We start from the raw sequence: 48,855 nt of genomic DNA, 5'->3' as shown, positions 1-48,855 counted from the left end.
GGGTCGCTGCCCCCCAAGGGGGCTGATCCGGCTTGGGGCGGCCCGGCGCCGGATCCATGGCCCCCACGCTCCGCCGCTGCGCGGGTCGCTGCCCCCCAAGGGGGCTGATCCGGCTTGGGGCGGCCCGGCGCCGGATCGTGCGCCCACGTCGACGAAACCCGCCATCCGGCGGGTTTTTTCATGGCCGCTCAGCTGCCCCGGTAGGTGGAGTAACTCCAGGGACTCACCAGCAACGGCACGTGGTAATGCTGGTCGGTGTGCGCCACGCCGAAGTCCAGCGACACGCGGTTGAGGAAATTGGGCTCGGGCAGCTTCACGCCCTTGGCCGCGAAATACCCCGTCACATCGAACACCAGCCGGTAGGTGCCCACCTTCAGGCTGGCGTTGTCGTACAGCGGCCCGTCCGGGTTGCGCCCGTCCGCGTTCAGCGTGAAGCGTTTGACGAGCGTCGCCTTGTCGCCCTCGGTGGTGTGCAGTTCCACCACCATGCCAGCGGCGGGGCAACCGTGCATCGTGTCCAGAACGTGTGTGCTCAATCCCATGGTGTGCTGTCCTTGCAGTGTTTGATGGTCGACCGAAAGTGTATACACTTTTTGTTTTTCTGGATATGATGCGCCGCATGGAAACCTCCAGCACCCTGCACATCGTCGAGTCGCTCACGCGGGCCATCGTGGAGCACCGGTTGCACCCGGGCACCAAACTGGCCGAGCAGAAGCTGGCCGACCACTTCGGCGTCTCTCGCACCCTGGTGCGCCAGGCCCTGTTCCAGCTCTCGCAGAACCGGCTGATCCGGCTCGAACCGGCGCGCGGGGCTTTCGTGGCCACGCCCTCGGTGCAGGAGGCGCAGCAGGTGTTCGCCGTGCGCCGCATGCTCGAGGTGGAGATGACGCGCGCCTTCGTGAAGACCGTGACCAACGCCAAGATCAAGGCGCTGCGCGAACACGTGGCGCAGGAAAAGATGGCCGTCAACAACGAGGACGTGGCCGGCCGCACCGAGCTGCTGGGCGACTTCCACGTGCGCATGGCCGAGCTCATGGGCAACCAGGTGCTGGCCGAGCTGCTGCGCGAACTCATCTCGCGGTGCGCCCTGATCACGCTCATGTACCAGAGCAACCAGGCCGCCGAACACTCGAACGACGAACACGCCGACATCGTCAAGGCCCTGGCCGCGCGCGACGAGGAACTGGCGGTGCGCCTGATGAACGAACACCTGCTGCACGTGGAGGAAAACCTGACCTTCGACCGCAAGCTGCCGACCAACGACATCTCCATGGCCTTGTCATGACGCTTTACGACTCCACGCGCGACTACCCGCGCGACCTGGCCGGCCACGGCCGCGATGTGCCCCATGCCCGCTGGCCCAACGGCGCGCGCATCGCCGTCCAGTTCGTGCTGAACTACGAAGAAGGCGGCGAGAACAGCGTGCTGCATGGCGACGACGCGTCCGAGCAGTTCCTGTCCGAGATGTTCAATCCCGCGGCCTACCCCGCGCGCCACATCAGCATGGAAGGCATCTACGAATACGGCTCGCGCGCCGGCGTCTGGCGCATCCTGCGCGAGTTCGAGCGGCGCGGCCTGCCGCTCACCGTGTTCGGCGTGGCCACCGCCCTGCAGCGCAGCCCCGACGTGACCGCCGCCTTCAAGGAACTGGGTTACGACATCGCCTGCCACGGCCTCAAGTGGATCCACTACCAGAACGTGGACGAGGCCACCGAGCGCGCCCACATGGCGCAGGCCATGCAGCTCATCGAACGCCTCACCGGCAGCCGGCCCCTGGGCTGGTACACCGGGCGCGACAGCCCCAACACGCGCCGCCTGGTGGCCGACTACGGCGGCTTCGAATACGACAGCGACTACTACGGCGACGACCTGCCGTTCTGGATGAAGGTGCGCAAGACCGACGGCAGCGACGCGCACCAGCTCATCGTGCCCTACACACTGGACTGCAACGACATGCGTTTCGCGCTGCCGCAAGGTTATTCCCACGCCGACCCGTTCTTCCAGTACATGAAGGACACCTTCGACGCGCTCTACGCCGAAGGCGACCCCGACGGCCTGGACCGGCCCAAGATGATGAGCATCGGCATGCACTGCCGCCTGCTCGGCCGGCCCGGCCGAATCACCGCGCTGCAACGTTTCCTGGACCACATCCAGCGACACGACAAGGTCTGGGTCGCGCGGCGCCTGGACATCGCGCGCCACTGGACAGCCACCCACCCCTTGACGCCCCCTGAACATGCCGCCTGAGGCCGCCCCCATGCCCATCACCCTGGAACAACTGAACCGAGCGCCGCTGGCCGAAGCCACGCAGATACTCGACGGCCTCTACGAACACTCGCCCTGGATCGCGGAACAGGCGCTGGCCCAACGCCCCTTCGCCTCGCTGGCCGCGCTCAAGCACGCCATGGTGACCGTGCTCAACCAGGCCGGCCGGGAGCCGCAGCTCGCGCTGATCCGCGCCCACCCGGAACTCGCGGGCAAGGCCATGGTGGCCAAGTCGCTCACCGCCGAATCCACCAACGAGCAGACCAAGGCGGGCCTGACGAACTGCACGCCCGAGGAATTCGCGCACATCCAGCAGCTCAACGCGCAATACAACGCGAAGTTCGGCTTCCCCTTCATCCTCGCGGTGCGAGGCCCGCGCGGCGCCGGCCTGAACAAGCGCGAGATCATCGCCACCTTCGAGCGCCGCCTGGGCCACCCGGTGGACTTCGAGCGCGCCGAGTGCCTGCGCAACATCCACCGCATCGCCGAGATCCGCCTGAACGACAAGTTCGGCTTCGAGCCCGCCGTCGGCAACCGGGTGTGGGACTGGCACGAAGATCTCGCGCGCCACAGCGACCCCGGCTTCGCCGAACACGGCCAGCTCACCGTCACCTACCTGACCGACGCGCACCGCGCCTGCGCCGCCGACATCGCCGCCCGCATGCGCGAGTGCGGCTTCGACGAGGTGCACATCGACGCCGTGGGCAACGTGGTCGGCCGCTACCACGCTGCCAGCGAGGTGGGTTTCGCCGCCGGGCCGCCCCAAGGCGAAACCAGCCCCCCCGGGGGGCAGCGACCCGCGCAGCGGCGGAGCGTGGGGGCCATGACCCTGCTCACCGGCAGCCACTACGACACCGTGCGCAACGGCGGCAAGTACGACGGCCGCCTGGGCATCTTCGTGCCCATGGCCTGCGTGCAGCAGTTGCACGCCGCCGGCCGGCGCCTGCCCTTCGCCTTCGAGGTGGTGGGTTTCGCCGAAGAGGAAGGCCAGCGCTACAAGGCCACCTTCCTGGGTTCGGGCGCACTCACCGGCCACTTCAACCCCGCCTGGCTCGACCAGCAGGACGCCGAAGGCGTGAGCATGCGCGACGCCATGCGGCACGCCGGCCTGCCCGCCACGCTGGAAGCCATCGCAGCGCTGCAGCGCGACCCGTCGAAGTATCTCGGCTTCGTGGAGGTGCACATCGAACAGGGACCGGTGCTCAACGAGATGGACCTGCCGCTGGCCGTGGTCACCTCCATCAACGCCAGCGTGCGCTACCTCTGCGAAGCCATCGGCATGGCCAGCCACGCCGGCACCACGCCCATGGACCGCCGGCGCGACGCCGCCAGCGCCGTGGCCGAACTCGCGCTCTACGCCGAACAGCGCGCCGCCGCCGACGGCGACTCGGTCGCCACCATCGGCATGCTGCAGGTGCCCGGCGGATCGATCAACGTGGTGCCCGGCCGCTGCCTGTTCTCGCTCGACCTGCGCGCGCCCAGCAACGAACAGCGCGATGCGCTGGAGCGCGACATCCTCGCCCAGTTGCGCAGCATCTGCGAGCGCCGCGGCATCGGCCTGAAGACCGAAGAAACCATGCGCGCGGCGGCCGCGCCCAGCGCACCCGCCTGGCAGGCCCGCTGGGAGAAAGCCGTGGCCGCCCTGGGCGTGCCACTGCACCGCATGCCCAGCGGTGCCGGACACGACGCCATGAAGCTGCACGAGGTGATGCCGCAGGCCATGCTCTTCGTGCGCGGCCTCAACAGCGGCATCAGCCACAACCCGCTGGAGTCCACCACCAGCGACGACATGGAACTGGGCGTGAACGCCTTCTCGCACCTGCTCGACCAACTCGCCACCGAACACCCGAACTGAACGCCATCATGACCACCGAACAACAACTGGATGCCTGGATCGACGCCCACTTCGACGAGGAGGTTCGCTTCCTGCAGGAACTCGTGCGCGTGCCCACCGACACGCCACCGGGCAACAACGCGCCGCATGCCGAGCGCACCGCCGAGCTGCTGGGCGCGATGGGACTGAAGGCCGAGAAGCACGCGGTGCCCGCCAGCGAGGTGGAAGCCGCCGGCCTGCAGAGCATCACCAACCTGATCGTGCGCCGCCCCTACGGGCCGGGCAAAACCATCGCGCTCAACGCCCACGGCGACGTGGTGCCGCCCGGCGAAGGCTGGACGCACGACCCCTACGGCGGCGAGGTGGTGGACGGCAGGATCTACGGTCGCGCCACGGCCGTGAGCAAAAGCGACATCGCCAGCTTCACCTTCGCGATCCGCGCCCTCGAATCGCTGAATGCCAAGCTCGCCGGTGGCGTGGAACTGCACGTGACTTACGACGAGGAATACGGCGGCGAAGTCGGCCCAGACTGGCTGCTGAAGAAAGGCCTCACCAAGCCGGACCTGATGATCGCCGCCGGTTTCAGCTACCAGGTGGTGGTGGCCCACAACGGCTGCCTGCAGCTGGAGGTGACGGTGCATGGCGACATGGCGCACGCCGCCATTCCCGACAGCGGCACCGATGCGCTGCAGGGCGCGACCCACATCCTCAACGCGCTGTACGCGCTCAACGCCGACTACCTCAAGGTCACCTCCCAGGTGGAAGGCATCACCCATCCCTACCTCAACGTGGGCCAGATCAGCGGCGGCACCAACACCAACGTGATTCCCGGCAAGGTGGTGCTCAAGGTGGACCGCCGCATGATCCCCGAGGAAGACCCGGCCGAGGTGGAAGCGTCCCTGCGCCGCACCATCGAACAGGCCACGGCCAGCTTCCAGCCGCCGCGCGGTGGCCGCGAGCTCAAGGTGGACGTGCGCCGCATCCTGCTCGCGCGCGCCATGAAGCCGCTGCCCGGCAACCAGCCGCTGGTGCAGGCGATCCAGAAGCACGGCCAGGCCGTGTTCGGCGAAACCATCCCCGCTGTGGGCACGCCGCTCTACACCGACGTGCGCCTGTACGTGGAGCGCGGCATCCCCGGCGTGATCTACGGCGCGGGCCCGCGCACGGTGCGCGAATCCAACGCCAAGCGCGCCGACGAGCACCTGCAGCTCGACGACCTCAAGCGCGCCACCAAGGTGATCGCGCGCACCCTGTTCGAGCTGCTGAAATCCACCTGAACCATCCATGAAACACCGCGCCCGGCGCGGTCTTGAGGGCTTGAACGCGTGACACAATGAACCCGCATTCAAGCTATCTGGAGACAACATGACCCCTGCTGAACAAGCCCTGCGCGACGCCGCGTTCGAGTACCACCGCACGCCCTCGCGCGGCAAGATCGCCGTCACCCCGACCAAACCCCTGTCCAACCAGCGCGACCTGTCGCTGGCCTACTCCCCCGGTGTGGCCTACCCCTGCCTGGCCATCGAGGCGGACCCGACGATGGCGGCCGAGTACACCTCGCGCGGCAACCTCGTGGGCGTGGTCACCAACGGCACGGCCGTGCTCGGCCTGGGCGACATCGGCCCGCTGGCCGCCAAGCCGGTGATGGAAGGCAAGGGCTGCCTGTTCAAGAAGTTCGCCGGCATCGACGTGTTCGACATCGAGCTCGACGAGAAAGACCCGGACAAGCTGGTCGAGATCATCGCCTCGCTCGAACCCACGCTGGGTGGCATCAACCTTGAGGACATCAAGGCGCCCGAGTGCTTCTACATCGAGAAGAAGCTGCGCGAGCGCATGGGCATCCCGGTGTTCCACGACGACCAGCACGGCACAGCCATCATCTCGGCCGCCGCCCTGATCAACGGCCTGGAGCTGGTGGGCAAGGACATCGGCTCGGTCAAGCTCGCCGTCAGCGGCGCGGGCGCCGCCGCCATCGCCTGCCTGGACGTGATGGTGGGCCTGGGCGTGGCGCGCGACAACATCTTCGTCTGCGACTCCAAGGGCGTGGTCTACGAAGGCCGGCCCGGTGGCTACGACGAGTCGAAAGCGCGCTACGCGCAGAAGACCGACAAGCGCACGCTGGCCGACGCGGTCGACGGCGCCGACGTGTTCCTGGGCTGCTCGGCTCCGGGCGTGCTCACGGCCGAGATGATGAAGACCATGGGCCCCAAGCCCATCGTGCTCGCCCTGGCCAACCCCGAGCCGGAGATCCGGCCCGAGCTGGCCAAGGCCGTGCGGCCGGACTGCATCATCGCCACCGGCCGCAGCGACTACCCGAACCAGGTCAACAACGTCTTGTGCTTCCCGTACATCTTCCGCGGCGCGCTCGACTGCGGCGCCACGCGCATCACCGAAGAAATGAAGCTGGCCTGCGTGCGCCAGATCGCCGAGCTCGTGAAGAGCGAGACCAGCGAAGAAGTGGCCAACGCCTACGCCGGCCAGGACCTGAGCTTCGGCCCGGACTACATCATCCCCAAGCCGTTCGATTCGCGCCTGATCCTGCGCATCGCGCCGGCCGTGGCGCAGGCCGCCGCCGATTCCGGCGTGGCCACGCGGCCCATCACCGACATGGACGCCTACCGCCAGCAGCTGGGCCGTTTCGTGTACCAGACCGGCATCCTGATGCAGCCGATCTTCAACGCGGCCAAGGCCCTGCCGAAGAAGCAGCGCGTGGCGTATGCCGATGGTGAGGACGAGCGCGCGCTGCGCGCGGCGCAGATGGCGATCGACGACCAGCTCGCGCTGCCCATCCTGATCGGGCGCCCGGCGGTGATCGAGGCTCGCATTGCCAAGGCCGGCCTGCGCATGAAACTCGGACAGGATGTGCAGAACGTCAACCCGGAAGACGATCCGCGCTTCCGCCAGTACTGGGAGCACTACCACCAGATCATGGGCCGCCACGGCGCGACGCCCGAGGTCGCCAAGGCCGCCGTGCGCCGGTCCAACACCATCATCGGTTCGCTGATGCTGTCGCTGGGTGACGCGGATGCGCTCATCTGCGGTCTGGTCGGCGGTTTCATGACGCACCTGGAGCGCATCGACAACGTGCTGGGCCGCCGCCAGGGCGCGGGCCTGTACGCCTCGGTCAACGCGCTGATGACGAACCGGGGCCCGGTGTTCATTGCCGACACGTACGTCAACGAGACGCCCTGCGCCGAGGAGTTGGCCGAGATCGCGTGGATGGCCGCGCAGGAAGTGCAGCGTTTCGGGCTGCCGCCCAAGGTGGCTTTCCTGTCGCACTCCAGCTATGGTTCGAGCAAGCGCGCTTCCGCTCGCAAGATGGCCGATGCGCGCGACCTGTTCGTGGCTGCGCATCCCGAGATCGAGTGCGACGGCGAGTTGCACGGGGACGCCGCGCTGCAGCCCGAGATCCGCGCCGCCTACCTGGCGGAGACCACGCTGACGGGATCGGCGAACCTGCTGATCTGCCCGAACCTGGATGCGGCCAACATCCTCTACAACGTGATGAAGACGACCACCAGCGGCGGTGTGACCGTCGGCCCCATCCTCATGGGCGCGGCGGGCACGGTGCACATCCTCACGCCGGCGGCCACGGTGCGGCGGGTGCTCAACATGACGGCCCTGGCTGCCGCCAGCGGTGTTGCGAAGAACTGAGTCTTCTTTTTGCCTTTGCTGGAAGGGACGCCGCTGGCGTCCCTTTTTTTGTGCCCACACCTCGCGGGCCCAGGGATGCCCGGCGCTCTGCTCCGCGGGTGTCCCCCGCCCCGGCTTCGCCGGGGCTCCTCCTTTACCCCGCTGCGCAGAACGCCGGGCATCCCTGGGCCGAAGTGATGAAGGCACACCCACCCTCGGTCTTTCAAACACGAGCGCCTGGAGGTCGTTGGTGACGAGGGGGTGTGGCGCAGCGACGTAAAGGAGGAGGGCCGGCGAAGCCGGTCCGGGGGACAGTCGCGAAGCCATGCCCCCTCGGCGCCGGCGACCGGTGCAACGGCGCAGCAGCCCACCCGTGAAACAAGCCAGCCGCCGATCAGAAATCGGGTTTCCCCTAGGCCGGTCCAAATCTGACAGTACACATAATCTGTATACAGTTTTGCATGCATTGAAGCCAAACCACGCCCCTCAAGGAGACCCCATGTCCACCTCCGTCCACCCGGTCGATGAAGTCCTGCCCCCCGGCAAACTCACCGCGCTCGGCCTGCAGCACGTGCTCGTGATGTACGCCGGCGCCGTCGCCGTCCCCCTCATCGTGGGCCGCGCGCTCAAGCTCAGCCCCGAACAGGTGGCCATGCTCATCTCGGCCGACCTCTTCTGCTGCGGCCTCGTCACCCTGATCCAGGCCCTGGGCGCCACCCAATGGTTCGGCATCAAGCTGCCCGTGATGATGGGCGTCACCTTCGCCTCCGTCGCCCCCATGGTCGCCATGGCCAACACCAACCCCGGCATCCAGGGCGCAGGCCTCATCTTCGGCTCCATCATCGGCGCGGGCATCGTCTCCATCCTCATTGCGCCCATCGTCAGCCGCATGCTGCGCTTCTTCCCGCCGGTGGTCACCGGCACCATCATCGCGGTCATCGGCATCAGCCTCATGCGCGTGGGCATCAACTGGATCTTCGGCAATCCCGTCGGCGCCACCAGCCCCTTCGTCCCCAACACCGAACACATCACCTGGCTGCACACCGTCAACGAGGCCACCGCCAAAGGCCTGGTGCCTGACATGCCCAAAGGCCTGTCCATCGCCAGCAGCGTGCCCAACCCCGCCTACGCACAGCCCGCGCACATCGCCATCGCCGCCATCGTGCTGGCCGCCATCCTGCTCATCGCCAAGTACGCCAAAGGCTTCATCGCCAACATCTCGGTGCTGCTGGGCATCGTCGTCGGCGCCACGGTCGCCGCCGCCACCGGCCTCATGACCTTCGAGAAAGTCAAACACGCCAACTGGTTCGACCTGGTGCTCCCGTTCGAGATCGCCATGCCCATCTTCGACCCCATCCTCATCCTCACCATGAGCCTGGTCATGATCGTGGTGATGATCGAGTCCACCGGCATGTTCCTCGCCCTGGGCGACATGACCGATCGCAAGATCGACCAGAAGGCGCTGACCGCCGGCCTGCGCACCGACGGCCTGGGCACCCTCATCGGCGGCATCTTCAACACCTTCCCTTACACCAGCTTCTCGCAGAACGTGGGCCTGGTCGGCGTCACCGGCGTCAAGAGCCGCTTCGTCTGCGTGGCCGGCGGCGTCATCCTCATCGTGCTGGGCCTGCTGCCCAAGATGGCGGCCCTGGTCGAGTCCCTGCCCACCTTCGTGCTGGGCGGCGCGGGCCTGGTGATGTTCGGCATGGTCGCCGCCACCGGCATCCGCATCCTGGCCGGCGTGGACTACAAGGGCAACCGCAACAACCTCTTCATCGTGGCGGTGTCCATCGGCTTCGGCATGATCCCGCTGGTCGCGCCCAACTTCAAGATGTGGATGCCCCACGCCATCCACCCGCTGATCGAATCCGGCATTCTGCTGGCCTCGATCAGCGCCGTCGCGCTCAACCTGTACTTCAACGGCAGCCGGGGCGACACCAGCGCCGCCATCGAAGCCGCCAAACACGCCGAGGCGCACTGAACAACGGCTTGCCTTCTTTTCGAGCAGGCCCCTCCGGGGGCCTTTTTCATGCGCGAACCACGCCCGGACATGGTGCAAGCCCCGATGTGGTGCGCACCATTCAGGGTTAGTCTCGATGACGCACCGAACGTCTCGAACAAGAATCTGTATACAAATTCTGTGCTCAAAAGGCGCCCCGGCGCCTTTTTGCCGCCCATGCTTTGCTGGCACCTTTATTGCTGATGACAAGGCATGTCCGGGTGACAGCTGAGCACCCCCCTGCAACCCCGCCCATCACAGGAGAACCCATGAACAAGCGCCACCTCATCAAGATCACCGCTGCCCTGGCCGCGGCCGCCGCCTTCGGCAGCAGCGCCCATGCGCAGACGCCGATCAAGTTCCAGCTCGACTGGCGTTTCGAGGGTCCTGCCGCGCTGTTCCTGCAACCCGCCGCCAAGGGCTACTTCAAGGCCGCCGGCCTGGACGTGACGATCGACTCCGGCAACGGCTCGGGCGGCACCGTCACCCGCGTGGCCTCGGGCAGCTACGACCTGGGCTTCGCCGACCTGGCCGCGCTGATGGAATTCCACGCCAACAACCCGGAAGCGCCGAACAAGCCGGTGGCCGTGATGATGGTCTACAACAACACGCCGGCCGCGGTGCTCGCGCTCAAGAAGAGCGGCATCACCAAGCCCGCGGACCTCAACGGCAAGAAGCTCGGTGCCCCGGTGTTCGACGCCGGCCGCAAGGCCTACCCGATCTTCCAGAAAGCCAACAACCTCACCAGCGCGAACTGGACCTCGATGGACCCGCCGCTGCGCGAAACCATGCTGGTGCGCGGCGACATCGACGCCATCACGGGCTTCTCGTTCACCTCGCTGCTCAACCTCGAAGCGCGCGGCGTGAAGACCGAGGACGTGGTCATCATGCCCTACGCCGATTACGGCGTGAAGCTGTACGGCAACGTGATCATTGCCTCGCCCAAGATCATCAAGGAGAACCCGGCCGCCGTGAAAGCCTTCCTGAGCGCCTTCGCCAAGGGCGCCAAAGAAGTCATGGCCAACCCGGCCGCCAGCATCGAGACCGTGAAGGCGCGCGACGGCATCATCAACGTGCCGCTGGAAACCCGCCGCCTGGTGCTGGCCATCGACTCCGTGGTCGCCAGCCCCGACGCGCGCAAGGAAGGCTTCGGCCAGGTCAACCCCGGCCGCCTCGCGCTGATGGCCTCCCAGGTGTCGGACGCCTACGGCACCAAGACCCGCATCGACCCGGCCACGATCTGGAACGGCTCCATGCTGCCCTCGGCCGCCGAACTCAACGTGCTGCCCCCCGCCAAGAAGTAAGAACAGCCACCGGCCGCCAGCCCGCGGCCCCGGCCAGCCACCCCACGGCGGCTGGCCTTTTTTTCAGGAAGACGACCCCATGCAAGACCCCTCCAGCGACCAGCCCTTCGTCGATTTCGACCAGGTCTGGCTGGCCTACAACGAAGACCTGCTGGCCCAGAACGTCTTCGCGGTGGAAGACATCAACCTCAAGGTCAAGCGCGGCGAGTTCATCGCCATCGTCGGCCCCTCGGGTTGCGGCAAGTCCACCTTCATGAAGCTCACCACCGGGCTCAAGATGCCCAGCATGGGCAGGATCCGCATCGACGGCCAGCCCGTCACCGGTCCGCTGAAGATTTCGGGCATGGCCTTTCAGGCGCCCTCGCTGCTGCCCTGGCGCACCACGCTGGACAACGTGCTGCTGCCGCTCGAAATCGTCGAGCCCTACCGCAGCCAGTTCAAGGACCGGCGCAAGGAATACGAGGAACGCGCGAAGAAGCTGCTGGCCAGCGTGGGTCTGGGCGGCATGGAGAAAAAGTTTCCGTGGGAGCTCTCGGGCGGCATGCAGCAGCGCGCCAGCATCTGCCGCGCGCTGATCCACGAGCCCAAGATGCTGCTGCTCGACGAGCCCTTCGGCGCGCTCGACGCCTTCACCCGCGAGGAACTCTGGTGCACGCTGCGCGACCTGTGGGAAGCGCAGCGTTTCAACGTCATCCTGGTCACGCACGACCTGCGCGAATCGGTCTTCCTGGCCGACACGGTGTACTGCATGAGCCGCAGCCCGGGCCGCTTCGTGGTGCAGCGTGAGATCCCCATCCCACGCACGCGCGACCTCGAGGTGACCTACACCAAGGAGTTCTCCGACATCGTGCTCGAACTGCGCGGCCACATCGGCGCCATGCGCAAGGCCGGCACCGTCATCAACCAATAAGGAAGCGGGAGTCAAGAAACATGCAACAAAAACACCTGGAGCGATGGTCTCCGTTCCTGCTGCTGCTGGCCATCGTCATCCTCTGGGAAATCATCACCCGGGGTTTCGGTGTCTCGGAATTCATCTTCCCGAGCCCTTCGCGCATCTGGGAACAGACGCTGGAGCACAAGGTCACCATCCTGGGCCACGCCTGGCGCACCTATTGGGTGACCATGGCCGGTTTCGGCATCGCCATCGTGGTCGGTGTGCTGCTGGGCTTCCTCATCGGCAGCTCGCGCCTGGCGTATGCGGCGGTCTATCCGCTGATGACGGCATTCAACGCCCTGCCCAAGGCGGCCTTCGTGCCGATCCTGGTGGTGTGGTTCGGCATCGGCGTGGGCCCGGCCATTCTCACGGCCTTCCTGATTTCGTTCTTCCCGATCATGGTGAACATCGCCACCGGCCTGGCCACGCTGGAGCCTGAGCTGGAAGACGTGTTGCGCGTGCTGGGCGCCAAGCGCTGGGACGTGTTGACCAAGGTCGGCCTGCCGCGCTCGATGCCGTATTTCTTCGGTTCGCTGAAGGTGGCGATCACGCTGGCCTTCGTGGGGACGACGGTGTCGGAGATGACGGCGTCGAACGAGGGCATTGGCTATCTGCTGATCTCGGCGGGTTCGTCGATGCAGATGGGTCTGGCCTTCAGCGGTCTGCTGGTGGTGGGGGTGATGGCGATGGCGATGTACGAGCTGTTCAGTTTCATCGAGAAGCACACCACGGGTTGGGCGCACCGCGGCTCGCAGAGCGCATGAACCCGGAGCAGGTGGCGAAGCACCTGCTCCGCGCCAACGAGGTGGCGCGCCGGGCCGCCGGCATGGGCCGGCACCCGTTCGGTGCGCTGCTGGTGGCGCCGGATGGCGAGACGGTGTTGGCCGAGCAGGGCAACATCGATACGGTGAACCACGCGGAGTCGACGCTGGCCCGTGTGGCGGCCGACAACTATCCCGGTGAGTACCTGGCGCGCTGCACCCTGGTGACGACGTTCGAGCCTTGTGCCATGTGCACGGGCACGCTGTACTGGGCCAACATCGGGCGCGTGGTGTATGGGGCGAGTGAAGAGGCCTTGCTGGCGTTGACCGGCAGTCACGAGGAGAACCCCACGTTGTCCTTGCCTTGCCGGGAGGTTCTTGCGCGGGGGCAGAAGGCCATCGAGGTCATCGGTCCTGTGCCCTCGCTGGAGGCCGAGATGCTGGAGCCCCATCAGGGGTTCTGGGCTTCTCGCTGATTCTTCTCCGGCCGACGGCGGCCATCGACAAGGGGGAACGGCTCCGCGGATGTCCCCCGGGCGGCTCCGCCGCCCTCCTCCTTTACTCCGCTGCGCCGTTCCCCCTTGCCGCTGGCCTACAGGCATTCGGACTGTTTCTTTGTCAACGCTGCTTCGGTCTCGTGAGTGGGTAGCGCTCTGCGCAGCGGGGTAAAGGAGGAGAACCGGCGAAGCCGGTTCGGGGGACACCCGCGGAGCAGAGCGGTACCCGCTCACGAGACCCGCGAGGTGAAACGAACAAAATCAGCGATGCACCTCCACCTCCCCAGCAGAGGACAACAGGGCCATCAACCGACGCCGAATCAGAATCCCGGGCCGATCGGAGTCCATCGAATACTCGACCCCACGCCGCCGCAGATCCACCACCGCATCCGGGTCGGTGGATTCGAGGATGTCCTTGTCCTCCCGCGTGATCTCGTCGTCGAAATCGATCAGCATCTGCGCCGGGCAATCCGCCTCCGTGTCGTTGCGGAACAGCCATTGGCACAACTGCATGCGCCCGTCGTCGATCGGCGTGAACGCATTGATGATCACGTGGCGCACCCCGCTCGGGTACTCGATGTCCAGCCGGCGCGAAAACGGCTGGTAATAGGCGTTGCGCATGTGCCGCTGCGTGATCGGGTCCTTCACCCCGCTGATGCGCTGGAATTTCTCCGGGTTCACCGCGTCGATCACCGTCTCGGCATAAAAACCCACCTCGTTCTCCACCAGCTCGTACTTGCTCGGCGCCGGCGAGGCCGCCACACCGAAGGTCGCGCGGTGCACGAAACTGAAGTGCGAGTTGTCGAACGAATTCTCCAGCGCGCGCACCGGGCTCGTGTGCCAGGTCTCGTAGAACTGGAAGATCGTGCGCCAGCCCTCCGCCTCGAACTCCGGGAACACGGGAATCTCCGCCACCGGGTCCTCCAGCGCGACCCAGGCATAGCCATAACGCGCCGTGCAGTGGTACGCCGGGGTGGCGTAGTCCTTGGGAATCTCGCGCTCCGCCGGGTACTGCGGAATCTGGATCACGCGGCCCATCCGGTTGTAGACCCAGCCGTGGTAACCGCACTGGATATTCCCGTTCTTGCACCAGCCCTTGCTTAGCTTCGCGGTGCGGTGGCAGCAGCGGTCCTTCAGCGCGGCCGGCTCGCCATGCTCGTCGAGAAAGAGAACGATGTTTTCGCCCAGCAGGGTGAAAGGCTTGGGGCCGTCGGCCAACATCGTCAGCGGCATGACGGCGTGCCAGTAACGGCGAAAGACGGGCTGTTGGGTGACCAGCATGGTGAAAGCGCTCCTGAAAGAAATGGCTTGAGGGGTGGTTCTCAAGAGCAATTTCCCGCCCCGTATCGCAACGCATTGCACGGGGTTGAACGCTTCTACTCTGGCCCTGCATGCTAGCAAAAGACAGGCCACACCGGGCTGGCATGCCTCGTGCATACCGGCACCTCGCAGAGTAGAAGCGTTCAGCGGGTGAGCCCCACACCACCCGCCCGGAAATTGCTCTTGTACGTCTCCCGTGGCCGCACCAACGGCCTGCGGGAGTGGAACAAGCCCACCCTCCGGAGCCTTGCCATGCAACGCCGTCACTTCCTCGCTTCCTCTTCCGCCGCCGCCGTCTCGGCCCTCGCCGCACCCGCCGTCTGGGGCCAGGCCGCCCCAAGACTCACCCCCATCAAGTTCACGCTGGACTTCCGCATCACCGGCCAGACCTCGCCCTTCTTCCTCGCCCAGAGCAAGGGCTACTACAAGGACGAAGGCCTGGACGTGGGCATCGACGTGGGCTCCGGCTCCGTCGCCTCCATCACGCGCATCGCCAGCGGCGTCTACCAGATGGGCCTGGGCGACATCAGCTCGCTGATCGAATTCCAGGCCACACAGACCGGCACCCCCGTGGTGCAGGCCGTGTACCAGTACTACAACCGCGCACCATTTGCGATCATCGGCCGCAAGGACCGCGGCATCACCACCGACTTCCGCAGCCTCGAAGGCAAGAAGATCGCGGCCGCCGCCGTCGAGTCCACGCGCCGCGCCTGGCCCATGGTGGCGCGCAAGCTGCGCGTGAAGAGCGACCTCTTCCAGTGGTCCACCACCGACTTCGCCTCGCGCGACAACGTGGTCGTGCGCGGCGACGTGGACGGCGCCACCTACTTCCACGACTCGGCCGTCTCGCTGTTCGCGCGCATGAAGCTCGACGAGCTTTCCATCCTCGAATACACCAGCGCCGGTGTGAACCTGTACGGCAACGCCATCCTCGCGAGCAACGCCATGATCACGCAGAACCCTGCCGCCGTGGCCGGCTTCCTGCGCGCCACCAACCGCGCCATCCAGGAAAGCATGAGCGACCCGGCCGCCGCGATCGCGGCCACCAAGCTGCGAGAACCCATCCTCAACGAAGCCGTCGAACTCGAGCGCTGGCGCATCACGCAGCGCTACATCGCCGCCGCCGACACGCGCAGCCACGGCCTGGGCGACGTGTTCAAGCGCACGCTGGAACAACAGGTGGACGAGGTCGTCGACGTGTTCGGCCTCAAGGCCCGCCCCGGCGTGGAAGGCGTGTTCAACCGCGCCATGCTGCCGGCCGCTGGTGAACGCGCGCTCAAGGCATGACCACCGCAGCCACCCTGAACGAACGCGACGGCGCCTACCTGCGCCAGGCCATCGGCTGGGCGCGCGTGGCGCGCGAGCGCGGCAACCGCCCCTTCGGCGCGGTGGTGGTCGCCGACGACGGCCGCGTGCTCGCCGAGGCCTGGTGCAACACCGGCGAGACCGGCGACTGCACCGGCCACGCCGAGACCAACGCGGTGCGCCAGCTCAGCCCGGTGGTGGACCGAGAAACCCTCTCGCGCGCCACGCTCTATTCCTCGGCCGAACCCTGCGTGATGTGCGCGGGCGCGATCTTCTGGAGCAACATCGGGCGCGTGGTGTTCGGCATCGATGCGGTGAGCCTGCGCGTGTTCCGAGGCGAACGCGCCGAGCAGCGCGATGCCGAGCTGTCCTGCCGCGATGTGTTCGCAGCCTCGCCGCACCGCATCGAGTGCATCGGCCCCTCGCTGCTGGACGAAGCCAGCGAGCCGCACCGGGGCTTCTGGAAAACCTGAGCGCACCGGAGCGCCCCGTAAACTCCCCGCATGCCCTGGCACGCCCAACTCGACCTCCACTACCGCCGCGACGACGCCCAGCGCACCGTGCTGCAGCACGCCCACACCGGGCCGCTGCGGATTCTCAAGAGCCTGTACCCCGAGGGCGAGGGCATCTGCCACAACGTGGTGGTGCACCCGCCCGGCGGGCTGGTGGGCGGCGACGTGCTGAACCTGCGCGTGCACGCGGGCGCCCAGGCGCACGGCCTGCTCTCCACGCCGGGTGCCACGCGCTTCTACCGCTCGGACGGCCCGGCCGCCACGCAGCAGGTCGCGCTCACGCTGGAAGCCGGCGCGCGGCTCGAATGGCTGCCGCTCGAAGCCATCGCCTACCCGGGCTGCCTGGCGCAGAACACGCTGCGCGCCACGCTGGCCGAAGAGGCCGAGCTGATCGGCTGGGACGTGTGCGCCCTCGGCCTGCCCACCGCCGGCCAGCCGTTCGATCGCGGCAGCCTCACCCAGCACCTGGAGATCCCGGGCCTGTGGCTGGAGCGCTCGCACATCGACGCGGCCGACACCCGCCTGCTTGAATCGCCCCTGGGCCTGGCCGGCCAGCGCTGCGTGGGCACGCTGTGGCTGGCCTGCGGCAGCCCACTTGCGCGCGAGCGGCGCGAGCACCTGCTGGAGGCCGTGCGCGCGCACCTGGACGGCGACCTCCAGAGCGTGCAGGCCGGCGCCACCTGCCCCAACCCGCAGATGCTCGTGCTGCGCGCGGTGGCGCCGCTGGTAGAACCCTTGATGGCGCTGTTCCAGCGCGTCTGGGGCGGGCTGCGCACCGAGGCCTGGGGCCTGTCGGCGGTGCCGCCACGCATCTGGCGCGTCTGACCCGCCCCAGGCTGGGGCGGCGACCGTTCGTCCGCTGCCCGAAAAGCACCGGAATCGCCACCCTCTTTTCCCCCTCATGGTGCGTGGCGCTGGGCAGAATCCAGACATTGCCCCCTTTGCGTCCGCTCATGCCTTCCGCACCCAACCAGCTCCACGACGCCCATGCGCTCGTGATCGAGGGCAACCTGCAATCGCGCTCCATCCTCGTCGCCCAGTTGCGCGACCTGGGCGTGGGCACGGTCGTGCAGTGCTCGCGCCTGACCGAAGGGCGCCGCAAGCTGGAGATGGCGAGCTTCGACGTGGTGATCTGCGAACAGCGTTTCGAGCGCGAGTCCGGCTCTGGCCAGGACCTGCTGGACGACCTGCGGCGCAACCAGCTGCTGCCCTTCCACACCGTGTTCGTGATGCTCACGGCCGAGGCCTCCTACGCCAGCGTGGCCGAGGCCGCCGAGTCGGCGCTGGACGCCTACCTGCTCAAACCCCACACCGCCTCGCGCCTGGCCCACAGCATCGTGCAGGCGCGCGTGCGCAAGCAGTCGCTGCAGGACATCTTCAGCGCCATCGACGCGCAGGACTTCGAGCGCGCCGCCAACCTGTGCCAGATCCGCTTCGAGTCGCGCCAGTCCTACTGGCTTTACGCCGCGCGCATCGGCGCTGAGCTCATGCTGCGCGGCGGCCGCGTGGACGAGGCCCAGACCCTGTACCAGGCCGTGATCGAGGCCAAGACCCTGCCATGGGCACGCCTGGGCGTGGCGCGGGCCCAGCTGGAAAATGGCCAGCCGGCCAAGGCCGTGACCACCCTGGAGAGCCTGATCCGCGACGACGACGCCTACGCGGACGCCTACGACGTGATGGGCCGCGCGCAGTTCGAACTGGGCAACTTCCAGAGCGCGCTCACCACCTACGAGATGGCCACGCGCCTCACGCCCTCATCCATCAGCCGCCTGCTCAAGCACGGCATGCTGGCCTACTACACCGGCGAGCGCAGCGAAGGCGTGGAGCTGCTCGACCGCGCCACGCGCCTGGGCCTGGACTCCAAGATGTACGACGCGCAAGCCCTGCTGCTGCTGGCCTTCGCCCGGCTCGACAACAACGACGCACGCGGCCTGCAGCGCACGGTGGACCAGCTCACCCGGCTGCGCGACCGCAGCCACGCGCCCGCACGGCCGCACCGCCTGCTGGCCATGGCCGAGAGCCTGCTCGCGCTGCAGCAGCAGAACACCACGCGCGCCGTCGACGACGTGCGCCGACTGAGCGACAGCGTGCTCACGCCCGACTTCGATTTCGAATCCGCCTGCAACCTGCTCGCCCTGATGGGCCGGCTCGCGATGCGCTCCCTGCCCATGCAGGACGCCGAAGGCGCGGTGGACCGGCTCGCGCTGCGTTTCGGCACCAGCCGCGCCATGACCGAGCTGCTGGCCTGCGCGGCCGGCGGCGACACCCCGCACGCTGAGCGCGTCCGCGCCGCCCACGGCCAGGTGCTGCGCATCTCGCAGGATGCCATGGCCCTGAGCCTCAAGGGCGACCCGCAGGGCACGGTGCAACAGCTGCTCGAAGCCGGTGAACGCACCGGCAACGCCAAGCTGATCGAGTCGGCGCACCAGGTGCTGCAGCGTTACAGCGAGCGCATGGACAGCTACCCGGCGCTGCAGGAGCGCGTGGAGGCGCTGCGCGCGCTCTACCGCACCACCGCCCCCATCACCCGCCTGGGCGAGCACACCAGCAGCGGCCAGACCCCGCCGGGCGGCGTCTCGCTGTCGGGCGGCTACAAGCCGCCCAGCCCCGAAAGCCTGACCGGCACCACCGCCCAGCCCGCCGCCTGAGCGCGCCTCAGAGCTCGCAGAACAGGCGCACCACCTGTTCGCGGAACCAGCGGTTGTCCGGGTCGCTCTCGAAGCGGTGGCTCCAGTGCAATGAGACGGTGAAGTTGCAGTCCACGAACGGCGGCTGCACCATCACGCAACCGCCCGAGGCCACAAAGCCGCGCGCGATGTTGCCCGGCATCACCACGCAGAGGTCGGTCGCGCTCACGATCGAGGGCAGCACCATGAAGTGCTCGGTGGTCAGGCGCAGGCGGTCCTGCAGGCCGGTCTGCTCCAGGATGCGCAGCGTGTCGCTGTGCGAGCGCACACCCACGAACTCCAGCTTCTGCAAGGCCTTGAGCTGCGCCGCCCCTTTCAGGCGCTTCAAGGGCGCATGCATGGGATGGCCCGCGCGCATCAGCACCACATAGCGGTCGCGCAGCAGCTCGGTGCGCTGCGTGTCCTTCACCAGCGGCAGGAAACCGAAGGCGAAATCGATCACCCCGGTGTCCAGCGCATCGGCCAGCTGCGCATGCGCCACCGGGCGGCTGGCCACGCGCACGCCGGGCGCGAGTTGTTGCAGGCTGACCATGAGCTCGGGCAGGAAGCGGTTCTCGCCGATGTCGCTCATGTGCAGGCGGAACAGCCGGCGCGAACGCTGCGGGTCGAAGCCAGTGGACTCGTTGATCGCCTGCTCGACGATGGCCAGCGCGTTCTGCACCGCGCCCGCCAGGCGTTCGGCTCGCGGCGTCGGCTTCACGCCGCCGGGCGTGCGCACGAAGAGCGCGTCCTCCAGCAACAGCCGCAGGCGGCCCAGTCCGTGGCTCGCGGCCGGCTGGGTCAGGCCCACCTGCTCGGCGGCGCGGCTCACGCTGCCGGCGCGGTAGATCGCGGCGAACAGGCGCAGCAGGTTCAGGTCAATGTCGTTGATATGCATGGCATTGATATTCGATATCCCCTTGATCTTATTGCCGAATATGTCACAGACCGTGAAACTCCGCGACTCAACAACAAAACCCACCGGAGACAAGCGATGAACAAGAGGACCACCCTGACCTGGCTGGCCACGGCCGCCGGCCTGTGCGCCCTGGCCGCCCTGCCCGCCCACGCGGCAGACCCCACCGAGATCCGCATCGGTTACGCCATTTCCAAGACCGGTCCGTACGCGGGCGGTGCCAGCACCACCGTGCTGCCGAACTACCAGCTGTGGCAGCAGGACCTGGAAAAGTCAGGTGGCATGCTCATCAACGGCAAGCGCGTGCCGGTCAAGTTCGTCGAGTACGACGACCGCAGCAGTTCCGAAGAAGGCGTGCGCGCCGTCGAGCGCCTGGTCAACCAGGACAAGGTCGACTTCATCCTGCCGCCCTGGGGCACGGCGATGAACCTCGCGGTCGCGCCCATCCTGGACCGCCACGGCTACCCGCACCTGACCACCACCATGATCACGGACCGCATTCCGCAGCTGCGCGAACGCTGGCCCAACACCTTCTTCTTCACGCTCACCTCCACCGACTACGCCAACGGCGTCATCGACCTGCTCACGCGGCTGCGCAGCGAGGGCAAGATCAAGGGCGACGTGGCCATCGTCAACGTGGCCGACCAGTTCGGCGTGGAGCTGTCCAAGGCCGCGCGCGACGGTCTGAAGAAGGGCAACTTCAATGTCGTCTACGACCAGAGCTACCCGCTGGGCTCGCAGGATCTGCAGTCCATCCTGAACGAAGTCAAGCGCCGCGACCCTGAGGTCTTCCTGGCCTTCAGCTACCCGCCCGACACGCTGGCGCTGACCGACCAGGCGCGTGCCGTGGGCTTCAACCCCAAGCTGTTCTACACCGCCATCGGCACCGTATTCCCGGTCTTCAAGGACCGCTTCGGCGCCAACGCCGAAGGCGTGTTGGGCCTGGGCGGCGTGAGCCCCGAACTGCCGGTGACCAAGGCCTACCGCGCCCGCCACCTGGAAGTCTTCAAGAAGGAAGCCGACTACAACGGCAGCGCGGTGACCTACGCCACGCTGCAGGTGCTGCAGCAGGCGATCGAGCGCGCCAACAGCATCGAACGCAAGGCCGTCTCGGCCGAGATCGGCAAGGGCGGCTTCAACACCGTGATCGGCCCGGTCACGCTGAAGAACCGCATCTGGAGCGAGGCCTCCTCGGTCGGCCAGTGGCAGAACGGCCAGTTCCAGCCCGTCTCGCCCGCCAACGCCATCGGCGTGAAGCCGGTCGCGCTGCCCAAGCCGGCCTGGAAACAGTAACGCGTCACACCCGCCCCCACGGCACCGCCCGAACCACGCGCAGACGTGGCGGGCGGCTCGCCTTTTCCGTTTTCCCTTCACCCACGACAACGCTCCATGGCATTGATTGACGCCCTGCTCAACGGGCTCACACTGGGCGGCGTGTACGCCCTGATCGCGATGGGCCTCACGCTGCAATACGGGGTGGCGCGCATCATGAACCTGGCCTATGGCCAGATGCTGATCGCCGCCGCCTTCGCCGCCTACGCCCTCTTCACCACCTTCGCGCTGAGCCCGCTGCTGGGCCTGCTGCTGATCGCGCCCGCTGCCTTCGCGCTGAACTGGCTGCTCTACCAACTGCTGCTCACGCCGCTGGTGCGGCGCGCCAGGACCAGCGAAGCGCTGGAGGTGGACAGCATCCTGGCCACCTTCGGCCTGCTGTTCGTCATCGAAGGCATCGTGCTGGTGATCTTCGGCGGCAACTACTACAACTACGACTACCTGGGCCAGGTCATCACGCTACTGGGTTCCCCGATCAAGGCCAACCGCCTGCTGGCGCTGGGCTTCGCGGTGGTGATCGGCGTCGGCCTGTACCTGGTGCTGCACCACACGCGCCGCGGTACGGCGCTGCGCGCGGTCGCGGTCTCGCCCACCTCGGCCCAACTGGTCGCGATCGACGTGCGCAAGGCCGCCGCCTTCGCGTTCGCGCTGGGTGGTGGTCTGGTGGCCGCCAGCGGCACGCTGGTCAGCATGTTCTTCACCATCAACGCGTCCATGGGCGTGGTCTTCACCATGAAGGCCCTCATCGTCGTGATCATGGGCGGCGTGGGCAACCTCATGGGCTGCCTGGTGGCGGGCCTGCTGCTGGGCCTCACCGAAAGCCTGGTGGCCACCTTCGTGTCACCCGGCCTCACATTGGCCGTCACCTTCGGCCTGTTCCTCCTGGTTCTCATCATCCGCCCCACGGGCATGTTCGGAAAGGCCGGGGCATGAAGCGCGGCGACATCGTGTTCGTCACGCTCGGCGTGGCGGGGCTGGCGGCCTGCGCGCTGCTGCCCTTCTTTGGCAGCGGTTACGCCATGTCGATGGCGATCAACCTGCTGATCTTCACCGTGCTGGCCACGGCCTGGGCCCTGTTCTCGGGGCCCACGGGCTATGTCTCGCTGGCCACCGTGGCCTTCTTCGGCCTGGGCGTGTACGTGGCCGCGGTGTTCGGCGAGGCCTGGCCCTGGCCGGCGGTGCTGGCCACGGCCGCGCTCGCCGCGCTGGCGGTGGCGCTGCTGGTGGGCCTGGCCACGCTGCGGCTGCGCGGCGTGTACTTCGTGATCTTCACCTTCGGCCTGGCCGAGCTGATCCGCCAGGTCGTGACCTGGTACGAGGCCAACCACTCGGGCTCGGTCGGGCGCTACCTGTTCCTGGACATCGAACAGAAGCACATCGTCTGGCAGCTCACCGCGCTGGCCGCGCTGGTCTACCTCGCGGGCTGGGGGGTGAAGCGCTCGCGCGTGGGCCTGGCGCTGCGCATGATCGGCGACGACGAGATGGTCGCGCGCCACTGCGGCGTGCACACCACCTTCGCCAAACTGCTGGTGTTCGGCATCAGCGCCATGTTCATGGCCCTGGCCGGCGCCATCGTGGCGCCGCGCTGGACCTACATCGACCCGACCATCGCCTTCAACCCGGTGGTCTCGTTCCAGGTGCTGATCATGGCCCTGCTCGGTGGCGCCGCGCGCCTGCACGGCCCGGTGCTCGGCGTGATCCCGCTGGTGCTGCTGTTCGAGTTCCTCTCGGCCAACTTCCCGAACTACTTCAGCATCCTGCTGGGCTGCACCTTCCTCGTCATCGTCTACCTCGCGCCGCGCGGCATCGTGGGCCTGATGGACCGCCTGCAAGGGGGCAAGGCATGAGCGCCCTGTTGCAGGTGAACGGCCTGGTCAAGCGCTTCGGCGGCCTGGTCGCGGTCAATGGCGTGGACTTTTCGGTGGCCCAGGGCGAGATCGTCGGCCTGCTCGGCCCCAACGGCTCGGGCAAGACCACCGTGATCAACCTGATCTCGGGCGCGCTGCCGCCCACGGCCGGCTCGGTGAGCTTGCAAGGCCAGGAATTGACCGGGCTGCCGGCCTTCCGTGTGGCGCGCGCCGGCGTCGCCCGCACCTTCCAGCTGGTGCGCGTGCTGGGCTCGATGGACTGCGTCGAGAACGTGCAGGCCGGCCTGGCTTTCGGCACGCAGAACCTGCCTCAGCGCGCCTCGCGCGCGCAGGCCCTGAAGCTGCTGGAGCGCGTGGGCATGGCGGACTTCGCCCACACCACCGCCAGCGAACTCACCTACATCAACCAGAAGCGGCTGGAGCTGGCGCGCGCGCTCGCGCTGCAACCGCGCCTGCTGCTGCTGGACGAATGGCTGTCCGGGCTGAACCCGTCCGAGCTGGTGGACGGCATCGCCCTGTTGCGCTCCCTGCGCGAGGAAGGCATCACCATGCTGATGGTGGAACACGTGATGGAGGCGATCCGCGCGCTGTGCGATCGCTGCGTGATCATGAACGCGGGCACCCGCATCGCCGACGGCCCGCCGGCCGCCGCGCTGGCCGATCCGGCCGTGGTGCGCGCCTACCTGGGAGACGACGATGCTTGAAGTCAGCCAGGTCAGCGCAAGCTACGGCCACCACGTGGCGCTGCAAGGGGTGGACCTGCGCATCGGCGCGGGCGAGGTGGTGGTGATGCTGGGCGCCAACGGCGCCGGCAAGTCCACCCTGCTCAAGTGCATCGCGCGCCTCATCCCGTCCCTGCCGGGCAGCCGCATCGCGCTCGCCGGCCAGGACCTGCTGGCCCTGCCCGCCCACGCGGTGGTGGAAGCCGGCATCGCCCTGGTGCCCGAGGGCCGCGGCATCTTCGGCGAGCTGAGCGTGCGCGAGAACCTGCAGCTCGGCGCCCACGCGAAGCGCGCGCGCGCCGGCGAGAAGGAACAGCTGCAGCGCGTGCTGTCCATCTTCCCCAAGCTGGAGCAGCGCATGGGCCAGATGGCGCAGACCATGAGCGGCGGCGAGCAGCAGATGGTGGCCATCGGCCGCGCGCTGATGTCGCAACCCCGTGTGCTGCTGCTCGACGAACCTTCGCTCGGGCTCTCGCCCATCATGACCGGCGAGCTGTTCCGCGCGCTGGCGCAGATCCGCACCCTGGGCGTGAGCGTGCTGCTGGTGGAGCAGAACGCCCGCCGCAGCCTGCGCATCGCCGACCGCGGCTACCTGCTGGAAAACGGCCGCATCGTCGGCCAGGGCTCGGCGCAGGACCTCGCGCAGGACCCGGCGGTGCAGCGCGCCTACCTGGGCGGCGTGGCCACCGAAGGCGTTGCCGCATGACCCTCCACCTGCGCTCGCGCCCTGAGACCGTGGTCTGGGGCTTTCTCGCGCCCGACGTGCCCCCCGTGCTGCGCATCGCCTCGGGCACCACGGTGGACATCGACACCGTCAACGCGCTGTGCGTGCCGCCCGACGCGCCCGAGGCCTTCTTCGAGCGCCACCGGCTCGAACTCACCGACGCCGCACAGGACATCTGCGACATCGTGAAAACCGTGCCCAAGGGCGTGGGCCCGCACGTGCTCACCGGACCGATCCACATCGAAGGCGCCGAACCCGGTGACGTGCTGGAGGTGCGCATCCATGAAGTCGAGCCGCGCGCGCCGCACTACGGCGTCAACTTCACGCGGCCCGGCGCCGGCAGCCTGCCCGACCTGTTGCCCGCGCCACGCACCCAGGTGCTGCCGATCGACATGGCACGCCGCACCGCCCGCTTCCGCGAAGGGCTGGACATTCCGCTGCGGCCCTTCATGGGCATCCTGGCGGTGGCGCCCACCTCGCGCGTGTCGTCCATCCCGCCCGGGCGCTTCGGCGGCAACATCGACCTCAAGCACCTGGTGCCCGGCGCGCGCCTCTACCTGCCGGTGCAGGTGCCGGGTGCGCTCTTCTTCACAGGCGACGGCCACGGTGTGCAGGGCAACGGCGAGGTCAACCTGACCGCGCTGGAAACCTCCATGGCGACCCGGCTGGAATTCGTGCTGCACCCGCGCCGATCTCTCGCCTGGCCCATGGCCGAAACGCCCAGCCACTACATCGTGATGGGCCTGGACGAAGACCTCGACACCGCCGCCGCCGACGCGGTGCGGCGCGCGGTCGAGGTGCTGCAGGCCTTCGCGGGCGTGGACACGGGCGAGGCCTACGCGCTGGCCAGCCTGGCGGTGGACTTCGAGGTCACCCAGCTCGTGGACGGCGTCAAGGGCATCCACGGCTGCATCCCCAAATCGCTCTTCACCTCGGCGGCCGAGGCCTGGTGGGGACCCGTGCCATGACCCACCCCGAACCCCTGACAGAAAGGACCCCCGTGTCGGACTTTGAAGGACAACATTGCGTGCTCACCGGCGGTGCCGGCAGCATCGGCCTGGCCGCCGCGCGCCAACTGCTCGCGCGCGGCGCCTCGGTGCACCTCGTGGACCGCGACCCGGCGCTGCTGGAGGCCGCGCGCCAGGCGCTCGCGGCCGAAGGGCACGGCGAGCGCGTGGGCACCAGCGCCGCCGACGTGAGCGACAGCCGCCAGACGCAGGACTACCTGGCGCAGGCCGTGGCGCGCGCGGGCGCGATCGATTTCCTGTTCTGCAACGCCGGCCTCAACGGCGAGATCGTGCCCATCACCGCCTACCCCGACGACGTGTTCGACACCGTGATGGCGGTGAACGTGCGCGGTACCTTTCTGGCGCTCAAGCATGGCCTGCCCCTGATGCGCGACGGCGGCAGCGTGCTGATCACCTCCAGCGTGATGGGCGTCACCGCCGACCCCGGCGTGAGCGCCTACGCCACCTCCAAGCACGCGCTGATCGGCCTGATGCGCGTGGCCGCCAAGGAAGTGGCGCCGCGCGGCATCCGCGTCAACGCCATCGCGCCCGGCCCCACCACCAACGGCTTCCAGAACGACATCGAGCGCCGCCTGAGCGACGTGGTCGGGCGCGACGCCACGCAGATGCTCAACGAGGCCATCCCGCTGCACCGCCATGCCCAACCCGAGGAGATCGCGCGCATGGTGGTCTTCCTGGCTTCGGCCGGCAGCAGCTTCTCCACCGGCGGCGTGTTCATGGCCGACGGCGGCATGCACATCTGACCCCACCCCCAACAAGAAAGGACCCCACACCATGCCCGAACTCGCCACCAGTGAATTCTGGAAAGACCTCAAGCCGATCGAGAAGGTCTTCCAGCCCGATGCCCTGCCCGAGGTCTACATCCCCAACGCCGCCACCGAGGACGAGCGCCTCTACGTGCCCTTCACCGAGACCGTGTCTTCGCGCCCGCTGTGGATCTCGCCGACCCAGAACAAGTGGTGCGACATCCTGATGGCCAGGAAGGCCGGCCTGGTCAACCGCCACTACCACCCGCATCAGGTTTTCGCCTATACGATTTCCGGCAAATGGGGTTATCTTGAGCACGAATGGACCGCGACCGCGGGCGACTTCGTCTACGAGACCCCGGGCGAGGGCCACACGCTGGTGGCCTACGAGCACAAAGACCCGATGAAGGTGTTCTTCATCGTCGAAGGCCCACTGATCTGGCTGGACGATCAGGGCGAGTCGAACGGCTACTTCGACGTGCACCAGTACATCGCCCTGTGCCGCGCCCATTACGAGAAGGTCGGCATCGGTGCCGCCTTCGTCGACACCCTGTTCCGCTGACCCTGGAGAGCCCACACCGTGGAAGTTTCATTCAGCCAGGAAATCGAATCGCTGCGCCTGGGGGACGGCCAGACCTTCCACGGCGAAGGCATCCTCGCCATCACCAAGGCGCTGCTGCAGTCGGGCGTGGCCTACGTGGGCGGCTACCAGGGCGCGCCGGTCTCGCACCTGCTCGACGTGATGGTGCAGGCCAAGCCCTACATGGACGAGCTCGGCGTGCACGTGGAAGCCTGCTCCAACGAGGCCTCGGCCGCCGCCATGCTGGGCGCGTCCATCCACTACCCGCTGCGCGGCGCGGTCACCTGGAAGTCCATCGTGGGCACCAACGTGGCGGCCGACGCGCTCTCCAACCTGGCCTCGCCCGGCGTCACCGGCGGCGTGCTGGTGGTGGTCGGCGAGGACTACGGCGAAGGCGCCAGCGTGATCCAGGAGCGCACGCACGCCTACGCGCTCAAGTCGAGCATGGTGCTGCTGGACCCGCGGCCCGACCTGGAGCGCATGGTGCACATGGTCGAGCAGGGTTTCCGCCTATCCGAGGCCTCGAACATGCCGGCGCTGATGGAGCTGCGCATCCGCGCCTGCCACGTGCGCGGCAGCTTCACGGCCAAGGACAACGTCAAGCCTGCGCTCTCGCGCCACAACCTGATCGAGGAGCCGGCCAGCTTCGACTACAACCGCCTGGCCCACCCGCCCGTGACCTTCCGCCACGAGAAGCTCAAGAGCGACGAGCGCATTCCGGCCGCGCGGCGCTACATCGTCGAACACGGCCTGAACGAGCACTTCGACGGCGCGCACCAGGACCTGGGCCTGATCGTGCAGGGCGGCCTGTACAACACCCTGATCCGCGCGCTGCAGCAGTTCGGCCTGGCCGATGCCTTCGGGCGCAGCGCCATTCCCATGCTGGTGCTCAACGTCACCTGCCCGCTGGTGCCGAAGCAGCTCACCGACTTCTGCGTCGGCAAGCGCGCGGTGCTGATGCTGGAAGAGGGCCAGCCCGAATACATCGAACAGGAGCTCGCCACCCTGCTGCGGCGCGGCGACATCCAGACCCCGCTGCACGGCAAGGACATGCTGCCCAACGCGGGCGAGTACACCGCCGAGGTGATGGCCAACGGCCTGGCGCACTTCATCGGCCGCTACCTGCAGGACCCGGCCACCCAGGCCGTGACCGACGCCGCGCGCGCCTGGCTGCAGGGCAACCAGACGCGCCGCCAGGAAGCCGCGCAGCAGCTGCAGGCGCCGCTGCCCGCGCGCCCGCCCGGCATGTGCGTGGGCTGCCCCGAGCGGCCCGTGTTCTCGGCCCTCAAGCTCGCGCAGCAGGACGTGGGCCCGGTGCACATCGCGGGCGACATCGGCTGCCACGCGCTGGCCACCTTCGAGCCCTTCTCGTTCGGCCACTCCATCCTGGGCTACGGCATGAGCCTGGCCAGCCGCGCCGGCGTGTCGCCGGTGATGAAGCGGCGCGTGCTCTCGGTGATGGGCGACGGCGGCTTCTGGCACAACGGCCTGCTCACCGGCGTGCAGTCGGCCCTGTTCAACGGCGACGACGCGGTGCTGCTGATCTTCAAGAACGGCTACACCTCGGCCACCGGCACGCAGGACATCATCTCCACGCCCGGTGACGAGGCCAAGGAAGCCGCCGCCGACAAGCTGCAGAGCCTGGCCCACACCAACCAGACCATCGAGACCACGCTCAAGGGCCTGGGCGTGCAATGGATGCGCACGGTGCACACCTACGAGGTGGACACGGTGCGCGCCACGCTCACCGAGGCCTTCACCACCGAGTTCCAGGGCCTGAAGGTGATCGTGGCCGAGGGCGAATGCCAGCTGGAGCGCCAGCGCCGCATCAAGCCCTGGATCGCCAGCCTGCTCAAGAAGGGCCGGCGCGTGGTGCGCGTGAAGTACGGCGTGGACGAGGACGTGTGCAACGGCGACCACGCCTGCATCCGCCTCTCGGGCTGCCCCACGCTCACGCTCAAGGACAACCCCGACCCGCTCAAGGTGGACCCGGTGGCCACCGTCATCGACGGCTGCGTGGGCTGCGGCCTGTGCGGCGCCAACGCGCACGCGGCCACGCTGTGCCCGTCCTTCTACCGCGCCGAGGTGATCCAGAACCCGCGCTGGCACGAACGCCTGATCCATACCCTGCGCGGCAGCGTCGTGCGCCTGCTGCAACCGGCCTGAACCCTATGTACCCCCACGCTCATCACTCTGTGTATTCACTGCCCCCCGAGGGGGCGCGGCCATCCCTTGGGGCGGCCCGGCGGGAGGCACCATGACCACCACGCAACCCATCTCCCTGCTGCTCTGCGCCCTCGGTGGCGAAGGCGGCGGCATCCTCACCGACTGGCTGGTGGACACCGCGCGCCACGCGGGCTACCCGGCGCAGGCCACGTCCATCCCTGGCGTGGCGCAGCGCACCGGCGCCACCACCTACTACCTGGAGGTCTTCCCGGTGCCCACGGCCGACCTGGGCGGGCGCCGGCCGGTGTTCGGCCTCAACCCCCTGCCCGGCCGGCTCGATGCGCTGGTGTCCTCCGAGCTGCTCGAAACCGGCCGCCAGATCACCAACGGCCTGGCCTCCAGCACGCACACGCTGGTGATCAGCTCGTCCGCGCGCGCCCTGACCACCGGCGAAAAGATGGTGATGGGCGACGGCCGGCGCGACAACGCCGAACTGCTGGCCCTGGTGAACAAGCACAGCCGCGCGCGCCACGTGCTGGACATGGCGGCGCTCACCAAGCAGGCCGGCACCGTGGTCAGCGCGGTGATGCTGGGCGCGATCGCCGGCAGCGGCCTGCTGCCGTTTTCGCGGCGCGACTACGAGGCGGTGATCGCCGAGAGCGGCGGCGGCGCCAAGGCCAGCCTGCGCGGCTTCGCGCTCGCCTTCGACGCGGTGAACGCGCAGCGCACCCAGGCCGCCTACGTGGAGCAGGTGCTCGCCGATGGCGCCGCGCCCGCGCCGCAGCAGGCCGTCCTGCCCGAGGCGCTGCGGCGCGAGTTCCCGCTGGAGGCGCACGGCATCATGGCCCTGGGCCATGCGCGCGTCTGCGAGTACCAGAACGCGGCCTACGGCGAGCGCTACGCCCAGCGCCTGCGCCGCGTGCTGGCCGCCGAGACGCTCGGCGACCCGAAGAACCTGCACGGCCACCGCACCACGGTGGAGATGGCGCGCTGGGTCGCGCTGTGGATGGCCTTCGACGACATCGTGCTGGTGGCCGACCTCAAGAGCCGCGCCAGCCGCCAGGCGCGCGTGCGCGGTGAGGCCAAAGCCGGCCAGGACGACCTGCTGCGCGTGTACGACCACTTCAAGCCCGGCGCGCCCGAGTTCGCGGCCATGCTGCCCGAAAGCCTGGCGCAGCGCGTGCTGGCCTGGGACCGCAAACGCGTGGCGGCCGGCCGGGCACCCTGGGCGCTGCCGCTGAAGATCGGCACGCACTCGGTGCTGGGCATGCTCGCGCTGCGCGGCCTGGCCGCCTGCAAGCGCCTGCGCCCGCTGGGCAGCCGCTTCCACACCGAGCAGGCGCTGATCGACCGCTGGGTCGACGCCGTGGTGCGGCTCGCCGCCCTGCACGCCCCGCTCGCGCACGAGGTGGCGCTGTGCGGCCGCCTCATCAAGGGCTACGGCAGCACCAACGAGCGCGGCAAGGACAACCTGCTGCACATCATCGACCACCTCGCCCTGCCCGCGCTGGCCGACCCGGCCAGCGCCACCCAGCGCGCCCAGGCCGTGGCCGCCGCGCGCGGCGCCGCGCTGAGCGACGAGGCCGGCAAGGCACTGGACCAGGCCCTGCGGCAACACGGCGCGCCCGCGCGCCCCGTCAAGGCGCAGCCGATCCGCTGGCAGCACAATCCCCGGCTCAAGGCCAAACCGGCCTCGACAACCTGAATTTCCGTTTTTCACAACAAAGGAGACCCGCATGAAGCACCACCCCACCCCCCTGTCTTCGCTGCCCTGGCGCCGCGCGGCCGCCACCGCCCTGCTCACCCTGGGCACCGTGACGGGCGCGCTCGCGCAGGCCTTCCCGGACAAGCCGCTCAAGGTCATCGTGGGCTTCCCGCCCGGTGGCGCGGCCGATCAGATCGCGCGCCTGGTGTCCACGCCCCTGGCCACCGCGCTGGGCCAGCCAGTGATCGTGGAGAACCGGGCCGGTGCCAACGGCAACATCGCGGGCGAGGCGGTGGCGAAATCGCCCGCCGACGGCTACACCCTGCTGCTGAGTTCGGGCGGCATGGTCTCGGTCAACCCGCACCTCTCGCGCATGAGCTTCGACCCGGTGAAAGACCTCACCCCCGTGGCCTCGGCCGCGCGCGTGCTGGTCTACCTGATGGCGCGGCCCACGCTGGAGGTGAAGAACGTGCAGGAACTGGTGGCCATGGCCAAGGCCAACCCCGGCCGCATGAGCTACGGCTCGGCCGGCAACGGCAGCTCGCCGCACCTCGCGGGCGAGATGCTCAAGGCCCAGACCGGCATGTTCACCGTGCACGTCCCCTACCGCGGCGCGGCGCCCGCACTCAACGACCTGATGGGCGGGCAGATCGACTACTACTTCGACCCCGGCATCGGCCTGGCCCACGCCAAGGCCGGGCGCACCAAGCTGCTCGCCGTGGGCAGCCTCAAGCGCTCGCCCCTGTTCCCCGACGTGCCCACACTGGACGAAGCCGGCCTCAAGGGTTTCGATGCCGACACCGTGTTCGGCTTCTACGCCCCGGCTGGCACGCCGCCGGCCGTGATCACGCGCATCAACACCGAGGTCAACAAGATCCTGGCTACCGCAGGCGTGAAGGAACGCATCACCGCGCTCGGCGGCGAAGCCCTGCCACTCACGCCCGCCGAGTTCGGCAAGCGCGGCATGGACGACTCCCAGCGCTTCGGCGCGATCATCCGCGACCGCAAGATCACGGCCGACTGAACGCGCGGCTGGCCTTCATCACGCCATGTAGACGGCGATGAAGGCCAGCATGAAGATCTGCAGCACGCCCATGGCGGGCAGCATGAGGGGCATGTAGTGCACCACCGAGTCGAAGATGTCCTCGGCCTCCTCGTCGGTGTAGACCCTCAATTCCGGGTCCGAGTAGTCCTTCGGGTGCTCGGCCAGGGCCTGGTCGGGGGCGGGCTGGGTGTGCGGTGTGTGCATGGCGGTCCTCTCGCAGTGAGTGATGCGCCTGGGCGGGCAAACGGTGTTCCCGCGCCCTCCGCCTCACTGTCCGGGGGGCGTGAACGCATCATCCCCCTTTTCGGCAAAAGCTTCTAGATCGCCACCAACTGCCGGATGCCCTTGGCCTGCATTTCGCTGCCCGGGCCGCTGGCGATCACCTCGCCGCGCTCCATCACGAGGTAGTGGTCGGCCAGGGCCTCGGCGAAGTCGTAGTACTGCTCCACCAGCACGATCGCCATGTTGCCCCGGTCCGCCAGCATGCGGATCACCTTGCCGATGTCCTTGATGATGTTGGGCTGGATGCCTTCGGTGGGTTCGTCCAGGATGAGCAGCTTCGGGCCGGCCGCCAGGGCCCGCGCGATGGCCAGTTGCTGCTGCTGACCGCCCGAGAGATCACCACCCCGGCGGCCCAGCATCTGCCGGAGCACCGGGAACAGCTCGAACAGCTCGGCCGGGATCGGCGTGCTGCCCTTCTTCGTCGCCAGGCCCATGAGCAGGTTCTCGTGCACCGTGAGGCGGCCGAAGATCTCGCGGCCCTGCGGCACGAAACCCACGCCCAGGCGGGCGCGTTCGTAGGGCGTGGCCTTGTGGATGGGAGTGCCGTCAAGTTCGATGCTGCCGCTCTTGATGGGGACCAGGCCCATGAGGGATTTGAGCAGCGTGGTCTTGCCCACACCGTTGCGGCCCAGCACCACCGTCACCTTGCCGAGCTCGGCTTGCAGGCTGACGTTGCGCAGGATGTGGCTGCCGCCGTAGTACTGGTTTATTTCCTTGACGCTCAGCATTTTTGTGTTCCTTCCACGGATTTGCTTTCGTGGCGAGCCGGGTCGCGCCCCGGCAGGCGCCTCACTTTCTTTTGCTTCGCCAAAAGAAAGTAAGCAAAGAAAAGGCGACCCCGCTGGCTGTGTCCCTCCGCTGCGCTCCGGGCAACCTCCGGTGCTCGCGGCGGGCGGGGTCTGCGCAAACTCGCTTCGCTCAAACATGCGCAGCCCTTTTTCCGCCCACCGCTCCGCTCCTCGGCACAGCCAGAAGGGGGCAAGCGGGATCGGGAACGGACTCCCTCTCTGGCCGGAAGGGGATTCCGCCCCCGATCCCGTCTGTGCCGTGTGGCCGGGCTGAGCAGCGCAGGGGGGCGGGGAAAAAGAAGTTCGCATGTTCGAAGGCCGCGCAGCGGACAAGTTTGCGAACTTCCCCCGCGCACCGAGCAGCGCAAGGAAGCCCGAAGGGCCCCGGACTTCGGCTCGCCTTTTCTTTGCTTACTTTCTTTTGGCGAAGCAAAAGAAAGTAAGTCGGCCGCCGGGCCGAGACCCGGCTCGCCACGAAAGCAAAACCAAAACGAAGAAGGAAACTCAGCGCCCAAGATACACCTCAATCACCCGCTCATCCCCCTGCACCTGATCCAGCGTCCCTTCGGCCAGCACCGAACCGTCGCAAAGCACCGTGACCTTCTCCGAGATGGTGCGGATGAAGCTCATGTCATGCTCCACCACCATCAGCGAATGCTTGCCTTTCAGCGACAGAAACAGCTGCGCCGTGCGCTCCGTCTCCTCATCGGTCATCCCCGCCACCGGCTCATCGAGCAACAGCAGCTTCGGGTCCTGCATCAGCAGCATGCCGATCTCCAGCCACTGCTTCTGCCCGTGGCTCAGGTTGCCAGCCAGGCGCGACGCACTGTCGCTGAGGTGAATGGTCTGCAAAACCTCCCCCAGCCGGTCCTTCTCCTCGCCCGTCAAAGCGAACACCATCGAATGGCGCACCCGCTTGTCGGTGGCCAGCGCCAGCTCCAGGTTCTCGAACACGCTCAGGTGCTCGAACACCGTGGGCTTCTGGAACTTGCGCCCGATGCCCATGGCGGCGATCTCGGCCTCGCGGTAGCGCAGCAGGTCGATGGTGCTGCCGAAGAAAACCTGACCCGAGTCGGGCCGGGTCTTGCCGGTGATGATGTCCATCATCGTGGTCTTGCCCGCGCCGTTGGGGCCGATGATGCAGCGCAGCTCGCCGGGCGCGATGTCCAGGCTCAGGCCGTTGATGGCCTTGAAGCCGTCGAAGCTCACGTGCACGTCTTCCAGGTACAGGATGCGGCCGTGCGTGGTGTCCACCTCGCCGCGCACCACCGGGCGCGAGAACCCGGCCTGGCGGCCGCCGGACTCGGTGGCTCCGCCCAGGGCGAGCGCGGCCACGCGTTCGGCGCGCTTCGCGCCCTCTTCCATCAGGTCGGGCGTCATGCCGGGCCTCCCTTCTTGTTCGGGCGCAGTTTCTTCACCAGACCCACCACGCCCTGCGGCATGTAGAGCGTGACGACGATGAACAGCGCGCCCAGCACGTACAGCCAGTATTCGGGAAAGGTCACGGTGAGCCAGCTCTTGGCGCCGTTGACGATGAAGGCGCCGAGGATGGGGCCGATCAGCGTGGCGCGGCCACCCACCGCGGCCCAGATCGCGATCTCGATGCTGTTGGCCGTGCTCATCTCGCCCGGGTTGATGATGCCGACCTGCGGCACGTACAAGGCACCGGCCACGCCGCACATCACGGCCGAGATGGTCCAGATGGTGAGCTTGTAGGGCAGCGGGTTGTAGCCGCAGAACATCACGCGGCTCTCGGCGTCGCGCACCGCCTGCAGCACGCGGCCGAACTTGCTCTTCACCAGCCAGCGCGCGAACAGGTAGAAGCCCAGCAGCGTGAGACCGGTGAGCACGAACAGCGCCATGCGCATGTTCTGCGTGGCCAGCGGCAGATCGAGGATGCGCTTGAAGTCGGTGAAGCCGTTGTTGCCACCGAAGCCGGTCTCGTTGCGGAAGAAGAGCAGCAGCGCGGCGAAGGTGAGCGCCTGCGTGATGATGGAGAAGTACACGCCCTTGATGCGCGAGCGGAACGCGAAGTAGCCGAACACGAATGCCACCAGGCCCGGCACCAGCACGATCAGCAGCAGCGTGGCGATGAAGCTGTCGGACAAGGCCCAGTGCCAGGGCAGCTCCTTCCAGTCCAGAAAGACCATGAAGTCGGGCAGCTCGCTCTTGTAGTTGCCGTCGGTGCCGATCTGGCGCATGAGGTACATGCCCATCACATACCCGCCGAGCGCGAAGAACAGACCGTGGCCCAGGCTCAGGATGCCGGTGTAGCCCCAGATCAGATCCATGGCCAGCGCGCAGATGGCGTAGCACATGATCTTGCCGAGCAGGCCGACCATGTAGTCGCTCAGGTGGAAGGCGCTGCCCTCGGGCACGAAGAGGTTGAGCAGCGGCGCCACGGCGCAGACCACCAGCAGCGCGACCACGAAGGCGCTCCAGCCCGCGCGCGTGAGCAGCGGGCCGTGCGACGGCAAGACAACGGGGGCGCTCATGCTTCGCGTCCTTTCATGGCGAAGATGCCTTGGGGTCTCTTCTGGATGAACACGATGATGAAGACCAGCACGGCGATCTTGGCGAGCACCGCACCGGCCCAGCCTTCGATGAACTTGTTCAGCATGCCCAGGCCCAGCGCGGCGTACACCGTGCCGGCGAGCTGGCCCACGCCGCCGAGCACCACCACCATGAACGAGTCCACGATGTAGTTCTGCCCGAGGTCGGGGCCCACGTTGCCGATCTGGCTCAGCGCGCAGCCGGCCAGGCCGGCAATGCCCGAGCCCAGCGCGAAGGCATAGGTGTCGATGCGCGCGGTGTTCACGCCCATGCACGAGGCAATCGGTCGGTTCTGCGTCACGCCTCGCACGAACAGGCCCAGGCGGGTCTTGCCGATCAGCAGCGTGACGCCCAGCAGCACGGCGAGCGCGAAGCCGATGATGATGATGCGGTTCCAGGGCAGGTTGAGGTTGCCCAGCAGGATGATGCCGCCGCTCATCCACGAGGGGTTTTCCACGCCCACGTTCTGCGCGCCGAAGAGGCTGCGCACCGCCTGCATCAGCACCAGACTGATGCCCCAGGTGGCCAGCAGCGTCTCCAGCGGGCGGCCGTAGAGGAAGCGGATCACCGTGCGCTCCATCGCCGCGCCCACCAGGCCCGAGGCCAGGAAGGCCACGGGCATGGCGACCAGCAGGTACCAGTCGAAATACTCGGGCAGCGAGGCGCGGAAGAAGCTCTGCACCAGCCAGGTGGCATAGGCGCCGATCATGATCAGCTCGCCGTGCGCCATGTTGATCACGCCCATGAGGCCGTAGGTGATGGCCAGCCCCAGCGCGGCCAGCAGCAGGATGCTGCCCAGGCTGATGCCGGTGAAAGCCTGGCCCAGCGCGCTGCCGATGGCCAGCGTGGTGTCCAGGCTGGAGAGCGAGGCCTTCAGCGCGGCCTTCACGTCGGCGTGTTCTTCCTTCTCCATCTGCGCCAGCAGCAGCGGGCGCACGATGGCTTGTTTCGCCTCGCCCAGCTTTTCGGCGGCGGAGAGGCGCTGCGCCGGGTCAGCGCTGGCCAGCAGCACCGCCGCGCGAGCGAGTTCCAGGCTCTGGCGAGCGCGCGGGTCGAGCTCGCCCGCCAGCGCCTTGTCGATCAGCGCGAGCTGGCTGGTGTCGGGCTCTTCGAAAGCGGTGCGCTGCAGCGTGAGCGCGGCCTCGCGCTGGCGCGCGGGCGTCGCGCCCACCAGCTCCATGCCGGCCAGCGCGTTGTCCATCGCGCCGCGCAGGCGGTTGTTGATCATGATGTCACCCGCGTCTTCTGGCAGCGCGGCGAGCTTCTCGCCGGTCACGGCGTCGAGGGCACCGTCGCCATCGACGATGAGCACCCGCTCGCCCTGCACGCGCACGGCCTCGTCGGCCATGGCCTTGATCAGCGCGGTGGCCTTGTCGTCCGGCTCAGCGGCCAGGCGGTTGAGCGTGTCGATGCGGGTATCGGTGTCGCCATCCACCAGCGCGAGCGCGTCGGCCGGCGTGAGCGCATGGGCGGCGCCCAGCGCCATCCACAGCACCAATCCCAGCCCCAAGCAGCGGAGCCAAAGAGTCTTCATATCCATCCCCAGAAACAAACCCGATGGCGCACCAGACACGTCATCTCCAGAGGCATCGAGGGACGGCTCCGCCGGCCCAAGCTGCCGTCCCCCCTCGAAGCGCCGAAGGCGCGCCACAGAGGGGGGAAGCCGCATCAGCGGCGCAGGGGGGAGTTACTTCTTCTCCGGGACGTTCTTTTTGCCCTTGTTTTCAGCGATGTAATCGCTCCACGGATCGGCGACCACCGGGCCCGGCGTCTTCCACACCACGTTGAACTGGCCGTCGGCCTTCACCTCGCCGATGAACACCGGCTTGTGCAGGTGGTGGTTCTCCTTGTCCATGGTGCTGGTGAAGCCGCCCGGCGCCTTGAAGGTCTGGCCGGCCATGGCGGCGATGACCTTGTCGGTGTCGGTGGACTTGGCCTTGGCCACGGCCTGGGCCCACATGTTGATGCCGATGTAGGTCGCTTCCATGGGGTCGTTGGTCAGGGGTTTGTCCTTGTGGCCGGGGATGTTCTTCGCCTTGGCGTAGGCGCTCCACTTCTTCACGAACTCGGTGTTGGCCGGGCTCTTGATGCTCATGAAGTAGTTCCAGGCGGCGAGGTGGCCGACCAGTGGCTTGGTGTCCACGCCGCGCAGCTCTTCCTCACCCACCGAGAAGGCCACCACCGGCACGTCCTTGGCCGACAGGCCGGCGTTGCCGAGTTCCTTGTAGAACGGCACGTTGGAGTCGCCGTTGATGGTGGAGACCACGGCCGTCTTCTTGCCGGCGGACGCGAACTTCTTGATGTTGGCGATGATGGTCTGGTAGTCCGAATGGCCGAAGGGGGTGTACTCCTCCATGATGTCGGCATCGGCCACGCCCTTGCTCTTGAGGAAGGCGCGCAGGATCTTGTTGGTGGTGCGCGGGTACACGTAGTCGGTGCCCAGCAGCACCCAGCGCTTGGCCGAACCGCCGTCCTTGCTCATCAGGTATTCCACCGCGGGAATGGCCTGCTGGTTGGGCGCGGCGCCGGTGTAGAACACGTTCTTGCTCAGTTCCTCGCCTTCGTACTGCACCGGGTAGAACAGCAGCCCGTTGGCCTCTTCCACCACCGGCAGCACCGACTTGCGCGACACCGAGGTCCAGCAGCCGAAGATCACGGCGACCTTGTCCTGCGTGAGCAGCTGCTTGGTCTTCTCGGCGAACAGCGGCCAGTTGGAGGCCGGGTCGACCACCACGGGCTCGAGCTTCTTGCCGAGCACGCCGCCCTTGGCGTTGATCTCGTCGATGGCCATCAGCACCGTGTCCTTGAGCACGGTTTCCGAGATGGCCATGGTGCCCGAGAGGCTGTGCAGCACGCCGACCTTGATGGTCTCCTGGGCGTGGGCGCTCAGGCCGGTGAAGCCGAGCGTGGCGACCGTGGCGGCGGCGGCCAGGGTCTTGAGGGTGAATCGGCGGGCGTTTTGGGGGGTCTTCGACATGGCGCTTCTCCAGTGTTCCAGGGGTCCCTTGGAAGGGGTGTTGGGCGCCGCCGGCCCGCCTTTTTCAGGCGGTGCTCGACGGACAACTGGATGCTAGGGAAGACCCTGAAGGGCGTATGTACGCCGGGTGGCGTACAGGCAGCTTCAAGAAGCAAAAACACATTTTGTGTTTTCAACACAGAAAAATTAAAGAAAGTTAAAAACAAAATTCCACGCAAATCATTATCAATAAACGATTTTTCAAAATAAAATCCAGATAATCCACCACGGTATTCCAGAAACCCAAACACCCATGCCTCAGTTCACCCACCATGCTTTGCGCTTGCTGAATCCGTCTTTTGCTTCGCCGCTGCTGGATGTACTGACAGACCTGGAGTACCTGCGACGGCTGCAACTCCAGAGCACCACACCATGGACCGTGTTTCTGCAGTTGAAGCAGGTTTTTCATTTGCTGGAGAGCTTGGCTTCCGCCCGGATTGAAGGAAACCACACCACCTTGGCAGACTATGTGGAGGCCAAGATGCTGGACGATCCGAATCAGGCGGAACAACTGGAGGAAATCGCCAACATCGAGCGTGCGATGCAACAAGTGGACGACAGCCTGGAACCCGGCGCTCCCATCACCGAGCATCTGTTGCGCGGCCTACACGCCACCACGGTGAATGGCTTGAGCCGAGAAGGCGACGCGAATCCAGGAGCCTATCGCCCTGGGCCAGTGAAGATCGCACAGGCCCAGCACCTGCCACCCGATGCCGCTCAGGTTGCCGAATACATGACAGAGCTGGTGACGTTCATCAACCGAGCGGATCCTCCCAAATACGATTTGATGAAGGTGGCACTGGCCCACCATCGCTTTGCATGGATCCATCCCTTCGGAAACGGAAATGGTCGGGTCGTGCGCTTGCTCACTTACGCCATGCTCATCAAGTACGGCTTCCGCGTGAACGAAGTCGGTCGCCTGCTCAACCCGGCCGCTGTGTTCTGCGCCAACCGGAACGTGTACTACGCCTGTCTTGGCGAGGCCGACACAGGAACGGATGAGGCATTGGAGCGTTGGTGCGTTTACGTGCTAAGCGGCGTGCGTGACGAAATGACCAAGGTAGACCGGCTTGCCGACTACGATCATCTCCAGACCAAAGTGTTGCTTCCTGCGGTCCTTCATGCACGAGAACGGCAACTGATCACCGCTCTGGAGCAAGCCATACTGATCACCACGGTCAAGGCCGGTACGGTCAAAGCCGCCGACCTGGAGACGGCGATGCCCGACCTCAATGCCAACCAACGGACCTATCAGATACGAAAACTGGTGGAAAGCGGCATGTTACAACCCATCAAGCCCAACGCCCGCCAATACAGCATCGGGTTCAGTCACAACATGCTGCTGCGCGGTGTGGTGCGCGCACTGACCGATGAAGGCTTCATACCTGCGGCCCTGGCAGCACCATCCGCATAACCCCGTCTCAGCAGCAGCGCCCCGTGGCAGACCCATACCGCGCGGCCTGGCGCTCGCGGAAGAACGCCTCGTAGTTCATCGGCTCCTGGTCGGGGTGCGTGGCCTTCATGTGGGCCACGTAGCTGCCGTAATCCGGCACCCCCACCATGAGCCGGAAGCTCTGCGTGAGGTAGCGGCCGGCCCGCCCGAGGTCTTCGAGCAGGCCGCCGCCGGTGGTGGCGGTGTCAGCCACGGGCGACCGCGCCTTCGGGCAAGGCCTGGTACGGCGTTTCGGCCACCGTGGGCCTGCGCTCGGCGCGGGCCTTGAGCACGCTCTTCACACTGTAGAACAGCACGCTGATCACCACGAACATGAACAGCGCGCAGAGCACGGCGTCCAGGCGGTTGTTGAACACGACGCGCGACATCTCGGCCGCGCTCTTGGCCGGCGCGAGCAGCGTGCCCTGCTGGATCGCGTCGGCGTAGCGGTTGGCGTTGGACAGGAAGCCCACCTTCACGTCGGCCGAGAAGATCTTGAGCCAGCCTGCGGTGAGCGTGCAGACCAGCAGCACGATGGCCGGCACGATGGTGACCCAGGCGTAACGGTCTTTCTTCATCTTGAACAGCACCACCGTGCCCAGCATCAGCGCCACGGCGGCGAGCATCTGGTTGGCGATGCCGAACAGCGGCCACAGGGTGTTGATGCCACCCAGCGGATCGACCACGCCCTGGTACAGGAAGTAGCCCCAGGCCGCCACGCACAGGCCGGTGGCGATCAGGTTGGCGGGCAGCGAGTCGGTGCGCTTGAGCGCGGGCACGAAGCTGCCCATCAGGTCCTGCAGCATGAAGCGGCCGGCGCGCGTGCCGGCGTCCACCGCCGTCAGGATGAACAGGGCCTCGAACAGGATGGCGAAGTGGTACCAGAAGGCCATCATGGCCTGGCCGCCCACCACCTGGTGCAGGATGTGCGCCATGCCCACGGCCAGCGTGGGTGCGCCGCCAGCGCGCGCCAGGATGGTGTTCTCGCCCACGTCCTTGGCGGTCTGCACCAGCATCTCGGGCGTGATCACGAAGCCCCAGGTGGACAGGGTCTGCGCCACCGTCTCGGGCGTGCTGCCGACCAGGGCGGCCGGGCTGTTCATCGCGAAGTAGATGCCGGGTTCGATGCACGAAGCCGCCACCAGCGCCATCACGGCGACGAAGGACTCGGCCAGCATGCCGCCGTAGCCGATGAAGCGCGCGTTGACCTCGTTGTCCAGCATCTTGGGCGTGGTGCCGGAGGAGATCAGCGCGTGAAAGCCCGACACCGCGCCACAGGCGATGGTGATGAACAGGAAGGGGAACAGGTTGCCCGACCACACCGGGCCGTTGCCGGCCGCGAACTGCGTGACCGCCGGCATCTGCAGCGGCGGCGCGACGACGACGATGCCGACGGCCAGCGCGACGATGGTGCCGATCTTGAGGAAGGTGGAGAGGTAGTCGCGCGGTGCCAGCAGCAGCCACACGGGAATGGAGGCGGCGACGAAGCCGTAGCCGATCAGCATCCAGGTCAGGGCCTTGCCGTCGTAGGTGAACAGCGGCGCCCATTCCGGGCTCTCGTGCACCCACTGGCCGCCCACGATGGCCAGCATCAGCAGCACGAAGCCGATGATGGAGACCTCGCCGATGCGCCCAGGCCGGATGAAGCGCAGGTACACGCCCATGAACAGCGCCACCGGGATGGTGGCCGCCACGGTGAAGGTGCCCCAGGGTGATTCGGCCAACGCCTTCACCACGATCAGCGCCAGCACCGCGAGGATGATGATCATGATCATGAAGGCGCCGAACAGCGCGATCAGGCCGGGCACGGTGCCCATCTCCTGCTTGATCAGGTCGCCCAAGGAGCGGCCGTCGCGGCGCGTGGAGATGAACAGCACGATGAAGTCCTGCACCGCGCCGGCAAACACCACACCGGCCAGGATCCACAGCAGACCGGGCAGGTAGCCCATCTGCGCGGCCAGCACCGGGCCCACCAGCGGGCCGGCCCCGGCGATGGCGGCGAAGTGGTGGCCGTACAGCACGTACTTGTGCGTGGGCACGTAGTCCAGTCCGTCGTTGTGGCGCCAGGCCGGCGTCATGCGCGTGCCGTCCAGGCCGAACACCTTGGTGGCCAGGAACAGGCTGTAGTAGCGGTAGGCAATGAGGTAGACGCAGACCGAAGCGACCACCACCCAGAGGGCACTGACGGCTTCACCCCGTCCCAGCGCCACGGCCGCGAGCGCGAAAGCGCCCAGCACGGCCACGAAAAACCACCCCAGGTGGCGACCCAGTCCAGACATGCTTGTCTCCTCTTGTGCCGCGGCCTCGCCGATCGGGCCGCCGTGCGACGGGCAGTATCGGCAAGCGCGCGCGCACGCACATCCGTTGCACCGCGCGCCGGACCGCGTGGCAACACTTAGGTGGAACTACCTATCAGGGGATTTCGCGGGCGTGCTCGACGGCGTACTTGATGAGCTCGGCCTGGCCGTCGAGCTCCAGTTTTCGCTTGATGCTCTGGCGGTGCGTCTCGACGGTGCGCACGCTCAGGTCCAGCGCCTTGGCGATCTGCTTGCTGGATTCGCCCCGACCCAGCGCGCTCAGGATCTGGCTCTCACGCGGGGTGAGCAGCGGGCGCGGCGCCTGGTGGCGGAACAGCCGGCGCGACACCCCCGGGCTGAGGAAGGTGCCGCCGGCCACCACGGCTTCGATGGCGGCCACGATCTCGCCGGCCGGCGCGTCCTTGAGCACGTAACCGCGCGCACCGGCCTGCAGGGCGCGCTGCACGTACTCGGGGTTGTCGTACATGCTGAACATGAGCACGCACAAACCGGACCAGCGCGCCAGCATGGCCTGCGCCAGGTCGATGCCGTTGCCGTCCTTCAGACCCACGTCCTGCAGCACCACGTCCACCGCCAGGCCGTCGAGCAGGCGCATCGCCTCGGCGGCATCGCCGGCCTCCCCCACCACCGCCAGCTGCGGCACGCTGGAGAGGCGCGCGCGCAACCCCTCGCGCACCATGGGGTGGTCGTCGACCAGAAGGATGCGGATCGTTTCGTTCATATCGATGCTTCTATCTGGGTGCCATGGCCGGGTTCGGACTGGATCTGCAAGCGGCCACCGATCGCGGCGAGTCGCTCGCGCATGTTGCGCAGGCCGATGCCGCGCTCGGGGTGCAGGTGCACAGCCGAGCTGTCGAAGCCCTGGCCGTCGTCGGTGACGCTCATGCGCACGGTGCTGCCTGGCCCGAAGGTCAGCATCAGCTCCACCTGTCTGGCCTGCGCGTGCTTGGCCACGTTGGTCAGGCTCTCCTGCGCCACGCGGAACAGCGCGGTCTTCACCTCGTCGGGCAGTTCGCGCTCGGTCCCTTCGATGCGCACCGCCACCGGCAGGCCGCTGGCGTCCTCGAACTCCTGGCCCAGGTGCTGCAGCGCGGCGGGCAGGCCCAGGGTGTCGAGCAGCGCCGGGCGCAGGGCGTGCGAGATGCGGCGCACTTCCAACAGGGTGTGGTTGAGCCCTTGCAGCGCCTTCTCCAGCGGCTCGGGGTCGCGGGTATCCGCCCCGGCCTCCACCAGCAGCTTGGTGGACACCAGGGTCTGGCTGATGCCGTCGTGCAGCTCGCGCGCGAGGCGGGCACGCTCGTCTTCCTGCGACTGCTGCACCTGCCGCGCCAGCAGGCGCAGCTTGTTCTCGGCCACGCGGTGCTCGCTCAGGTTCAGCGCCAGGCCGCTGGCGCTGATCAGCGCGATGCCGAACACCGCGATGCCAGCGATCCACAGCAGGGTGGTGGCGATGTTGCGGTTGGCCTCGCCTTCGATGCGCGTGAGCGTGGCCTGGATGCCGTCGAGGTAGAGCCCGGTGCCCAGCATCCAGCCCCAGCGCTCGTAGGCCATCACATAACCCAGCTTGGGCGTGTCCTTCCCGCTGGAAGGCTGGCGCCACAGGTAGTCCACGAAACCGCCACCGGCCCGCGCCTGGGCGATCAGCCGCTGAATGGTGGGCCGGCCCTGCGGGTCGCGCAGCTCCCACAGGTTCTGCCCCACCAGTTCGGGCTGGCGCGAGTGCATGAGCACGCGGCCCTGCAGGTCGTAGACGAAGAAATAACCGTCGCGGCCGTAGTCCAGCGAAGCCAGCAGGCGCAGCGCCTGATCGCGGTCCGCCGCGTCGTTGCCGCCCCGGTCGTACAGCGGCTGCACGGTGCTGGCGGCCAGGGCCACGTAGTTGCGCAGCTCGGCGCGCCGCGCCTCCAGGTAGGTGCGCTCCACCAGGGCGTATTCGCGCTTCGCCAGATCGCGCTCCTGGTGCTGCACGGCCAGCGCGATGAGCACGAGCGAGGCCAGCAGCGGCAGGATGGCCAGCAGGAGGATCTTGGTTCGCAGTCGCATCGGGGAGGAATAGGCGCCGAAACGCCATTTTCCTCCGATCCCGCCGGGGCGGTTCAGCTGCCGTGCTGCGGCTGCAGTTGGGGCACCCGTTGGAGGGCCATGGCGGCGGCGGCGGTGCGCGTCTCCACGCCGAGCTTGGCGTGGATGCGCTCCAGGTGCTTCTTCACCGTGGCCGGGCTGGCGCCCAGGATGTCGCCGATGTCGCGGTTGATCTTGCCCTTGACCACCCAGTACAGCACCTCGGCCTCGCGCGCCGTGAGGCCGAAGGCGGCGGCCAGGCCGGCGAGCACGCTGGCGTCCGAGGTTTCCTGCATCACGATGAGCCAGTCGCCACCCTCGCCGTTGACCTCGTCGCCCACGCACTGGTGCAGGCGGAAGGTGAGGCGGCGCGGGCCGTTCTCCAGCGTGAGGCGCGGTGGCTCGCGCTGCGCCAGCGCCTCGCCGAGGTGGCGGCGCAGCCATTGCAGCACGGCCGGCGGCGTGGTGGGCGCCTCGGTGCCGCAGTGGTGGCGCAACAGGTCGCGCGCCAGCGGCGTCTGCCACATCAGGCGGCCGTCGCGCTCGCGCACGGTGATGGTGGCGTAGCCGAAGGCGTCGAGCGCGTTGCGCGCCTGGCTGCGTTCCACCGCGCCCTGGCGCGCATGGCGCGCGGTGCGCAGGTGCACGCCCATGCGCGCCATCACCTCGCGCGGCTTGATGGGCTTGGTCACGTAGTCGGCCCCGCCCGCGTCGAGCGCGGCCACCAGGTGCTCGGTGTCGGTCAGGCCCGTCATGAAAATGATGGGGATGTGCGCCGTGGCCGGCTGCGCCTTGAGCCGGCGCGCGACCTCGAAGCCGTCCAGGCCGGGCATCACGGCGTCGAGCAGCACCACGTCGGGCAGGGCCTGGGTGGCGCGGCGGATGGCGCTCTCGCCGTCCAGCGCCACGAGCACGGTGTAGCCCGCTTCGTCCAGCGCGTCGTGCAGGGGCGCGACGTTGTCGGGCACGTCGTCCACGATGAGCACCACCAGCGCGTCCGTCAGGGGCCGCGCGGTCGATGGCGCCGGGGTTTCAACCGGGTGCGACATGGTGTTGCAGCAGTTGCTGTTCAATGGTTTCAAAGCGGAATTCGCGCGCCAGCGTGCGAAGGCCCTGCGCGAACACGGCCTGCTCGGGGCGGCGCTGCACCCAGTCGTCGAGCCATTGCACGATGCCCTTGTAGTAGCCCAGGCGCACCAGTTCCAGCAGGGGTTCGAGTTCGTCGCGCGTGGCGGGCGCGGCGGCGGCCATCGGCACCGATGCCCGCTCGGTCGCGGCCTCGGTGATCCACGCCAAAGACAGGCGCTGGCCGAGCCAGGCCAGCAGGTCCTCGCGCCGCACGGGTTTGACGAAGAAGTCCTGCGGGCGGTGGCCGAGGTCGCCCTCCTCCTCGGCCTGCAGGCCCTTGTCGAAGGCATTGGCCGAGACGATGGCCATCGGCACCGTGCCCCAGCCGCGCGCGCGCAGCCGGCGCAGCGTTTCCCAGCCGTCGATGCCGGGCATGGCCAAGTCCATGAAGACCGCGTGCGGCGCACCGGGCTCGCCGGGCTGCAGGCCGTCGAGCAGGGCCAGCGCGTCGTGGCCGCTGGTGGCCAGCATCACCTCGAAGCTCAGCGGCGCGAGCCAGCGCGCCAGCAGCTCGCGGTCGGCCTCCTCGTTGTCCACCACCAGCACGCGGCGGCGAACGCCCTGGTAGCCAGCGTGCTGCGGCAAGGCGGCGGGCGCCGGCAGCTGCACGCCGTGCAGCTCAGGCAGGAACAGGCGCACGGTGAACACCGAGCCCTGGCCCGGGGTGCTGCGCACCGTCATCTCGCCGCCCATGAGGTCGGCGAGCATCTTGGCGATGGTCAGGCCCAGGCCGGTGCCGGTGGCCGCGCCGTGGGCGGCCGCCTCGCCCTGCCCGCGCGCGAACGGTTCGAACACCCGGTCCAGGTCCTGCGGGTTCATGCCGGGCCCGGTGTCGTGCACCTCGAACTGCGCCATCTCGCGCGCGTGCGCCACGCGCAGCCGCACCTCGCCGCTGCGCGTGAACTTCACCGCGTTGCCCAGCAGGTTGATGAGAATCTGGCGCAGGCGCTTCTCGTCGGCGCGCACGGTGTCGGGCAGGCGGCTGCCGGTGTCGAACGAGAAGCGCAGGCCCTTGGCCGCCGCCTGCAGCTCGAACATGCTGGCCACCTCGCGCATGGCGTCGGCAAACGCCATGGGCCGCACGTCCAGCGCGAGCTTGCCGGATTCGATGCGCGCGATGTCCAGCGTGCCCTCGATCAGCGAGAGCAGGTGTTCGCCGCCCCGGTGGATCACGCGGATGGCCTGCGCGCGGTGCGGCGCCACGCCGGGGTCTTCCTGCAGCAGTTGCGCATAACCCAGGATGCTGTTGAGCGGCGTGCGCAGCTCGTGGCTGATGGTGGAGATGTAGCGCGTCTTGGCCTGGTTGGCCTGCTCGGCCGCGCGGCGCGCCTGCTGCAAGGCCTCATCGGTGCGCTGGTGCGACTCGATTTCCTGCATCAGCAACCGCGTCTGCCGGTTCGATTCTTCCTGCGCCACCTCGCGGCTCTTGTGCGCCAGCACCAGCCACCAGGCCACGGTGGCGGCGATGAGCAGCAGGACCGCGTAAACGCGCACGAAGCCCGAGCGCAGCGCGGCGTCGAGCAGCGAGGTGTTGGCCGCCACGCCCAGGCCCTGGGCCAGGCCTTCCACCTCCTGCCGGTAGAGCAGGCCGAGCACGGCGGCGAGCACCGGCGCCACGATCATCATGAGCAGCAGGTAGTGCGCCAGGCCCGCTTCGAGGTAAGGCCAGACGCGGCGCGGCAGCACGCGGCGCAAGGCACCCATCCACTGCTCGGACAGGCGCGCATGCGGCTTGCAGAGGTCGCCGCAGCGCGCGTCGAGCGTGCAGCACAGCGAGCAGATATGGCCCTGGTACGCAGGACAGTGCGCCATGTCGGGCGCTTCGTACTCACGTTCACAGATCACGCAGGTCTGGACAACACCCCCCGCGCCGCCTGCGGCGTCACCCCCCTGAAGGGGGGCCGCACTGGCGGCCTGGCGGAGCCAGATCCGCGGTGCGCCTGGAGGCACCTCTCCACCGCTTCTGGCGATGTAGTAACGCCCCTGAGTCAACCACGCGATGATCGGCGCGGTGATCAGCGCCGTCGCCATCGCGATCAGCGCCGAGAACGCCTGCGCCGTCGGCCCCAGCAGGCCCATGTGGGCCACGATGGACAGCGCCGAGGCCAGGCCCATGGCGCCCACGCCGACGGGGTTGATGTCGTACAGGTAGGCGCGCTTGAACTCGATGCCCTTGGGCGACCAGCCCAGCGGCTTGTTGATGACCAGGTCGGCCACCACGGCCATGATCCAGGCGATGGCGATGTTGGAGTACAGGCCGAGCACCTCGCCCAATGCCTGGAACACGTTCATTTCCATCAGCATGAAGGCGATCAGCGTGTTGAACACCACCCAGACCACGCGGCCCGGGTGGCTGTGCGTGATGCGCGAGAAGAAATTGCTCCAGGCCAGCGAGCCCGCGTAGGCGTTGGTGACGTTGATCTTGAGCTGCGAGACCACCACGAACAGCGCCGTGGCCGCGACCGCCCAGCCGTAGTCGGCGAACACGAACTCGTAGGCGGCGAGGTACATCTGGTTGGGGTCCACCGCGCGTTCGGGCGGCACCATGTGGCTGATGGCCAGGTAGGCCAGCAGCGCACCGCCCAGCATCTTGACCACGCCCAGCACCACCCAGCCCGGCCCGCCGGCCAGCACGCCCAGCCACCAGCGCAGCGCGTGGCCGGGCTCCTTCGCGGGCATGAAGCGCAGGTAGTCGGCCTGCTCGCCCATCTGCGTGATCAGCGCGATGCCCACCGTGAGCGCCGCACCAAACAGGTGCCAGTCGAACACCGCGCCCGCACCAGATTCGCCCCCGTACCGCACCACGTTGGTGAAGATCTCGGGCGCCATCCAGGCCACCGCCCCAAAAGGCACCACCATCATCACGACCCACAGCGGCTGGGTCCAGACCTGGAAGCGGCTGATGACGGAGACGCCGTGCGTCACGAGGGGGATGACCACCAGCGCGCAGATCAGGTAACCCCAGGCGGGCGGGATGTCGAGCGCGAGCTCCAGCGCGTAGGCCATCACCGCCGCTTCGAGCGCGAAGAAGATGAAGGTGAAGGAAGCGTAGATCAGCGAGGTGATGGTGGAGCCGATGTAACCAAAGCCCGCGCCGCGCGTGAGCAGGTCCATGTCCACCCCGTGGCGCGCGGCATAGACGCTGATGGGCAGGCCACCGAGGAAGATGATGAGGCCGGTGCAGAGGATGGCCAGCGCGGCGTTGACGAAGCCGTACTGCACCAGCAGCGTGGCGCCCACGGCTTCCAGGATCAGGAAGGAGGCGGCACCGAACGCGGTGTTGGCCACCCGCCATTCGCTCCACTTGCGGAAACGCTGCGGCGTGTAGCGCAGCGCATAGTCCTCCATGGTCTCGCTGCCGACCCAGCTGTTGTAGTCGCGGCGCACCTTGATGATGCGCTGCGGCGCGGGGGGG

The 48,855-nt window shown here is 67.8% G+C and carries 41 protein-coding genes; 26 read left to right on the top strand and 15 right to left on the bottom strand.

Annotated features, from left to right (window positions below; translation table 11 throughout):
* Window positions 1-188: 188 nt before the first annotated feature.
* Window positions 189-542, bottom strand: a complete 354-nt coding sequence (gene uraH, locus ACODTB_RS24330) for a hydroxyisourate hydrolase (protein ID WP_291121102.1) — start codon at window positions 540-542, stop codon at window positions 189-191.
* A 68-nt stretch (window positions 543-610) separates the two neighbouring features.
* Here uraH and ACODTB_RS24325 point away from each other — a divergent pair, with 68 nt between their 5' ends.
* The 10 genes from ACODTB_RS24325 to ACODTB_RS24280 all read left to right on the top strand — a co-directional run bounded on the left by ACODTB_RS24325 (window position 611) and on the right by ACODTB_RS24280 (window position 13,206).
* Complete coding sequence (locus tag ACODTB_RS24325) at window positions 611-1,285, top strand: GntR family transcriptional regulator (protein ID WP_291121100.1); 675 nt, start codon at window positions 611-613, stop codon at window positions 1,283-1,285.
* Window positions 1,282-2,247: an allantoinase PuuE gene (puuE, locus tag ACODTB_RS24320; RefSeq protein ID WP_291121098.1), complete on the top strand. Its 966-nt coding sequence runs from the start codon at window positions 1,282-1,284 to the stop codon at window positions 2,245-2,247. Before ACODTB_RS24325 ends, puuE begins: the two co-directional genes overlap by 4 nt.
* A 10-nt stretch (window positions 2,248-2,257) precedes the next feature.
* Window positions 2,258-4,120 (top strand): 2-oxo-4-hydroxy-4-carboxy-5-ureidoimidazoline decarboxylase, encoded by a 1,863-nt coding sequence (gene uraD, locus ACODTB_RS24315; protein WP_291121096.1) that lies wholly within the window; start codon window positions 2,258-2,260, stop codon window positions 4,118-4,120.
* 8 nt (window positions 4,121-4,128) lie between these two features.
* Complete coding sequence (locus tag ACODTB_RS24310) at window positions 4,129-5,376, top strand: M20 family metallopeptidase (RefSeq protein ID WP_291121094.1); 1,248 nt, start codon at window positions 4,129-4,131, stop codon at window positions 5,374-5,376.
* 88 nt (window positions 5,377-5,464) lie between these two features.
* Window positions 5,465-7,753, top strand: coding sequence for an NADP-dependent malic enzyme (locus tag ACODTB_RS24305; protein ID WP_291121093.1), 2,289 nt, complete (start codon window positions 5,465-5,467; stop codon window positions 7,751-7,753).
* Window positions 7,754-8,231: 478 nt separating this feature from the next.
* A complete protein-coding gene (locus ACODTB_RS24300; protein WP_291120847.1) occupies window positions 8,232-9,713 on the top strand; it encodes a nucleobase:cation symporter-2 family protein in 1,482 nt (493 codons plus the stop codon).
* A 287-nt stretch (window positions 9,714-10,000) separates the two neighbouring features.
* Complete coding sequence (locus tag ACODTB_RS24295) at window positions 10,001-11,035, top strand: ABC transporter substrate-binding protein (RefSeq protein ID WP_291120845.1); 1,035 nt, start codon at window positions 10,001-10,003, stop codon at window positions 11,033-11,035.
* 79 nt (window positions 11,036-11,114) lie between these two features.
* A complete protein-coding gene (locus tag ACODTB_RS24290; RefSeq protein ID WP_291120843.1) occupies window positions 11,115-11,945 on the top strand; it encodes an ABC transporter ATP-binding protein in 831 nt (276 codons plus the stop codon).
* Between the two features lie 20 nt (window positions 11,946-11,965).
* A complete protein-coding gene (locus ACODTB_RS24285) occupies window positions 11,966-12,733 on the top strand; it encodes an ABC transporter permease (protein WP_291120841.1) in 768 nt (255 codons plus the stop codon).
* Window positions 12,730-13,206, top strand: a complete 477-nt coding sequence (locus ACODTB_RS24280) for a nucleoside deaminase (protein ID WP_291120839.1) — start codon at window positions 12,730-12,732, stop codon at window positions 13,204-13,206. The genes ACODTB_RS24285 and ACODTB_RS24280 overlap by 4 nt, the downstream gene beginning before the upstream one ends.
* A gap of 282 nt (window positions 13,207-13,488) precedes the next feature.
* Here the strand turns inward: ACODTB_RS24280 and ACODTB_RS24275 are convergent, their stop codons facing one another.
* Window positions 13,489-14,508 carry an aromatic ring-hydroxylating dioxygenase subunit alpha gene (locus ACODTB_RS24275; protein ID WP_291120837.1) on the bottom strand — a complete coding sequence of 340 codons (1,020 nt, stop codon included), beginning with the start codon at window positions 14,506-14,508 and terminating at the stop codon, window positions 13,489-13,491.
* Window positions 14,509-14,799: 291 nt separating this feature from the next.
* Here ACODTB_RS24275 and ACODTB_RS24270 point away from each other — a divergent pair, with 291 nt between their 5' ends.
* The 4 genes from ACODTB_RS24270 to ACODTB_RS24255 all read left to right on the top strand — a co-directional run bounded on the left by ACODTB_RS24270 (window position 14,800) and on the right by ACODTB_RS24255 (window position 19,012).
* Window positions 14,800-15,834, top strand: coding sequence for an ABC transporter substrate-binding protein (locus ACODTB_RS24270; RefSeq protein ID WP_291120836.1), 1,035 nt, complete (start codon window positions 14,800-14,802; stop codon window positions 15,832-15,834).
* Complete coding sequence (locus tag ACODTB_RS24265) at window positions 15,831-16,325, top strand: nucleoside deaminase (protein ID WP_291120834.1); 495 nt, start codon at window positions 15,831-15,833, stop codon at window positions 16,323-16,325. Before ACODTB_RS24270 ends, ACODTB_RS24265 begins: the two co-directional genes overlap by 4 nt.
* A 30-nt stretch (window positions 16,326-16,355) precedes the next feature.
* Window positions 16,356-17,189, top strand: coding sequence for an urease accessory protein UreD (locus ACODTB_RS24260; protein WP_291120832.1), 834 nt, complete (start codon window positions 16,356-16,358; stop codon window positions 17,187-17,189).
* A gap of 128 nt (window positions 17,190-17,317) precedes the next feature.
* Window positions 17,318-19,012, top strand: coding sequence for a tetratricopeptide repeat protein (locus ACODTB_RS24255; RefSeq protein ID WP_291120830.1), 1,695 nt, complete (start codon window positions 17,318-17,320; stop codon window positions 19,010-19,012).
* 7 nt (window positions 19,013-19,019) lie between these two features.
* Here the strand turns inward: ACODTB_RS24255 and ACODTB_RS24250 are convergent, their stop codons facing one another.
* Entirely contained in the window at window positions 19,020-19,928 is a 909-nt protein-coding gene (locus ACODTB_RS24250) for a LysR family transcriptional regulator (RefSeq protein ID WP_291120828.1), read from the bottom strand.
* A 96-nt stretch (window positions 19,929-20,024) separates the two neighbouring features.
* Here ACODTB_RS24250 and ACODTB_RS24245 point away from each other — a divergent pair, with 96 nt between their 5' ends.
* The 11 genes from ACODTB_RS24245 to ACODTB_RS24195 all read left to right on the top strand — a co-directional run bounded on the left by ACODTB_RS24245 (window position 20,025) and on the right by ACODTB_RS24195 (window position 31,841).
* Window positions 20,025-21,239 carry an amino acid ABC transporter substrate-binding protein gene (locus ACODTB_RS24245; protein WP_291120826.1) on the top strand — a complete coding sequence of 405 codons (1,215 nt, stop codon included), beginning with the start codon at window positions 20,025-20,027 and terminating at the stop codon, window positions 21,237-21,239.
* 96 nt (window positions 21,240-21,335) lie between these two features.
* Window positions 21,336-22,211 (top strand): branched-chain amino acid ABC transporter permease, encoded by an 876-nt coding sequence (locus ACODTB_RS24240; RefSeq protein ID WP_291120824.1) that lies wholly within the window; start codon window positions 21,336-21,338, stop codon window positions 22,209-22,211.
* Entirely contained in the window at window positions 22,208-23,125 is a 918-nt protein-coding gene (locus ACODTB_RS24235; RefSeq protein WP_291120822.1) for a branched-chain amino acid ABC transporter permease, read from the top strand. Before ACODTB_RS24240 ends, ACODTB_RS24235 begins: the two co-directional genes overlap by 4 nt.
* Window positions 23,122-23,850 (top strand): ABC transporter ATP-binding protein, encoded by a 729-nt coding sequence (locus tag ACODTB_RS24230; RefSeq protein ID WP_291120820.1) that lies wholly within the window; start codon window positions 23,122-23,124, stop codon window positions 23,848-23,850. Before ACODTB_RS24235 ends, ACODTB_RS24230 begins: the two co-directional genes overlap by 4 nt.
* Window positions 23,843-24,574, top strand: a complete 732-nt coding sequence (locus ACODTB_RS24225) for an ABC transporter ATP-binding protein (RefSeq protein WP_291120819.1) — start codon at window positions 23,843-23,845, stop codon at window positions 24,572-24,574. Before ACODTB_RS24230 ends, ACODTB_RS24225 begins: the two co-directional genes overlap by 8 nt.
* On the top strand, window positions 24,571-25,560 hold the full coding sequence (locus tag ACODTB_RS24220; protein ID WP_291120817.1) for an acetamidase/formamidase family protein: 990 nt from the start codon (window positions 24,571-24,573) through the stop codon (window positions 25,558-25,560). Before ACODTB_RS24225 ends, ACODTB_RS24220 begins: the two co-directional genes overlap by 4 nt.
* Before the next feature lie 32 nt (window positions 25,561-25,592).
* Window positions 25,593-26,363, top strand: coding sequence for an SDR family NAD(P)-dependent oxidoreductase (locus ACODTB_RS24215; RefSeq protein WP_291120815.1), 771 nt, complete (start codon window positions 25,593-25,595; stop codon window positions 26,361-26,363).
* A 31-nt stretch (window positions 26,364-26,394) separates the two neighbouring features.
* Window positions 26,395-26,928, top strand: coding sequence for a 2,4'-dihydroxyacetophenone dioxygenase family protein (locus ACODTB_RS24210; protein WP_291120814.1), 534 nt, complete (start codon window positions 26,395-26,397; stop codon window positions 26,926-26,928).
* A gap of 18 nt (window positions 26,929-26,946) precedes the next feature.
* Entirely contained in the window at window positions 26,947-29,112 is a 2,166-nt protein-coding gene (locus ACODTB_RS24205) for a thiamine pyrophosphate-dependent enzyme (RefSeq protein WP_488929823.1), read from the top strand.
* Window positions 29,113-29,203: 91 nt separating this feature from the next.
* Complete coding sequence (locus tag ACODTB_RS24200) at window positions 29,204-30,817, top strand: indolepyruvate oxidoreductase subunit beta family protein (RefSeq protein ID WP_291121961.1); 1,614 nt, start codon at window positions 29,204-29,206, stop codon at window positions 30,815-30,817.
* A 31-nt stretch (window positions 30,818-30,848) separates the two neighbouring features.
* Entirely contained in the window at window positions 30,849-31,841 is a 993-nt protein-coding gene (locus ACODTB_RS24195) for a Bug family tripartite tricarboxylate transporter substrate binding protein (RefSeq protein ID WP_291121963.1), read from the top strand.
* Window positions 31,842-31,859: 18 nt separating this feature from the next.
* Here ACODTB_RS24195 and ACODTB_RS24190 read toward each other — a convergent pair whose 3' ends face one another.
* The 6 genes from ACODTB_RS24190 to urtA all read right to left on the bottom strand — a co-directional run bounded on the left by ACODTB_RS24190 (window position 31,860) and on the right by urtA (window position 38,462).
* Entirely contained in the window at window positions 31,860-32,066 is a 207-nt protein-coding gene (locus ACODTB_RS24190) for a hypothetical protein (RefSeq protein ID WP_291121965.1), read from the bottom strand.
* A 113-nt stretch (window positions 32,067-32,179) separates the two neighbouring features.
* Entirely contained in the window at window positions 32,180-32,872 is a 693-nt protein-coding gene (gene urtE / locus ACODTB_RS24185) for an urea ABC transporter ATP-binding subunit UrtE (protein ID WP_291121967.1), read from the bottom strand.
* A gap of 564 nt (window positions 32,873-33,436) precedes the next feature.
* Entirely contained in the window at window positions 33,437-34,312 is an 876-nt protein-coding gene (urtD, locus tag ACODTB_RS24180; RefSeq protein ID WP_291121969.1) for an urea ABC transporter ATP-binding protein UrtD, read from the bottom strand.
* Window positions 34,309-35,427, bottom strand: coding sequence for an urea ABC transporter permease subunit UrtC (urtC, locus tag ACODTB_RS24175; RefSeq protein ID WP_291121970.1), 1,119 nt, complete (start codon window positions 35,425-35,427; stop codon window positions 34,309-34,311). Before urtC ends, urtD begins: the two co-directional genes overlap by 4 nt.
* Window positions 35,424-36,971 (bottom strand): urea ABC transporter permease subunit UrtB, encoded by a 1,548-nt coding sequence (urtB, locus tag ACODTB_RS24170; RefSeq protein ID WP_291121974.1) that lies wholly within the window; start codon window positions 36,969-36,971, stop codon window positions 35,424-35,426. Before urtB ends, urtC begins: the two co-directional genes overlap by 4 nt.
* A gap of 201 nt (window positions 36,972-37,172) precedes the next feature.
* Entirely contained in the window at window positions 37,173-38,462 is a 1,290-nt protein-coding gene (urtA, locus tag ACODTB_RS24165; RefSeq protein ID WP_291121972.1) for an urea ABC transporter substrate-binding protein, read from the bottom strand.
* Between the two features lie 292 nt (window positions 38,463-38,754).
* Between urtA and ACODTB_RS24160 the strand changes: the two genes are divergently transcribed.
* A complete protein-coding gene (locus ACODTB_RS24160) occupies window positions 38,755-39,915 on the top strand; it encodes a Fic family protein (RefSeq protein ID WP_291113873.1) in 1,161 nt (386 codons plus the stop codon).
* A 7-nt stretch (window positions 39,916-39,922) separates the two neighbouring features.
* On the opposite strand, the gene ACODTB_RS24155 is transcribed toward ACODTB_RS24160, so the two are convergent.
* From ACODTB_RS24155 to ACODTB_RS24130, 6 genes are all read right to left on the bottom strand, one after another.
* Entirely contained in the window at window positions 39,923-40,117 is a 195-nt protein-coding gene (locus ACODTB_RS24155; protein ID WP_291114034.1) for a YbdD/YjiX family protein, read from the bottom strand.
* A gap of 22 nt (window positions 40,118-40,139) precedes the next feature.
* Window positions 40,140-42,212, bottom strand: coding sequence for a carbon starvation CstA family protein (locus tag ACODTB_RS24150; RefSeq protein WP_291113876.1), 2,073 nt, complete (start codon window positions 42,210-42,212; stop codon window positions 40,140-40,142).
* Between the two features lie 133 nt (window positions 42,213-42,345).
* The gene (locus tag ACODTB_RS24145; protein WP_291113879.1) at window positions 42,346-42,972 is read right to left on the bottom strand and encodes a response regulator transcription factor; all 627 of its coding nucleotides are present in this window, start codon (window positions 42,970-42,972) and stop codon (window positions 42,346-42,348) included.
* Complete coding sequence (locus ACODTB_RS24140; protein WP_291113882.1) at window positions 42,969-44,294, bottom strand: cache domain-containing protein; 1,326 nt, start codon at window positions 44,292-44,294, stop codon at window positions 42,969-42,971. The genes ACODTB_RS24145 and ACODTB_RS24140 overlap by 4 nt, the downstream gene beginning before the upstream one ends.
* Before the next feature lie 53 nt (window positions 44,295-44,347).
* The gene (locus ACODTB_RS24135) at window positions 44,348-45,361 is read right to left on the bottom strand and encodes a response regulator (protein ID WP_291113884.1); all 1,014 of its coding nucleotides are present in this window, start codon (window positions 45,359-45,361) and stop codon (window positions 44,348-44,350) included.
* Window positions 45,345-48,855: hybrid sensor histidine kinase/response regulator (locus ACODTB_RS24130; protein ID WP_488929822.1), on the bottom strand; the 3,511-nt coding region annotated here is incomplete at its 5' end. The genes ACODTB_RS24130 and ACODTB_RS24135, both read right to left, overlap by 17 nt.

Source organism: Hydrogenophaga sp. FG152 (genome assembly GCF_057809615.1).
Note: the sequence above shows the minus strand (reverse complement) of the source record. Positions and strands in the feature narration are given on the sequence as shown.

Excerpts from the sequence above, each read along its gene's own strand:
- ACODTB_RS24325 (WP_291121100.1), top strand. The coding sequence starts at position 611 with ATGCGCCGCATGGAAACCTCCAGCACCCTGCACATCGTCGAGTCGCTC.
- ACODTB_RS24250 (WP_291120828.1), bottom strand. The coding sequence starts at position 19,928 with ATGCATATCAACGACATTGACCTGAACCTGCTGCGCCTGTTCGCCGCG.
- ACODTB_RS24195 (WP_291121963.1), top strand. The coding sequence starts at position 30,849 with ATGAAGCACCACCCCACCCCCCTGTCTTCGCTGCCCTGGCGCCGCGCG.
- ACODTB_RS24150 (WP_291113876.1), bottom strand. The coding sequence starts at position 42,212 with ATGTCTGGACTGGGTCGCCACCTGGGGTGGTTTTTCGTGGCCGTGCTG.
- ACODTB_RS24190 (WP_291121965.1), bottom strand. The coding sequence starts at position 32,066 with ATGCACACACCGCACACCCAGCCCGCCCCCGACCAGGCCCTGGCCGAG.
- puuE (WP_291121098.1), top strand. The coding sequence starts at position 1,282 with ATGACGCTTTACGACTCCACGCGCGACTACCCGCGCGACCTGGCCGGC.
- urtE (WP_291121967.1), bottom strand. The coding sequence starts at position 32,872 with ATGCTGAGCGTCAAGGAAATAAACCAGTACTACGGCGGCAGCCACATC.
- urtD (WP_291121969.1), bottom strand. The coding sequence starts at position 34,312 with ATGACGCCCGACCTGATGGAAGAGGGCGCGAAGCGCGCCGAACGCGTG.
- ACODTB_RS24160 (WP_291113873.1), top strand. The coding sequence starts at position 38,755 with ATGCCTCAGTTCACCCACCATGCTTTGCGCTTGCTGAATCCGTCTTTT.
- urtA (WP_291121972.1), bottom strand. The coding sequence starts at position 38,462 with ATGTCGAAGACCCCCCAAAACGCCCGCCGATTCACCCTCAAGACCCTG.
- ACODTB_RS24305 (WP_291121093.1), top strand. The coding sequence starts at position 5,465 with ATGACCCCTGCTGAACAAGCCCTGCGCGACGCCGCGTTCGAGTACCAC.
- ACODTB_RS24210 (WP_291120814.1), top strand. The coding sequence starts at position 26,395 with ATGCCCGAACTCGCCACCAGTGAATTCTGGAAAGACCTCAAGCCGATC.
- ACODTB_RS24270 (WP_291120836.1), top strand. The coding sequence starts at position 14,800 with ATGCAACGCCGTCACTTCCTCGCTTCCTCTTCCGCCGCCGCCGTCTCG.
- ACODTB_RS24140 (WP_291113882.1), bottom strand. The coding sequence starts at position 44,294 with ATGCGACTGCGAACCAAGATCCTCCTGCTGGCCATCCTGCCGCTGCTG.
- ACODTB_RS24245 (WP_291120826.1), top strand. The coding sequence starts at position 20,025 with ATGAACAAGAGGACCACCCTGACCTGGCTGGCCACGGCCGCCGGCCTG.
- ACODTB_RS24225 (WP_291120819.1), top strand. The coding sequence starts at position 23,843 with ATGCTTGAAGTCAGCCAGGTCAGCGCAAGCTACGGCCACCACGTGGCG.
- urtC (WP_291121970.1), bottom strand. The coding sequence starts at position 35,427 with ATGAGCGCCCCCGTTGTCTTGCCGTCGCACGGCCCGCTGCTCACGCGC.
- ACODTB_RS24285 (WP_291120841.1), top strand. The coding sequence starts at position 11,966 with ATGCAACAAAAACACCTGGAGCGATGGTCTCCGTTCCTGCTGCTGCTG.
- ACODTB_RS24235 (WP_291120822.1), top strand. The coding sequence starts at position 22,208 with ATGAAGCGCGGCGACATCGTGTTCGTCACGCTCGGCGTGGCGGGGCTG.
- ACODTB_RS24280 (WP_291120839.1), top strand. The coding sequence starts at position 12,730 with ATGAACCCGGAGCAGGTGGCGAAGCACCTGCTCCGCGCCAACGAGGTG.
- ACODTB_RS24260 (WP_291120832.1), top strand. The coding sequence starts at position 16,356 with ATGCCCTGGCACGCCCAACTCGACCTCCACTACCGCCGCGACGACGCC.
- ACODTB_RS24145 (WP_291113879.1), bottom strand. The coding sequence starts at position 42,972 with ATGAACGAAACGATCCGCATCCTTCTGGTCGACGACCACCCCATGGTG.
- urtB (WP_291121974.1), bottom strand. The coding sequence starts at position 36,971 with ATGGCGCTGGGCGCCGCCCATGCGCTCACGCCGGCCGACGCGCTCGCG.
- uraD (WP_291121096.1), top strand. The coding sequence starts at position 2,258 with ATGCCCATCACCCTGGAACAACTGAACCGAGCGCCGCTGGCCGAAGCC.
- ACODTB_RS24300 (WP_291120847.1), top strand. The coding sequence starts at position 8,232 with ATGTCCACCTCCGTCCACCCGGTCGATGAAGTCCTGCCCCCCGGCAAA.
- ACODTB_RS24290 (WP_291120843.1), top strand. The coding sequence starts at position 11,115 with ATGCAAGACCCCTCCAGCGACCAGCCCTTCGTCGATTTCGACCAGGTC.
- ACODTB_RS24220 (WP_291120817.1), top strand. The coding sequence starts at position 24,571 with ATGACCCTCCACCTGCGCTCGCGCCCTGAGACCGTGGTCTGGGGCTTT.
- ACODTB_RS24275 (WP_291120837.1), bottom strand. The coding sequence starts at position 14,508 with ATGCTGGTCACCCAACAGCCCGTCTTTCGCCGTTACTGGCACGCCGTC.
- uraH (WP_291121102.1), bottom strand. The coding sequence starts at position 542 with ATGGGATTGAGCACACACGTTCTGGACACGATGCACGGTTGCCCCGCC.
- ACODTB_RS24255 (WP_291120830.1), top strand. The coding sequence starts at position 17,318 with ATGCCTTCCGCACCCAACCAGCTCCACGACGCCCATGCGCTCGTGATC.
- ACODTB_RS24240 (WP_291120824.1), top strand. The coding sequence starts at position 21,336 with ATGGCATTGATTGACGCCCTGCTCAACGGGCTCACACTGGGCGGCGTG.
- ACODTB_RS24230 (WP_291120820.1), top strand. The coding sequence starts at position 23,122 with ATGAGCGCCCTGTTGCAGGTGAACGGCCTGGTCAAGCGCTTCGGCGGC.
- ACODTB_RS24295 (WP_291120845.1), top strand. The coding sequence starts at position 10,001 with ATGAACAAGCGCCACCTCATCAAGATCACCGCTGCCCTGGCCGCGGCC.
- ACODTB_RS24135 (WP_291113884.1), bottom strand. The coding sequence starts at position 45,361 with ATGTCGCACCCGGTTGAAACCCCGGCGCCATCGACCGCGCGGCCCCTG.
- ACODTB_RS24310 (WP_291121094.1), top strand. The coding sequence starts at position 4,129 with ATGACCACCGAACAACAACTGGATGCCTGGATCGACGCCCACTTCGAC.
- ACODTB_RS24265 (WP_291120834.1), top strand. The coding sequence starts at position 15,831 with ATGACCACCGCAGCCACCCTGAACGAACGCGACGGCGCCTACCTGCGC.
- ACODTB_RS24200 (WP_291121961.1), top strand. The coding sequence starts at position 29,204 with ATGACCACCACGCAACCCATCTCCCTGCTGCTCTGCGCCCTCGGTGGC.